This window comes from Demequina sp. (genome assembly GCF_024642165.1).
GTDB lineage: Bacteria > Actinomycetota > Actinomycetes > Actinomycetales > Demequinaceae > Demequina.
In genome coordinates, this window is the sequence record NZ_JAHEBP010000003.1 from 1 (window position 1) to 44,977 (window position 44,977).

The 44,977-nt window shown below is 72.7% G+C and carries 44 protein-coding genes and 1 tRNA gene; 24 read left to right on the top strand and 21 right to left on the bottom strand.

Annotated elements, in window-relative coordinates:
- From Q0L54_RS00560 to Q0L54_RS00585, 6 genes are all read right to left on the bottom strand, one after another.
- Window positions 1-185: hypothetical protein (locus Q0L54_RS00560; protein WP_296664530.1), on the bottom strand; the 185-nt coding region annotated here is incomplete at its 3' end.
- Window positions 182-427 (bottom strand): V-type ATP synthase subunit F, encoded by a 246-nt coding sequence (locus Q0L54_RS00565; RefSeq protein ID WP_296664532.1) that lies wholly within the window; start codon window positions 425-427, stop codon window positions 182-184. The genes Q0L54_RS00565 and Q0L54_RS00560, both read right to left, overlap by 4 nt.
- Window positions 424-849, bottom strand: coding sequence for an ATP synthase subunit C (locus Q0L54_RS00570; protein WP_296664534.1), 426 nt, complete (start codon window positions 847-849; stop codon window positions 424-426). Before Q0L54_RS00570 ends, Q0L54_RS00565 begins: the two co-directional genes overlap by 4 nt.
- A gap of 3 nt (window positions 850-852) precedes the next feature.
- Entirely contained in the window at window positions 853-2,157 is a 1,305-nt protein-coding gene (locus Q0L54_RS00575; protein ID WP_296664537.1) for a V-type ATPase 116kDa subunit family protein, read from the bottom strand.
- The gene (locus Q0L54_RS00580) at window positions 2,144-3,067 is read right to left on the bottom strand and encodes a hypothetical protein (protein WP_296664539.1); all 924 of its coding nucleotides are present in this window, start codon (window positions 3,065-3,067) and stop codon (window positions 2,144-2,146) included. Before Q0L54_RS00580 ends, Q0L54_RS00575 begins: the two co-directional genes overlap by 14 nt.
- Window positions 3,064-3,495 (bottom strand): hypothetical protein, encoded by a 432-nt coding sequence (locus Q0L54_RS00585; protein WP_296664541.1) that lies wholly within the window; start codon window positions 3,493-3,495, stop codon window positions 3,064-3,066. The genes Q0L54_RS00580 and Q0L54_RS00585 overlap by 4 nt, the downstream gene beginning before the upstream one ends.
- A 233-nt stretch (window positions 3,496-3,728) precedes the next feature.
- On the opposite strand from Q0L54_RS00585, the gene Q0L54_RS00590 reads away from it, so the two are divergent.
- Window positions 3,729-5,024: an ROK family protein gene (locus Q0L54_RS00590; protein WP_296664542.1), complete on the top strand. Its 1,296-nt coding sequence runs from the start codon at window positions 3,729-3,731 to the stop codon at window positions 5,022-5,024.
- A 33-nt stretch (window positions 5,025-5,057) separates the two neighbouring features.
- Here Q0L54_RS00590 and Q0L54_RS00595 read toward each other — a convergent pair whose 3' ends face one another.
- A complete protein-coding gene (locus tag Q0L54_RS00595) occupies window positions 5,058-5,624 on the bottom strand; it encodes a hypothetical protein (protein ID WP_296664544.1) in 567 nt (188 codons plus the stop codon).
- Between the two features lie 423 nt (window positions 5,625-6,047).
- Between Q0L54_RS00595 and Q0L54_RS00600 the strand changes: the two genes are divergently transcribed.
- The 4 genes from Q0L54_RS00600 (at window position 6,048) to Q0L54_RS00615 (ending at window position 14,273) form a co-directional block, all read left to right on the top strand.
- Window positions 6,048-6,947, top strand: a complete 900-nt coding sequence (locus tag Q0L54_RS00600) for an NAD(P)-dependent oxidoreductase (protein WP_296664546.1) — start codon at window positions 6,048-6,050, stop codon at window positions 6,945-6,947.
- Window positions 6,948-7,080: 133 nt separating this feature from the next.
- Complete coding sequence (locus Q0L54_RS00605; protein WP_296664548.1) at window positions 7,081-8,382, top strand: nitrate/nitrite transporter; 1,302 nt, start codon at window positions 7,081-7,083, stop codon at window positions 8,380-8,382.
- 113 nt (window positions 8,383-8,495) lie between these two features.
- The gene (locus tag Q0L54_RS00610) at window positions 8,496-9,860 is read left to right on the top strand and encodes a nitrate/nitrite transporter (RefSeq protein ID WP_296664550.1); all 1,365 of its coding nucleotides are present in this window, start codon (window positions 8,496-8,498) and stop codon (window positions 9,858-9,860) included.
- Window positions 9,861-10,052: 192 nt separating this feature from the next.
- Window positions 10,053-14,273 (top strand): hypothetical protein, encoded by a 4,221-nt coding sequence (locus Q0L54_RS00615; protein WP_296664552.1) that lies wholly within the window; start codon window positions 10,053-10,055, stop codon window positions 14,271-14,273.
- Between the two features lie 22 nt (window positions 14,274-14,295).
- Here Q0L54_RS00615 and Q0L54_RS00620 read toward each other — a convergent pair whose 3' ends face one another.
- Window positions 14,296-14,514, bottom strand: a complete 219-nt coding sequence (locus tag Q0L54_RS00620; RefSeq protein WP_296664553.1) for an FmdB family zinc ribbon protein — start codon at window positions 14,512-14,514, stop codon at window positions 14,296-14,298.
- A 9-nt stretch (window positions 14,515-14,523) separates the two neighbouring features.
- On the bottom strand, window positions 14,524-15,153 hold the full coding sequence (locus tag Q0L54_RS00625; protein WP_296664555.1) for a 5-formyltetrahydrofolate cyclo-ligase: 630 nt from the start codon (window positions 15,151-15,153) through the stop codon (window positions 14,524-14,526).
- Between the two features lie 93 nt (window positions 15,154-15,246).
- On the opposite strand from Q0L54_RS00625, the gene glp reads away from it, so the two are divergent.
- The 3 genes from glp to Q0L54_RS00640 are packed head-to-tail and all read left to right on the top strand — an operon-like array spanning window position 15,247 to window position 18,112.
- Window positions 15,247-16,461 carry a gephyrin-like molybdotransferase Glp gene (glp, locus tag Q0L54_RS00630; RefSeq protein WP_296664557.1) on the top strand — a complete coding sequence of 405 codons (1,215 nt, stop codon included), beginning with the start codon at window positions 15,247-15,249 and terminating at the stop codon, window positions 16,459-16,461.
- A 36-nt stretch (window positions 16,462-16,497) separates the two neighbouring features.
- The gene (locus tag Q0L54_RS00635; protein WP_296664559.1) at window positions 16,498-17,076 is read left to right on the top strand and encodes a GNAT family protein; all 579 of its coding nucleotides are present in this window, start codon (window positions 16,498-16,500) and stop codon (window positions 17,074-17,076) included.
- Between the two features lie 52 nt (window positions 17,077-17,128).
- Entirely contained in the window at window positions 17,129-18,112 is a 984-nt protein-coding gene (locus Q0L54_RS00640) for a hypothetical protein (RefSeq protein WP_296664562.1), read from the top strand.
- 153 nt (window positions 18,113-18,265) lie between these two features.
- Here the strand turns inward: Q0L54_RS00640 and Q0L54_RS00645 are convergent, their stop codons facing one another.
- Window positions 18,266-19,582 carry a glycosyltransferase gene (locus Q0L54_RS00645; protein ID WP_296664564.1) on the bottom strand — a complete coding sequence of 439 codons (1,317 nt, stop codon included), beginning with the start codon at window positions 19,580-19,582 and terminating at the stop codon, window positions 18,266-18,268.
- Window positions 19,583-19,592: 10 nt separating this feature from the next.
- Window positions 19,593-21,803, bottom strand: a complete 2,211-nt coding sequence (locus tag Q0L54_RS00650) for a glycoside hydrolase domain-containing protein (RefSeq protein ID WP_296664566.1) — start codon at window positions 21,801-21,803, stop codon at window positions 19,593-19,595.
- A gap of 227 nt (window positions 21,804-22,030) precedes the next feature.
- Here Q0L54_RS00650 and Q0L54_RS00655 point away from each other — a divergent pair.
- Both Q0L54_RS00655 and Q0L54_RS00660 read left to right on the top strand, forming a co-directional pair.
- Window positions 22,031-22,103: transfer RNA gene (locus Q0L54_RS00655), tRNA-Ala, on the top strand.
- Window positions 22,104-22,267: 164 nt separating this feature from the next.
- Window positions 22,268-23,587: an MFS transporter gene (locus tag Q0L54_RS00660; protein ID WP_296664567.1), complete on the top strand. Its 1,320-nt coding sequence runs from the start codon at window positions 22,268-22,270 to the stop codon at window positions 23,585-23,587.
- A gap of 78 nt (window positions 23,588-23,665) precedes the next feature.
- Here the strand turns inward: Q0L54_RS00660 and Q0L54_RS00665 are convergent, their stop codons facing one another.
- Complete coding sequence (locus Q0L54_RS00665) at window positions 23,666-23,983, bottom strand: metalloregulator ArsR/SmtB family transcription factor (RefSeq protein WP_296664609.1); 318 nt, start codon at window positions 23,981-23,983, stop codon at window positions 23,666-23,668.
- 142 nt (window positions 23,984-24,125) lie between these two features.
- Between Q0L54_RS00665 and Q0L54_RS00670 the strand changes: the two genes are divergently transcribed.
- Window positions 24,126-25,451: an NAD(P)-binding domain-containing protein gene (locus Q0L54_RS00670; RefSeq protein ID WP_296664569.1), complete on the top strand. Its 1,326-nt coding sequence runs from the start codon at window positions 24,126-24,128 to the stop codon at window positions 25,449-25,451.
- Between the two features lie 131 nt (window positions 25,452-25,582).
- Here Q0L54_RS00670 and Q0L54_RS00675 read toward each other — a convergent pair whose 3' ends face one another.
- The 3 genes from Q0L54_RS00675 to Q0L54_RS00685 are packed head-to-tail and all read right to left on the bottom strand — an operon-like array spanning window position 25,583 to window position 28,075.
- The gene (locus Q0L54_RS00675) at window positions 25,583-26,737 is read right to left on the bottom strand and encodes an acetyl-CoA C-acyltransferase (protein WP_296664571.1); all 1,155 of its coding nucleotides are present in this window, start codon (window positions 26,735-26,737) and stop codon (window positions 25,583-25,585) included.
- Complete coding sequence (locus Q0L54_RS00680) at window positions 26,734-27,378, bottom strand: CoA transferase subunit B (protein ID WP_296664573.1); 645 nt, start codon at window positions 27,376-27,378, stop codon at window positions 26,734-26,736. Before Q0L54_RS00680 ends, Q0L54_RS00675 begins: the two co-directional genes overlap by 4 nt.
- Before the next feature lies 1 nt (window position 27,379).
- Entirely contained in the window at window positions 27,380-28,075 is a 696-nt protein-coding gene (locus tag Q0L54_RS00685) for a CoA transferase subunit A (protein ID WP_296664575.1), read from the bottom strand.
- A 138-nt stretch (window positions 28,076-28,213) separates the two neighbouring features.
- On the opposite strand from Q0L54_RS00685, the gene Q0L54_RS00690 reads away from it, so the two are divergent.
- The 3 genes from Q0L54_RS00690 to Q0L54_RS00700 all read left to right on the top strand — a co-directional run bounded on the left by Q0L54_RS00690 (window position 28,214) and on the right by Q0L54_RS00700 (window position 31,082).
- Complete coding sequence (locus Q0L54_RS00690) at window positions 28,214-28,996, top strand: IclR family transcriptional regulator (RefSeq protein WP_296664577.1); 783 nt, start codon at window positions 28,214-28,216, stop codon at window positions 28,994-28,996.
- 81 nt (window positions 28,997-29,077) lie between these two features.
- Window positions 29,078-29,812 carry an SDR family NAD(P)-dependent oxidoreductase gene (locus tag Q0L54_RS00695; protein WP_296664579.1) on the top strand — a complete coding sequence of 245 codons (735 nt, stop codon included), beginning with the start codon at window positions 29,078-29,080 and terminating at the stop codon, window positions 29,810-29,812.
- Between the two features lie 322 nt (window positions 29,813-30,134).
- The gene (locus tag Q0L54_RS00700; protein WP_296664581.1) at window positions 30,135-31,082 is read left to right on the top strand and encodes an FKBP-type peptidyl-prolyl cis-trans isomerase; all 948 of its coding nucleotides are present in this window, start codon (window positions 30,135-30,137) and stop codon (window positions 31,080-31,082) included.
- A 90-nt stretch (window positions 31,083-31,172) separates the two neighbouring features.
- Here Q0L54_RS00700 and Q0L54_RS00705 read toward each other — a convergent pair whose 3' ends face one another.
- Together Q0L54_RS00705 and Q0L54_RS00710 are read right to left on the bottom strand one after the other, a co-directional pair.
- Window positions 31,173-32,366 carry an AI-2E family transporter gene (locus Q0L54_RS00705; RefSeq protein ID WP_296664583.1) on the bottom strand — a complete coding sequence of 398 codons (1,194 nt, stop codon included), beginning with the start codon at window positions 32,364-32,366 and terminating at the stop codon, window positions 31,173-31,175.
- A 2-nt stretch (window positions 32,367-32,368) separates the two neighbouring features.
- The gene (locus Q0L54_RS00710; protein ID WP_296664585.1) at window positions 32,369-32,962 is read right to left on the bottom strand and encodes an HdeD family acid-resistance protein; all 594 of its coding nucleotides are present in this window, start codon (window positions 32,960-32,962) and stop codon (window positions 32,369-32,371) included.
- Window positions 32,963-33,098: 136 nt separating this feature from the next.
- Here Q0L54_RS00710 and Q0L54_RS00715 point away from each other — a divergent pair, with 136 nt between their 5' ends.
- Entirely contained in the window at window positions 33,099-33,887 is a 789-nt protein-coding gene (locus tag Q0L54_RS00715; protein WP_296664587.1) for a transglutaminase family protein, read from the top strand.
- A 31-nt stretch (window positions 33,888-33,918) separates the two neighbouring features.
- Here the strand turns inward: Q0L54_RS00715 and Q0L54_RS00720 are convergent, their stop codons facing one another.
- A complete protein-coding gene (locus tag Q0L54_RS00720) occupies window positions 33,919-34,956 on the bottom strand; it encodes an ornithine cyclodeaminase (protein ID WP_296664588.1) in 1,038 nt (345 codons plus the stop codon).
- On the bottom strand, window positions 34,956-35,837 hold the full coding sequence (gene ddaH, locus Q0L54_RS00725) for a dimethylargininase (protein WP_296664590.1): 882 nt from the start codon (window positions 35,835-35,837) through the stop codon (window positions 34,956-34,958). The genes Q0L54_RS00720 and ddaH overlap by 1 nt, the downstream gene beginning before the upstream one ends.
- Window positions 35,838-35,958: 121 nt before the next feature.
- Here ddaH and Q0L54_RS00730 point away from each other — a divergent pair, with 121 nt between their 5' ends.
- The gene (locus Q0L54_RS00730) at window positions 35,959-36,396 is read left to right on the top strand and encodes an Lrp/AsnC family transcriptional regulator (RefSeq protein ID WP_296664611.1); all 438 of its coding nucleotides are present in this window, start codon (window positions 35,959-35,961) and stop codon (window positions 36,394-36,396) included.
- 1 nt (window position 36,397) lies between these two features.
- Here Q0L54_RS00730 and Q0L54_RS00735 read toward each other — a convergent pair whose 3' ends face one another.
- The gene (locus Q0L54_RS00735; RefSeq protein WP_296664591.1) at window positions 36,398-37,915 is read right to left on the bottom strand and encodes a phospholipid carrier-dependent glycosyltransferase; all 1,518 of its coding nucleotides are present in this window, start codon (window positions 37,913-37,915) and stop codon (window positions 36,398-36,400) included.
- A gap of 62 nt (window positions 37,916-37,977) precedes the next feature.
- On the opposite strand from Q0L54_RS00735, the gene rsmI reads away from it, so the two are divergent.
- Entirely contained in the window at window positions 37,978-38,817 is an 840-nt protein-coding gene (gene rsmI / locus Q0L54_RS00740; RefSeq protein WP_296664593.1) for a 16S rRNA (cytidine(1402)-2'-O)-methyltransferase, read from the top strand.
- A complete protein-coding gene (locus Q0L54_RS00745; RefSeq protein ID WP_296664594.1) occupies window positions 38,814-38,954 on the top strand; it encodes a hypothetical protein in 141 nt (46 codons plus the stop codon). Before rsmI ends, Q0L54_RS00745 begins: the two co-directional genes overlap by 4 nt.
- Here the strand turns inward: Q0L54_RS00745 and Q0L54_RS00750 are convergent.
- Complete coding sequence (locus tag Q0L54_RS00750) at window positions 38,951-39,118, bottom strand: hypothetical protein (RefSeq protein WP_296664596.1); 168 nt, start codon at window positions 39,116-39,118, stop codon at window positions 38,951-38,953. The genes Q0L54_RS00745 and Q0L54_RS00750 overlap by 4 nt on opposite strands.
- Here Q0L54_RS00750 and Q0L54_RS00755 point away from each other — a divergent pair.
- The 6 genes from Q0L54_RS00755 to Q0L54_RS00780 form a co-directional block, all read left to right on the top strand.
- Window positions 39,108-39,659 (top strand): M15 family metallopeptidase, encoded by a 552-nt coding sequence (locus Q0L54_RS00755; protein ID WP_296664598.1) that lies wholly within the window; start codon window positions 39,108-39,110, stop codon window positions 39,657-39,659. The two genes, Q0L54_RS00750 and Q0L54_RS00755, sit on opposite strands and share 11 nt — an antisense overlap.
- 103 nt (window positions 39,660-39,762) lie before the next feature.
- Window positions 39,763-41,547, top strand: coding sequence for a methionine--tRNA ligase (metG, locus tag Q0L54_RS00760; RefSeq protein ID WP_296664600.1), 1,785 nt, complete (start codon window positions 39,763-39,765; stop codon window positions 41,545-41,547).
- 3 nt (window positions 41,548-41,550) lie between these two features.
- Complete coding sequence (locus Q0L54_RS00765; RefSeq protein ID WP_296664602.1) at window positions 41,551-42,399, top strand: TatD family hydrolase; 849 nt, start codon at window positions 41,551-41,553, stop codon at window positions 42,397-42,399.
- Window positions 42,400-42,523: 124 nt separating this feature from the next.
- The gene (locus tag Q0L54_RS00770) at window positions 42,524-43,327 is read left to right on the top strand and encodes a G5 domain-containing protein (protein ID WP_296664604.1); all 804 of its coding nucleotides are present in this window, start codon (window positions 42,524-42,526) and stop codon (window positions 43,325-43,327) included.
- 68 nt (window positions 43,328-43,395) lie between these two features.
- Window positions 43,396-44,190, top strand: coding sequence for a 16S rRNA (adenine(1518)-N(6)/adenine(1519)-N(6))-dimethyltransferase RsmA (rsmA, locus tag Q0L54_RS00775; RefSeq protein WP_296664606.1), 795 nt, complete (start codon window positions 43,396-43,398; stop codon window positions 44,188-44,190).
- Window positions 44,187-44,977, top strand: a 791-nt coding sequence (locus tag Q0L54_RS00780; RefSeq protein ID WP_296664607.1) for a 4-(cytidine 5'-diphospho)-2-C-methyl-D-erythritol kinase, incomplete at its 3' end; no start/stop codon positions are given. The genes rsmA and Q0L54_RS00780, both read left to right, overlap by 4 nt.

A 44,977-nucleotide genomic window follows, 5' to 3' on the forward strand; every position in this document is an offset into this window, starting at 1 on the left:
GCGGCGCCCGCCTCGGCGGCGCGGGTGCCGATGGCGTCCGCGTCGCGGCTCGCATCGAGGAGCAGAGCCTCCGCGCGCCGCGAGGCGTCCTGGTCCAGGGTGCGCGCCGCGGACGTCGCCCGCGCGAGGATCTCCTGGCGCAGCGGGAGCAACGACTCGGCCGATCCGGGAGGCAGCGGTCTCATGACGGAAGCACCACCGTGAGCGGCGCCCCGGCGTCGTCGATGAGGTCGCCCAGCGCGGCCGCGGCGGTCTCGCTGAGGACCACGAGGCCCACGCCGCGCTCGAGCGATTCCCAGGCGGTCCGCATCGCCGCCGGGTCCTCGGCCGCCGCGACTCGTGCCCCGGCCAGCGCGAACGCGCCGACGTATCGGCGTTCGCCGAGTGCGACGACGACGCCCTGCGCGCGGCCGGCCGGATCGTTCATGCCTTGCCGATGAGGATGATCGCGATGATGAGCCCGTAGATGGCGATGCCTTCCGCGAGCCCCACCACCACCATGGCGCGGCCGAACATCTCCGGCCGCTCGCTCATCGCCGCGAGGGCTGCGGAGCCCGTGTAGGCCACGGCGATCGCGGCGCCTACGGACGATCCGACCACGGCGATGGCCGCGGCCATCAGGGCCCACCCCGAGGAGCTGCTCGCCGCGGTGTCGGTGGCCACCGCCGCGGCAGGCGTCGCGGCGCTCGCCGAGGGTGCGGTGACGAGGATCAGAATGGCGCTCGCGATCACGGCGAGATTCGCGCCGATGATGGCGACGATGCCCGCCTTGGGACGCCGTCGCACGAACAGAATCGCGGCGACCGCGACGAGCGCGATCACGGGAAGGGCCAGCAACCAGGTGGTCATGGGTCACTCCTTTCGATACGACTCAAGCGGCGGGGTGCCGGGCGGCACCGCGCCGTCGGGGACGGGGGGCCGCCAGGGACGGAACGCCCGTCCCTCGCCCACGAAGACCCGCGAGAACAGCTCGTAGTACTCGAGGCGCAGCGCCTGCACGCCGGCGACCAGCGCCTCGAGCCCGAAGGTCACCACGTTGCCCACGACGAAGACGAGCACCGCGGCGACGGCTCCCCACCCCGGAGACCACAGGGCCGTGGTTCCCGACCAGACCACCGCGAGAAGGGCGGCGTGGGTGAGCCCGAACGCCGCGAGGCGCGCGAAGGAGACCACGTTCGAGCCGAGCCGGCTCACGCTGTCGACCGATTCGATCCCCGCCTGCAGATACGCGGTCGCGCCGCCCCCCGCGCTCGACACGACGCCGATGAAGATGAGCACCACCGCGGCCAGCGCCAGCACGGCGCCGACGACCACGAGGGGCAGGAGGGAGGCGACCAGTCCCCAGGTGAGCAGGCCCACGCCGGCGAAGAGCCCCGATCCCGCCAGGCCCGAGCGCTCGTACAGCGCGTAAGCCCATCCGCCCTCGCGGACGCGGTTGACGCTTCCGGTCACATAGGAGCCCGCGAGCAGCACGGCGCCGAGCGCGATCGCCGCGACGAGCAGCGGCACGGGATCGACCATGGGGTCGAGCCACAGCACGGGGACCAGCCCGGTGGGCCCGAAAGCCTCGCCGTACAGCGCGCCGAACACCATCGCGGCGAGGCCCGCGAGGGTGACGAACAGCCATGCCCGCCGCACCCGACGGAGCGGCGCGATCCACCCGGCCCGCATCGCCAGGCCCACGCCGACGAGCAGCGCGCCGTGCCCGACGTCGCCGAACATCATGCCGAACATCAGGATGTAGGCGAAGGCCGCGAGGCGCGCGGGATCGACGTCCGCATAGGGAACCACGCCATAGGTGTCGACCAGCGCGCGGGACGTGCCCCCCGTGCCGTGCGCCATCAGCGTGGGCGGCTGCTCGCCGACGGGCGTCCGCACGGGCACCACGGCGCCGCCGAACGGCGCGAGCGCCTCGGTCAGGCGCGCGTGCTCGTGGCGCGGCATCCACCCCACCCAGCCCACGAGCCGGTCGTGCGCGACGCCGGCGGCCGCGGCGCGGCGGAACTCGTCGGCGGTGTCGGCGCCCGCGGACGCCAGGTCGAGCTCGACCACGCCCGCGCGTGCCACGGCCTCGAGGGCGCGCTCGCGATCCTCGTCGAGCGCCACGATCGCGACTCGCTCCATCGGCACCGGGCCGGCATGCTCAGGACGCGGCATCGAGCACCTCCCACGCGGCTCGGCCGGATTCGACCGCCGCCACGGCGGCCTGGATGCGCCACGCATCGGCCGCGAGCAGCGCGAGGCCCGCCGCGACCACCTCCGCGCTCGGTGTTCCCGAGCGCAGCAGCGCCGTCGCCTCGGCCTCCATCAGGCCGTACAGATGCGACTCGGCCCGCCACAGCTCGTGCGGCGCGCTCACTCCGGCGAACACCTCCCGCGCCTCCCGCGGCAGCGCCGCGACGAACCCGGGGAGGTCCTCGACGGGTTCCCATCCCGATCCGAGCAGCGGCCGCAGCCGCCGGCGCAGCTCCGCGCACGGCTCCGCCAGGTCCACGAAGCGCACGCGCGCCGCGATCAGCGCCGCGTGGCGTGACGCGGAAGGAGCGGTGACGGGGACCTCGCGCGCGACGGTGGCAAGCCACGTGGCCGACAGCACGTCGGCGAGCTGGCCCTGGCCGTCCGCTGGCGCCTCGCCCCAGCCCGTGGCCGCGAGGAGCTCGCGGAGGACCTCGGGGCTCTCGGCGTGCCGCACCAGGCCCCACGAGGTGTCGAGCGCGCCGAGCGCGTACGGACTTTCGAGGCGGCCGCCCTCGAGCTCCCGCAGGCGCATCAGGATGTTGTCGCGCTCGAACTCCATGGCCGCGGCCCGGAGGATCTTGGTCTCGCGGGGGGGAGTCCAGCCGGCGAGGACCCGGTACTGCCACAGCAGCGTCTCCCGGGTGGCGCGCTGGAGGCCGCCGGGGGTGGTCGGGTCCGTGACCCGGGACCCGTAGCTCCAGTGGGAGAAGAGCTCGCCCACCTCGGCCAGCGATCCGGCCGCCGCCACGCGAGCGGCTCCCGCGGGTCCGGCGCGGCCCGCCGCCAGCGCCCTGACCCGCACCGTGGCCGCGACCCACGCGGCGCTCATGATCGCGTCCGCAGGGAGTCGAGAAGGCGGTCGACCACCAGGCGCGAGGTTTCGTCGACGCGGGGCGTGCGTGCCGCGAGGAGGTCATCGACGCCGGTGCGGGCCTCACTGATCACGCGCTCGTCCTCCTCGGAGGCCGCCGCGAGCACCTCGGCGGCGGCGGCCGCCTCGCGGGCGGGCGCCTCCGTGCGGGCACGGGCGACCAGGGCCGACGCGCGAGCGTGCGCCTGGTCGACCCGGGCCGTGGCCCGCGCCTGCGCGTCCGCCTCGATCTGCCGTGCGGCGGCTAGATCCGCGTCGATCGCGGCGAACACGGGAGCGAGTTCAAGGGCCGCGCCCGTCCGCTCCGCGACATGCTCGGCAGACTCCGCCGCCCCGCCCGGCGCGGCCACGGGGCGGAAGCGGTCCAGGATCTCCTGCCAACGCATGTCTCTTCCTCGAGCCCGCGGCGACCTGGGCACTCCAGCCGCCCCATCACCTTCGAATCTACTCCCGTCGCCGCCGCGAGCGTCGGGCAGAACGTCCCGTGCGAAGCCCCTGCTGCGGCGCCTCTGCGGCACCGTGGGAGTCGGTTCCGGACGGGCCGTTCCCGCACGCCTCGGCGCGCCGCCCCACCGGGCCCGTGCGCGCCGCCCGGGTCGAGCGCGCGTACCCTGCGCACATGGGACTCGTGCCGGAGATCGGCCGCGATGGCGCGGTGCGGGTCGCCGCCCGCCTGCCCGGCGATGCGGCCGCGGACCCCTCGACGCTGCGCTCGCACAACCTTGGAATCGTGATGCGGATGCTGCGCGATCGCGGCACGCTGTCGCGCAAGGACATCGAGCACGCCACGGGCATGGTGCCGGCCTCCGTGACCAACCTGTTGGCCGATCTCTCATCGCGCGGCCTGGTGCGGGACCTGCGGGCCGGGTCCGGCGAGACGCGCGGACGGGGCCGCCCGCGCGTCATGGTCGAGCTGGTCCCCGACCGGTGCCTGGCCCTCGCGGTGCGTATCGAGCGCACGCGTGTCACGGGTGAGCTCCACTCGAGCACGGGGCACCTGCTGGATTCGTCGTCGCGGCGGGTCGAGCTGGGCTGGGGACAGCCCGGCGACGTCGCGCACGCCATCGCGGCGCTGGTGGCGCGCGCCGAGGGGATCGCCGCCGACCACGCTGGAGTGCTGCTCGCCGCGGTGGTCACCGTGCCGGGGCCCGTGGGGCACGACAACCGCGTCGCCGACTCCGCCGACTTCGGGTGGGGTCACCTCCAGCTGGTCGACCTGATCCGCGCCGCCGGCGCGTCGCGGTCGCTGCCCATCGAGGTGGTCAACGACGCCAACGCGGCCGCGCTCGCCGAGTACGCGTCGCTCACGCTCCCGCGCCCCGACGTCATGCTGTACCTCGAGGGCGGGAGCGGCGTGGGCGGTGGCGTCATCGCGGATGGCCGGATCCTCATGGGCGCTCGTGGCTTCGGAGGCGAGCTCGGGCACGTCACCGTGGACTGGCGCGGGCGGATGTGCCGGTGCGGGTCGAACGGGTGCCTCGAGGCGTACATCGGACCCGAGGGCCTGCTCGCCTCCGCGAGGCTCACCGAGCTCGCGGAGTCCATCGGCCGCGACGCGGCCATGGACGAGTTCAGGGCGCGCCTCGACCGCGGGGAGAAGCGGGTGGTCGACGTGGCGCTGCGCGCGGGGGACATCCTGGGCGCGGGCGTGCGGTCGATCTACGACGTGGTGAACCCCTCCGCCATCGTGCTCGGCGGCTACCTCGCGGGGATGCGGCGCTGGCTCGAGCCCGGCATCCAGCTGCAGCTCGCGCCGCGCACGGAGCGGCTGGCGCCGCTGACCATCGAATCGGGCCGCCTGGGCCGTCGCGCCGGCCTCGCCGGCGCCGCGCGCCACGGTCTGCTGGCCTTCTTCGACGACCCGACGATGGTCCCGCCGGTGCGGCGCGAGGGGGCGTCGGCCGAGGGCGCGTGACCACGAGGATCTCGCGGCGCCGGGCGCCCGCGGTTACGCGCGCGCGAGCCTCACGAGCCGCATCGTCGCGTCGTCGTAGTAGCAGGTCTGCATCCACAGCCCGCCGGCGAGCACGGTCGCCGAGGCGCCCTTGCTGACCCGCAGGGTCTTCGTGACCACGTAGGTACCCGCGCCGTGCCCCGAGAGCCGCACGGTGTCGCCCACCTGCATCCCGAGCACGACGTCGCCGCCGCAGTGGTTGTGGGACGAGACCACGCGCCCGTAGGACCCGAAGTCCTCCCAGACCCACCCCGCGCACAGGTCGAGCGCCGCCTGGTGACCCGCGAGATTGACGCCGAACGAGTAGCCGCCGCCGGTCGCGGGGGCCGCGGCGGGCTCGGGCTCGGGCTCCTCGATGGACACCTTCGGGGTGTCGAAGTCGAACGGGGCGTCCGCGGCGACGGCGATCGCCGGCACCACGTCCGCGAGATCCGCCATCCCGATGGGCGCGGCCGGAACGGGGGCCGCCGCGGCGGGCAGGGAGGCGAGCGCGACGCACCACGCAGCCACGGCCGCCGCGGCGAGAGCCGCTCGCGTGGCCGAGGTGCGGATCGATGACATGCGGGTTCGTTCCTCCGGGAGGGCAAGTGTTGGGGGGTGGGGGAGTCGGCGTCGACTGGTGCGATCGTGACAAAACGCCGCGCGAGGTTGCGACGGTTTGTGAGGGTTTTCACAGGTGTGAGGCGTGTCACACCTGCGCTCGCCATGCGGGTCACACGGACGCTGCGGTGATCGTCGTCGAGATTCTCGACAGCCTTGCTACCGTGGCTCCGGACGCGTTCTCGAACGCAACGGCGCGACCGGAGAGGAGCCTCTGATGCCGATCCCGGGGCGATCTGCCGCAGTCCAGGGGGCGCGGGATATGGAGACTGTGGTCCTCTCCCACCCGCCGCGACCCCGGCTTACGCGCCCGGTGCCGGCTCCCGACGCGCCGCTGGGCAAGCGTCCGAGCGGGGGCGCGCGCACGTGACGGGGGACGATGCGATGGCAGGGGTGTCGCCCCGAGTCGCCCTCGTGGGCCTCGGCGAGGTGGGCCGGGTGTTCGCCGAGGATCTGCGCGCCGCCGGGATCCCCGTGATCGGCGCATGGGACACGGCGTTTCACGACTCGGACAGCACGGCGAGCCGGAACGCCAGAGAGCTGGGCATCGTGCCCGCGGCGAGCGCCGCGGAGGCGGTCTCCGGCGCCGCCCTCGTGGTCAGCGCGGTGACCGCGATGAACTGCGTGCCCGCCGCATCGGCCGCCGCCGGCGCCATCTCGCCCGGCGCATGGTTCTTCGATCTCAACTCCAGCTCGCCCGGCCACAAGATCGAGGCGCAGGGCATCATCGACGGCGCGGGGGGACGGTACGTCGAGGCGGCGCTGATGTCGCCCATCGAGCCTCGGCGCCTGACCTCGCCGTTCCTGCTGGGCGGGCCGCACGCCGCGGACTTCGGCGTCGCCGCCCCCGCGCTCGGGCTCACCGAGGCGAGAGTGGGCGCCAGCGAGGTGGGCGTCGCCGCCGCGACCAAGCTCTGCCGCTCGGTGGTGGTGAAGGGTCTCGAGGCGCTGCTCTCGGAGTCCCTGCTCACGGCCCGGCACTACGGCGTCGACCGCGAGGTGATCGCCTCGCTGTCGAACATCCTGCCCGAGGCGGACTGGGAGCGGATCGCCGGCTACTTCATGTCCCGCTCGCTGCAGCACGGCGTGCGGCGCGCGGAGGAGATGGAAGAGGCCGCGGCCACGGTCGCCGAAGCCGGCGTGACCCCGTGGATGTCGACCGCAGCGGTCGAGCGTCAGCGCTGGGCGGCACAGTGGGGAGACGTGCTCCCGCAGGAGTCCACGCCCGCGCTGGTCGACGCCGTCCGTGCCGCCGCGGGTCTCGACGGGAAGGATTCCGCGTGATCGTCGACCGACACGGGGTGCGCCAGGGTGTCCGATCCGAAGCCGCGCGCCCCGTCAGAGCGAGGGGACGATGCGGGGGCCGGTCCGCGGGATACTAGGCGGGCGGGAGCGCCCCTCCCCGCCGAGGAGAGCTATGACCACGCCCGATCGCGCGAGCCGCCAGGCGTGGCTGGTCTACCTGGCGGCGGTGACGGCCTACTTCATCGCGGTGGTGCACCGTACCGCGCTGGGCGTCGCCGGCACCGAGGCGATCGAGCGGTTCGGGCTGCAGGCCACCGGCTTGGCGATGTTCTCGGTGATTCAGATCGCTGCGTACGCCGCGATGCAGATCCCCGCCGGACGGCTCATCGACCGGCTGGGCGCCCGCCCCGTGATGACCGCGGGACTCGTGCTCATGGCGGCGGGGCAGCTGCTGCTCGCGGTCACCGAGTCGGTGCCGATCGCTCTGGTGGCGCGGCTGCTCATCGGTGCCGGCGACGCGCCCATCTTCATCGGCGCCATGCGGCTGATCGTCTACTGGTTCCCGCCGCGCCGGGTGCCGATGCTGGTCCAGGTCACCGGACTGATCGGACAGGCCGGCCAACTCGCGACGGCCATCCCGGTCGCGGCGCTCCTGCACGCGGCGGGCTGGACCACCACCTTCGCGACGCTCGCGGGCGTGGGCACCGCGATCGCGTTCGTCGCGTCGATCGGCCTGCGCTCGCCCCCGAACCGCGAGCGGCCCGCCGCCAGCGAGCGGATGTGGACCGCGGTGCGTGCCGCCACCCGGCCGCACGGCACCCGGCTGGGCTTCTGGACCCACTTCGTCACGCTGTTCCCGCTCAACACGCTGGCGCTGCTGTGGGGCGTGCCGTTCTTCATCATGGGTCAGGGCCGCACGCCCGCGGAGGCGAGTCTGCTGCTGACCGTCCTCACCCTCGCCGCCATGGCCGGCGGCCCGGTGGTGGGCTACCTGACCTCGCGTCATCCGCTGCGGCGCAGCTGGATCGTGCTCGGCTCGGCGGTGGCGACCGCGGTCGCCTTCGGAGGCCTGCTGGCCTTCTCGACGCCGCGGCCGATGTGGCAGCTGGCGCTGGTGGTCGTGGTGGTGGGCGTGGGCGGTCCCGTCTCGGCGGTGGGCATGGACTTCGCTCGCACCTTCAGCGATGCGGAGCGGCTCGGCACCGCGAGCGGCTTCGTCAACGTGGGCGGCTTCTCCGCGACCATCCTGAGCGTGATGTCGGTGGGCTTGGTGCTCCAGATCGTCGCGCCCGCGGGCGCGACGGTCTACAGCCTCGACGAGTTCCGCATCGCCTTCGCCGTCCTGTTGGTGCCCTGGGTGGTGGGCGTCACGGGGGTGATCCGCAGCAGGCGCCGGGCACGGGAGGACATGGCCCGCGCGGGCGTGGTGGTGCCGCGGATGCGCGACGCGCTCCGCCGCGGTCGTCGGCGCTGACCGGCCCTCGCCGCCCCTGCCTGGGTCCGAGGTCCGGCGCGCAGCGCCCCTGCGGCCCGTAGCGTGGCCCCACCGCCGCAGCCTCCTTCGCAGTGCCCGTCTCAAGGAACGCCATGACCGCAGCACCGCCTCGCGCGACCGCGCCGCGCGGCGCCTGGCTCGCCCTCGCGGCGGGCATCGCGCTCTACTTCGTCGCGGTGGTCAACCGCACGGCGCTGGGGGTCGCGGGCGTCCAGGCGCTCGATCGGTTCGGGATCCAGGCCACGTGGCTGTCGATCCTCGCCGTCGCCCAGCTCGCGACGTACGCGGCGCTGCAGCTGCCCGCCGGGGCGCTGCTCGACCGGTGGGGCCCGCGACGCATCATGGTGGGCGGCGCCCTGCTGATGGCAGCGGGCACCGGGCTGCTCGCGATCACCACGAGCCTGCCCGTGGCGATCGTCGCGCGCATGCTGATCGGCGCCGGCGACGCGCCCATCTTCATCTCCGCGTGCCGGCTCATCCCGCAGTGGTTCCCCGCGCGCCGCGTGCCGGTGCTGGTGCAGGTGACCGGCTTCGCGGGACAGGCCGGACAGCTCGCCACGGCGATTCCCGTCGCGTGGCTCCTGCACGAGCAGGGGTGGGGCACCGCGTTCGCCGTCCTCGCCGCGCTGACCGCTGCCGTGGCGATGACGGCCGCGGCGGGGATCCGCGCGCCGCACGTGGTCGCCGCACCGGCGGCCACGTCGTCCGCCGCATCGTCGACCCCGACGCCCGCCGCATCGTCCCCCGCCCCACCGCAGCCCCGGCTCGGCCCCGCGATCCGCGCCGCCACCCGCCCCGCGGGCACCCGCCTGGGATTCTGGACCCACTTCGTGTCGCTGTTCTCCGCCAACACCGTGGCGCTCCTGTGGGGGGTGCCGTTCTTCATCACCGCGCAGGGCCGCACGCTCGCCGAGGCGAGCCTGCTGCTCACGCTCGTCACCGCCTCCAAGATGGTGGCCGGGCCGCTCGCCGGCCTCTACACGGCGCGGCATCCGCTGCGGCGCAGCTGGCTGGTGCTCGCCTCCGCGGTCGCGACCGCCGTCGCCTGGGTGGCGATCCTCGCGCCGTCGAGCCCGCGCCCGCTGTGGCAGCTGGGCGCCTTCATGGTGGTGATCGGTGCCGGCGGGCCGGTGTCGCTCATCGCGATGGACTATGCGCGCACCTTCAGCGCTGAGGAGCGGCTGGGGACCGCCACGGGCTTCGTCAACGTCGGGGGCTTCGTGTCCACGATCGTGTCGATACTGCTGGTAGGCGCGGCGTTGCAGCTGGTCGCGCCCGGCACCTCGACGTACGCGCTCGACGACTACCGGATCGCCTTCGCGACGCTCCTGATCCCGTGGATCGTGGGCGTGGGAGGCGTGTTGCGCAACCGGCGGCTGGCGCGCGCCGACATGGCCGCGGAGGGCGTCCTGGTGCCGCCGCTGCGGGAGGCGATCCGGCGCGGTCGGCGCCCGTGAAAGTCGAGTTGACGCGGAGGCCTCCGGGGCCGCACAATCCTGCCAACAGTGCGTGTCGGCTGCAAAAGTCGGCGCGCACTGTCTCACGTCCCGGCGGAATCGGGCGAGGCGGCACGATGCGGCGCACCAAGGCCGCTCGACGGGGCGGCGTGGTGCGTCGAGGCGTCGGGGACCGGCCGATACCGTAGGACAGTGGTCGACTACATCGGGCGCGCCCTTGTGGCGGAGGCTCTGCGCGAATGGAGGGAGCAGCTCCAGCAGTCGGCGACCGTGTCGCCGCTGAGGGATCTGGCCCTGAGCGAGACCACCACCGTGGACCTGCGTGGATCGCACCCCGGAGGCCTCGCGCCACTGTTCGCCGGCCGGCCCACCGCGCTTGCCTCCCTGCTGCGCGACCCCGAGCACCATGGCCAGGCGCTGCATCGCATGCGGCTCATCCGCGAGTCCTCCGACAGGATCAAGGCCGCGACGGGCGTGTGGACGGCGGCCATCGTGATCGGTGCAGTGTCCTGGACGGAGAATGGGCGCCGCCGCGAGATGCCGTTGGTGATGCGTCCCGTGCACTTCGAGCCCGCTCGGCAGGGCGACGTGCTCCTGACGATGCTCGACGAGGTCTCCGTCAACCCCGTGTTCCTCACGGAGGCGCGTGCCCGCGGCGCGGACGCGGGCCTGGCCTCTCTCACCCCCAGCGCCGGCGCCGGCGTCGAGTTCGACCCCCGCCCGCTGTGGCAGCGCGTCCGCGCGTTGGGGGAGGCGTTCCCGGATGTCCAGGTCGCGGACAGCCTCTTCGTGGGCTCGTTCGACGACCCCGAGCAGCGCCTCGTCGACGATCTCGACGACATGGACGCGGTGATCGGCGCGTCCGACATCCTTGCCGCGACGGCGGGTGACGGGGATGCGCAGGCCCTGCTCGCCCAGCCGCTGCCCGCGTTCCCCCTGGGAGACCGCGACCCGTTCGCCGAGCGCGGCGTGGGCGACCTGGATGACGTGGAGTTCGCGGCGCTCGACCTCATCGCCACCGGACGTTCGGTGTTCCTGCAGGCTCCGCCCGGATCCGACCCCATCGGCACCGTCGCGGCCGTGGTCGCCGACGCGGCCGCCTCGGGCCGTGCGGTGATGGCCGTGGGCGGCACCGAGCACGCCGTGCGCGCGGTGGCCCGGCGCCTCGACCGCGTCGGGGCGTCCGATGCCTACGTCTCCGGCGCGGTGGCGTCCTGGAACGAGACCGCGCGGCGGAGGCTCCTCACCTCGATGACCATGGGCGTCGACGACGTCGAGGACCAGCACCTGCGCGAGGCCGGCGAGCACCTGCTCACGGCCCGCCACGAGCTCCAGCAGCGCCTCGACGCCCTGCATCGTTCGCATCGTCCCTGGGACGTCAGCGCCTACGAGGCCGTCCAGGCGGTGGTGCGCCTGATCTCCGGCGACCGCACGCCCAGCACTCAGGTGCGCCTGGGCGCGGAGGCCGCCGCGCTGGTCGCGGAGCACGGATTCGCCTCCGTCGCCCACGCCATCGTCGAGCGGCTTCAGCCCGCGCAGCCCGAGCCGGAGCCCGCGGAGGAGCCGGCCGAACCCGAGGTCACCCTGGTCCCGTGGTGGTCCGACGTGACGAACGATGCGGCGGAGGGTGCCGGCCTCGACGAGGCGCTGGCGACGCTCGTGGTGCGCCACCTGCCCAAGATGCGCGCCGAGGCGCAGATCGCGTCCCACGAGACGGGCATGGACGAGGCGCCCACGATCACCGCCTGGGCGGATCAGGTGGGACTGTTCACGGACCTGCGCGCCACCCTCGAGATCTTCTCGCCGGCGGTGTTCCATCGGTCCTTGCACGACCTGGTGGCGGCCACCGCGCCGCCAGGATCGCCGCAGGCGGGCGAGCTGGCACGGCGGGACCGGCGGGCGCTGCGGCGCCGCGCCGTCGAGCTGCTGCGCCCCGGCCGCACCAAGGATCAGCTGCACGAGAACCTGGTGGCGGCGCACGCGCAGGCCCTGCGATGGCGCGCACACTGCTCGGCCGGCGGGTGGCCGTTGGTGCCCGACGACTTCGACCTGTACGCGGACCGCATCGAGAATGCGCTGCGCCTGTGGTCCCGCATCGCGGGGCCCGTGTCGCAGGTCGCGGGGGAGGAAGACCTCCTCGACCAGCCGTGGGATCGCGTCCGGGAGGTGCTCGAGCGCCTCGCCGAGGGTGTGCCCGGCACGCTCGAATCCGGCGACGACGTGCCCGTGGAGCGGGACCTCGAGACGTCGGGCCTGGGCCCGCTCATCGACGAGCTGCGCGAGAACGATGCGACGCCCGAGCAGGTGCGTCGGGATCTCGAGTTCGCGTGGTGGGCCTCCGCGTTCGACGCGATCGTGACTGCGGACCCTCGCCTCACGGAGGAGGGCGCACTCGGGCGCGTGGTGGAGGAGTTCCTGCATCGCGACCGCGAGTTCGGCGAGTCACGCGTGGGGCCGCTCATGCGCGCGGTCGCGGAGCGCCGCCGGATCGCGATCGCCCGGCACCCCGACTTCGCGCGAGACCTGTTCGCCACGCTGGTCGAAGGAGCCGATGCGCCGTATCGCGACCTGTGGCGGGACTTCCAGCCGCTCGTCTCCGCGCTGCGACCCGTGACCTTGGCGACGGCCGAGCAGGTGTCGCGGCTCGCGCCCGCGTCGAGGTGCGTCGACCTCGCCGTGGTGTTCGGCTCGGAGTCGCTGGCGCTCGCGGAGACCGTCCCCACGCTCGCGCGAGCGCGCCAGGTGGTGGTGATCGGCGACGCCGAGGCCGCGACGCGCAGCGCGGTGTCCATGTTCGCCACGCTGCTGCCGCGCGTGACCCTGCACGCCCTGCCGCAGCCGCGTGATCCGCGCGTCACCGGGGTGCTCGGGGCGATCGCCTACGGCCGTGCGCTCAGTTCGCTGCCGTCCGCGGGCGAGCCGGACGCGCTGGCCGTCACGGTGCTCGACGCGGCGGGCACGCCCGTCGCTGGGGCGCGAGCCGTCGAATCCACGCGCGCCGAGGTCGCTGCCGTGATCGAGCACGCCGACCGCCTGGTCCACTCCATGCCGCGGCGCACCCTCGCCGTCGTGGCGGGCAACGAGCTGCACGCCGCGCGGGTGCGCGACGCGCTCGAGGAGCGCGGCGCCAGGGTCGCGGAGTCGGTTTCCGTGGTCACGCTGGGCAACGCCGCGGGCCTCGACGAGGACGAGGTCATCGTCACCCTGGGGTACGCGCGCGACGCCCACGGCACCCTCCCGGCCCGCCTGGGTGTGCTCTCGGAGGAGGGCGGTGCGCAGGCGCTCGCCCAGGCGATCGTCGCGAGCCACGAGCGGCTCACGGTGATCACCTCACTCGACGCCGATCAGCTCGCCGCCATCGCCGAGGGTGCCGACCTCGAGGGTGTCGAGGGCCTTCGCGACCTGCTCCTCGCCGCGGGGACCGCGCCCGTGCCGGCCGAGCGCCCCGAACCCGCGCCCGGTGACTGGCTGCTGGCGGACATCGCCACCCGGCTGCGCACCGAGGGCTACGCCGTTCACGTGCGCTACGGCTCAGGCTCCGATGCCATTCCGCTGGTGGTGGGTGGGCGCCACGACCGCGGCTACCGCGTCGCGGTGGTCACCGACGAGGCGTCACGCACCGGCCTCTCGAGCATGCGCGATCGGATGCGCCACCAGTACGCCAGCCTCGAGGCGCTGGGCTGGACCGTGGTGTCGCTGTGGACCCTCGACGTCTTCATGGATCCCGACGCCGCGGTCGCCGCGATCGTCGAGGCGGTCGAGGGGCAGCGCGAGCCGGTGGTGTGGGAGCAGCCGTCGCTCGACCTGGGCGTCGAGACCTCGCAGATCCGGGTGCCCGCGGAGGACGTCTTCGACGTGGACGCGGTCGCGGACGTCACCGGAGCCATCCCGGAGCTGCGGGCGGAGGGCGAGCACGAGCTCGCCGACGTCGCGCCCCAGGCGGCGCCGCCAGTAGAGGCGCCGGACGTGACCCTGGGGATCTCCGTCATGCTCGCCGAGCAGATCTTGGTGGACAAGCACTCGACCCGGGCGAAGCAGTTGCGCGACGAGCTCGACGCGGAGGAGGCGGCCCGGGCCTCGGCCACGGCGAGGCCGGAGCCCGAGCCGAAGGCGGAGGCTGACCCCGAAGCCGAAGCCGAACCCGAGCCCGAGCCCGAGCCCGAGCCCGAGCCCGAGCCCGAGCCCGAGGCCGAGCCCGAGGTCGAGGTCGAGGCCGTCGAGGACGATGCCGCTGACACCGACACCGACGCCGACGCCCTGCCGTCGCCGCCGCCCTTGCGCCCCGCCGCCCAGGGCTCGGGCCGGCCGCTGATCCCGACGCGCGCGCGCGAGGACCTGGAGGAGGGCTGGGGCGGGTCGCGGGGCTCGAGCCGCGACGAGGAGATCAAGCGGGAGCGCCCGCCGCACTGGTGAGCGGCGCCGGCGCGTCGAGCCGTCAGGACGCGGCGGCGGCCTTCGTGGTGTCCGCGCGCGACTCCGTGCGCGAGTCCGTGCGGTAGAAGCCGGATCCCTTGAAGCTGACTCCGACCGAGCCGAACAGCTTGCGCACCGGGGCGGTGCACTCCGGGCAGTCGGTGAGTGCGGAGTCGTGGATCGACTGCACGGCATCGAACGCGTGGTCGCACGCGGTGCACGCGTAGGAGTACGTAGGCATGCGCGTATTCTACGCGGGCAGCGCAAGTCCCCCGTCGGGAGTGATCACCAGGTCCACCCCGACGTCGTGCCGCTCGCGGGGGAGCGGGCCCGTCGCCGCATCGTGAACCTCGTTCGAGAAGGTCAGGGCCACCACGAGTGCATCCGTGCGGGCATCCGCCAGCGCCCGGTCGTACCAGCCGCCTCCCTGGCCCAGCCGGGTCCCCGAGGTGTCGACGCCGAGGGCCGGCACCACGATCACCTGGGCGTCCGCGAGCGCCGACGAGGGCAGGAACGCGCCGCTCGGCTCCGGCGGACGGCCGGGTGCACGCTCGATCAGATCGTCGATGCCGCGGTACTCGCCCCAGCCGCGCTGCAGGCCGTCGCCCAGCAGCGGGACGAGGACACGGACACCGCGGTGGTGCAGCGCCTCGATGAGCGGGGACGTGCCCGGCTCGTGCGGCCGCGAGGCGTACACGGAGACGCACGCCGCGGCCTTGACCGCCGGGAGCGCCAGGACGTGGTCGCGCAGGGCCGCCGCAGCCTCGAGCCGGCGGCGCTCGCTGCGATGGAGCCGCTCCCGGCGGATGGCCGCCCGCAGGCGTGCCTTCGCGTCCTCGGGCTCGAGCGCTCGCAGGGATTCCTCGGACATCTCCGTCATGGGCACCATTGTGCCAAAGTTTGGTAAATTTTTGTTCCACGCTCGGGCGGGTCCCTAGGCTCTCCCCATGTGTCGAGTGCCAGAGGGTCGCGCGTGCTGAGCCGGAGTCTCGACGAGCATCGCGCCGCGGTGACGGCCGCGCTCGCACCCATCCCGGCGCTGTCCGTGCTGGTAGGGGACGCCGCGGGGGCCACCCTGGTGGAGCCCTTGGTCGCATCGTCCCCCCTGCCCGCCGTCGACGTCGCCGAGTGCGACGGCTATGCGGTGCGCGCCGCAGATGTGGCCGGCGCGCCGATCCCGTTGCCCGTCGCGCACGACGTCTCCTTCGCCGATCGCGGACCGCGGCGCCACCTGCCGGGCACCGCCGCGCGCGTCGCGTCGGGAATGGCCATCCCGGTGGGGGCCGATGCGGTGGTCCCGCTGGTCGCCACCGACGGGGGAGCGGCGCGGGTGACGGTTGCCCGGGCGGTCGCCGCGGGCGTGGGCGTGCGGCGGGCGGGGGCGGATACCCAGGCCGGGCGACTGCTGGTGCCCGCGGGCCGACGCCTGGGCGGGCGGGAGCTCGCGCTTGCGGCCTCGCTGGGCCTCGCGCGCCTCACCGTGCGGCCCGTGCCGCGCGTGGTGGTGGTGGCCACGGGTAGCGAGCTGGTCGACACGGGCTCCCGGCTCGCGGGCGTTCCGGAGGCGACGGCCCACCTCATCACGGTCGCGGCGCGCAACGCCGGCGCGCGGGCTTCCCGGGTGGGCCCGGTCCCCGACGATCGTCCCACCCTGCGCACCGCCCTCGAGGATCAGCTGGTGCGCGCCGATCTGCTCATCGTCACCGGCGGGCTGAGCGCGGGACGCGACGACACGGTGGTCTCGGTGCTGGGGGACCTGGGCGTGGTCGACGACGTCGCGCTCGCGTTCGAGCCCGGGTCGCATCACGCCTTCGCGATGCTCGGCGACGGCGCCCAGGGGCAGGTACCGGCGATCGCGCTTCCGGGCGCTCCGGCCGCCGCGGCGCTCGCGTTCGAGGCCTACGTGCGACCCGCGCTGAGGAAGATGTGCTCCTTCACCGAGGTGGTCCGGCCCGCCGTGCGCGCGCGCGTCGACGCCGGCTGGGACTCGCCGCGCGGGGTCAGTCAGGCCGTGCCGGTGCGCCTGGGCGTCGATGCGAGCGGCACCGTGACCGCGTCACCAGCGTGCGAGCCCGGCGACGTGACGCTCGCGGCGCTCGGCGAGGCCGACGGCATCGCTTGGGTGGAGCCCGAGGTGTCGCGGGTGGATGCAGGCGACGTGCTGCGCTGCACGGTGTGGGATGACTGACCGTGTGGGACGACTGACCGTGCGGGACGACTGACGGTGGCGCGCGACCTGGTGCTCGACGGCGGCCCCGTGCGGCTCCGGCCGCTCCGGCCCTCGGACGAGTCCGCATGGGCGCGGCTGCGCGCCGACAACCGCGACTGGCTGCGGCCGTGGGAGGCGTCCGCGCCGCCGGAGGCGGATGCGGAGGCCATGTCCTTCCGATCGTTCGTGCGCGTGGAGCGCCGCCAGCGGCGCGACCTGGAGGCGCTCCCGCTGGCCATCGAGGTGGGCGGGGAGCTGGTGGGACGCGTCGCCGTCGCGGGCATCCAGTGGGGTGCGCAGCGGTCGGGTTCGCTGGGCTACTGGATCGCGGAGAGCCACGCGGGGCGCGGCCACGTGACGCGCGCGGCGGCGATGCTCGCCGACCACGCCTTCCGCGCCGGCCTGCACCGCATCGAGATCGCCATCCGGCCGGAGAACATCGGCAGCCGCCGCATCGCGGAGAAGCTCGGCTTCACCGAGGAGGGCATCCGCCGCTCCTACCTCTACATCGACGGGGACTGGCGGGACCACGTGGTGTTCGCCAGGACTCAAGGTGAGCCCCGCATCGGCCGATATTGGGGCGCCGGGGACTGACACGCCGCGCGCCCTCCCCGGCTCGAACCTCGGGCGGCCGTAACGTCGTGCCATGCCTCCCGCAGGACTCCTCGCGATCATCGCCCTCGGCATGGTTCTGGCCTATGTGATCCCCCAGCGGATCAAGGAGCGGTCCGACTATGCGCTGGTGCGCACCGAGGACCGCTTCTCCGCGGAGATGCGCGTGGTGAAGACCACCGCGGAGCGCGTCGAGCGTGCCGCAGCGCGCCCGTCAACCGATTCCGGCGACGTGCCGCTGCTGGTGACGGGCTCCGCGCGAGCCTCGATCGCGTCCCTCGGCGCCGACACGGTGTCGCGACCCTCCGGCCCCATCGACCGCGCCGCCACGGCTGCTCAGCGGCAGTTGATCGCGATGCGGGCGGACCGCGCCGCTGCGCTCACCGAGCGCCGGGCCCGCGCCCGCCGCCGCACCCGCGTGGCGCTCGGGATGTCGGCGCTCACCGCCACCGCCTGGATCTTCGTCGCGCTGGGCGCGATGCCCACGTTCGTCGGTGCGATCTTCAGCGCCGCGCTGGTGGGACTCGTCGCCCAGGGCGCGCGCGCCGCGGCCTCCCAGCGCCGGGTCGACGCCCGCATCGCGATGGTCGCCCGCGAGGTGGGCGCCGCCGCGACGGCCACACAGGCGTTGCGCAAGGTCACCCGCGAGCGCGCCGCCGGCCGCGACTCGAAGCCCTCGGACGTCGAGACGCAGGCCATCAAGATCGTCACCGCCGGCGATCTGGCGCCGCTGTTGGCCCCGGCCCCGCTGCTGGACGCGCCTCTGGCGCCCGCCGCGCCCGCGGCCGAGGAGTCGGCGGCGTGGAGCCCGCGCGAGATGCCCGCGCCGTCCTACACGCTCAAGGCCTCGGTGCGCCAGGGCCAGGCGAGGCCCCTCTCCCAGGACGACATCGCGGCCGCTTCCTATCGCGCGCCCTCCGAGCAGACGGGCCCCGCGGCCGAGGCTGCCGAAGCTGTGCCGACCACCACGGGCTCGCTCGACGCGATCCTGGCCCGCCGCCGCAGCAAGACGGCATAGCCGAGGCGGCGTCGTCGCCGCCGCTGCTCGCCGGACCGCTCCACCGCCCGCGCACAACAACGGTGCGGCTGAGTGTCGCTTTCGCGCTCAGAATCCGTCAACGGTGCGGATCAGTGTCGCTTCGCCCACCAGACACCGATCCGCACCGCCGGCTCAGATCCTGACGCGCCTGCCGTTCGCGATGAGCGCGGGCTGCTCCGGAGCGTCGAGCAGCGCGAACAGCCGGTCGAACACGTTGACGCGGTCGAACTGCATCGCGTGTGCCCGCGCGCGGTGCTCCCACCACTCGCGGTCCGCCCCGTCCATCCCGTCGGCGCACACGTTGAGCGCCACGGTCAGGGCCGAGGGGTCGTTGGACGGCACCACCACCGCCGCGTCGCCCACGGCCTCGAGGATGCCGCCCGTGTCGCAGGTGATCACCGGCCCGCCGCCGGCGAGCATCTTCTCGACCAGCGCGATCCCGAACGTCTCGGTGAACTCGGGTGCCGGCCGGGAGGGCAGTGCGTACGCGGAGCAGGACGCCATCAGGTGCGGCTTCTCCTCGTCGCCCACGTCCTCGAGGAACACGATCCGGTCGCGTGCGGTGGTGCGCTGCGCCACCTCCTTGAAGTACGGGAGGTCCGGCCCGCGACCCGCGATCACCAGGGTCTGGGTGGCACAGCCCTCGGCGGCCGCGAAGCCGCGGATCAGGTCGTCGACGCCCTTCGCCTTCTGCAGCCGCGAGAGGTACAGGACGTACCCGCCGCGCGACAGACCCCTGGCCGCGAGCACCCTGTCGGTCTCCGCATCGTCCAGATCCAAGTAGGCCGAGGTGTCGATCGCCGGGTACGAGATCCGCACCCGCTCCTCGCACTGCGCCGCGAACGCGGTGCCGTACATGGCGTCGAGCTCCGCCGCCGAGGACACGATGACGTCCTTGGTGTACTGCGACACCGCCACGCACACGTCCTGGCTGAGATACGTGGAGAGCACACCCGCGGCGGCCCCGAACTCGCCGGTGTCGACCGCCGAGCGCACCACGTCCGTGATGTCCGACCCCACCGCCTCGGCGATGGTGGTGACGTTGACCGGGAGGCCTGTGGTGCGGGCGATCCGCAGCGCATCGGCCACCGCCGTGGTGTGAGGGTGGAGGTAGAGCGACATGGCCACCGTGGGCACGCCGTCGGTGAAGAGCTCCACCAGGCGCCCGGTCATGCCGGCCAGGTAGCGGCCGTCGGGGATCTTGTATCCGCCCACGGGTTCCGGGCGCTCAACGGTGATGCCGGGGGAGTACGGCATGACCGTGTCGAGGGGCTTGAGCGGCAGGCCCGTCTCCTCGAGACGGTCGAGCGGCCACGTGACGATGCGGACGTCATCGAAGCCGCGGGTGAGGGCGACCTCGGCGAGGTTGCGCGCCTCACCGCTGTGGCCGCAGATGACCGGATCGGCTCGCACGACGATGACGAGCCTGCTGTTGACCTCGGTGTTCATGACACCTCCTTCACGGGAGAAGCCCCTGTGTGGGTTGTGGGGTAGAGGGGGGACGGCGATCCCGGCCCCAGTCGCTCGGGGTGTCCCCGAGCACGATGCGGAGTTCGCCTCCGCGGTGCAGTTCGGATCCGGGGATCCAGGAGGACTCGACGGGCGAGCCGTCGAGGGTGACGGACCGGATGTACTGGACCGGTCCGCCGGGACGAGGCTCGATGAAGCCGTCGGCCACGATGGAGAGGATCCCGCGGGCCATGCGCACGGTGGCGGAGGCGAAGGCCGGCGGGTGGAGCAGGAACAGGTTCTGCCCTGCGACGGGGAACAGGCCCAGGCAGGCCCAGACGTACCACGACGATAGGCCCCCGGAGTCGTCATTACCAGGAAGTCCGCCCCGTCCGGGGGCGAACATCTGGTGAACGATGCCGTGGACCACCTGGGCGGTCCGGTCCGGTCGCCCCGCGTAATGATAGGCCCAGGGGGCCTCCATGTCGGGCTCATTGTTGAGGCCCTCGAAGCGGCCCAGGGCGTAGCCCGCAAGCATCTCCTCGGGTGAGGGCCGCTCGCCCGGCTGGACCACCGCATCGGCCCCGAAGCCGAAGAACGCGTCGAGCAGCGCCACGAACGCCGCGTCGCCGCCCGCGAGCTCGATGCGGGACCGCATGTCGTGCAGCAGCCGGAAGGAGTAGTTGTACAGCGTGCCCTCGTAGTACGTCGACTCCTTGAGCAGGCCCGTCTCGGTATCGAACGCGTTGCGCCACCGCGTGGCCATCTCCGAGTTCTCCGCGACCAGCGCGCGGTCGCCCAGCAGCTGGGCCACCACGCCGGCGCACCAGTAGCCGTACGCCAGGTCGAGCGTGTGGGTCAGGGGCTGGGCGGAACCCTGCAGCAGGAACTCCTCGCCGTAGCCGCGTCGCAGGTCCGTCTGCATGTGCACCAGCGCCCAGTCCCAGTCGATGCCGGGCAGCCCCAGGTGTGCGAGGTCCGCGAGCAGGGTGTGGACCAGGGCGCTGCCCTGCCGGCTGAAGCGGTCCGACCCCCGCGCCATGCGGTAGCCGATGGGGAGGTTGCCCTCCTCCTCGGCGATGGTGAGCATCGCGTTGGCGAACTCGACGGCCCGCTCGGGTAGCAGCGCCGTGAGCAGCGGGAGCTGGGTGCGGTAGATGTCCCACATGGTCGACACGTCGAACGCGAACGGACCCTTGTGGGACCAGAACGGGCTCTCGTGGGCGGCGAAGCACGGCTTGATGAGCGAGTGGTAGACCGCGGTGGCGAACACCTGACGGCGGGCATCGTCCTCCGTCTCGACGGTGATCGCGTCGAGCAGCCCGCGCCACGTCTCACGGGTGCCGGCGCGGCGGGTCTGGAACGAGCCCAGCTCGCCCAGGTCCGCGTGCAGGTTCTTCCTGGCCTGCTCGACTCCGCGCAGGGAGAATCCGATCCGCAGCTCGACGGTCTGGCCCTGCTCGGACGGTCCCACCCACATCAGCCCGAACGGCCGCAGGGTGGTGGGGCGGATCGAGTCGAGGTCGAGCCGCTGGCCTGCGGGCATCAGGCGTCGGTCGTACCAGAGCATCTGCCGCCACTGGGTCGCGTCGCACTCGAGGTACACCGCGAGCGGCACGCCCTCGACCACGATCTCGCCCTGGGCGACGCCGGGCTCCACCCATTCGAGGCGGGCGCGCAGCGGGAGCGTGGCACCGTAGGGGATCTCGAGGCCGCCCACGGAGAAGTCGACCACCACCCGTCCGGAGCGGTGCTCGGGGAAGCGATAGCGGTGCACCACGGACTTGGGGCCGGCGGTGATCTCCGCCTGGATGCCGCTGTCGAGGGTGGCGCCGTAGTAGCCGGGCTCGGCGACCTCGGACACGAGGTCCCAGGTGCGGCCCAGCTCGTCGAGCGGCTCGACCATCGGGGTGACGCGGAAGTAGTTGTAGTACTTGCGGATGGCGCCGGTGCCGGACTGCTGGAAGTGCGTGAAGCCGGAGGCGAGCGGACGGTCGTGGACCTTGGTGGGCACGCCCTCGGTCGAGAGGTCGTAGAGCCCGTAGCCGGTGGGGTATGCGCCGGAGTACGCGCAGGCGGAGACCATCCCCAGCGGGTAGCAGGCGCCGGGGTGCGTGTTGCCCACCTGCGGCTTGGGCCACCACCAGGTGGCGGCGATTCCCGAGGGGTCGGCCAGGGCGGTGGCCTCGGTCCCGATGAACGGGTCGACGTCGTCGTACAAGGCGGCACCTCCTCCCGAGCCGGGGTCTCACGAGCGGGGAGCACCACGGTGTGCGTCCTTGTACCGACGGTATGTTGCCCCCGTGTCGCTCCCATTGCGCATTTGTGACGAACTCTTTAACTCTTTGGCGGGACGATGCGCCGTGGTGGGCCCGCGAAAAGGTCCCCGGGGGCGGGGCGGACCCGTTTTCCCGGCCCTGGCGAAGGTGCTAATCTATTTCAGCACTGGGGGCTGTGGCGCAGTTGGTAGCGCGTCTCGTTCGCAATGAGAAGGTCCGGGGTTCGATTCCCCGCAGCTCCACGAAGTGTTGAGACAGCACTCCTTGCAGAGGCCGCCCATCGGGCGGCCTTTGCTCTTTCTCGAGCGGGCCGGCCGCCGGATCCCGTTCCACCCCGGGCGCGACCGATGACGCTAGCGTGGGGGGCGGTGCAGGACCGCCCCGGGCCGCACCGTGTGGAGGCGGCGTGACCAACGGACGGACTCCCGATCGGGTGGCAGCGTCAGCCCCCGGCCGCCGTTGGCCGGTGCATCGCGCGTGGATCGTGGCAGGCGTCACGTTCCTGGTGTTGCTCGCCTCGGCGGCCTTCCGGGCGAGCCTGGGCGTGCTCTTGGTGCCGATCGAGGAGGATCTGGGCTGGTCTCGCACGGACACCTCGATCGCCGTGTCGCTCAACCTCGTGGTCTACGGCCTCGCGGCACCCTTCGCAGCCGCCCTCCTCGAGCGGATAGGGGTGCGCCGGACCGCAGTTTCGGCGCTGATCCTGATCGCGGTGGGATGCCTGATCACGACGGTCATGGTCGCCCCCTGGCACCTCTGGGCCGCCTGGGGCGTGGTGATCGGCATCGGCACGGGATCCGTCGCGCTCGTCTTCGGAGCGATCGTGGTCAGCCGATGGTTCGTCGCCCGTCGCGGCCTCGTGATCGGGATCATCGGAGCGGCGTGGGCGACGGGCCAGCTGATCTTCCTGCCGCTCCTCGCGGCGGCGGTCGAGGCCTTCGGGTGGCGCTCGGCGTCCCTCCTCATCGCCGGCTGGTGCGCGGTGCTGGTGCCCCTGGTTGCGGTGGTGCTGCGGGACAGGCCCGCGGACGTGGGTCTGCTGCCGTACGGCGCCGGACCGGACGACGTCGAGGATGCGACGCCGCCGCCGTCGGCCCGAGCCGCGATCGCGCGCGCGGTGACGGTCCTGCGCGAGGTGGGCCTGACGCGGCCGTTCCTGCTCCTCGCCGGCACCTTCTTCATCTGCGGGTGGACCACCAACGGCATCATCAGCAGCCACTTCGTTCCCGCCGCGCACGACCACGGGATGTCTGCCACCGTCGCGGCCGGCCTGCTCGCGGTGGTGGGGATCTTCGACATCGTCGGCACCATCGGCTCGGGCTGGCTCACCGACCGCGTCGACCCGCGGCTCCTGCTGGTCGCGTACTACGGGCTCCGGGGCCTGGCGCTGCTGGCGGTCCCCGCGATCATGGGGCCCGGCGTCGAGCCGCCGATCCTGGTCGTGGTCGCACTCTTCGGCCTCGACTGGGTGGCCACGGTGCCGCCCACCGTGATCCTGTGCCGGGCGGCCTTCGGGGCCGAGCGGGGCGGGATCGCGTTCGGCTGGGTGTTCGCCTCCCACATGGTCGGCGCCGGCGTGGCCGCGGCGGTGAGCGGAGCAATGCGCTCGGTGTCGGGAAGCTACACGTCCGCGTGGCTGCTGGCGGGCGGGCTCGCGATCGCCGCGGCCGCCGCGTCGCTCGCGTTGCCTCGGGTGCGCCGCGGCGTGCCCCAGCCCGCGGTCTGACCTCAGTCTCGGTCGAGCACCCAGGCACGACTCTCAGCCCCGGCGTCGCCATCCGTCACCCGCGGTCGGCGACGCGCCTCAGGACTCGCGCGTCGCGGAACCCGCGGGCTGCAGCGCGAACGCGACCGCCGCGAGCGCGCCCGGCACGATGCGGAAATGTGCCCAGCGGCCGCGTTGCTCGCGCGTGACCAGGCCGGCCTCGACCAGCAACCTCATGTGATGGGAGACCGTGGGCTGGCTCAGGCCCACGGGAGCGGTCATGTCGCAGATGCAGGCCTCGGCCCCGGGTGCCGCGGCGACCATCGAGAGCAGCTTCACGCGCGTGGGCGCGCCGAGCGCCTTGAACACGCCGGCGAGCGACTCGGCGGACGCGTCGCTCACGACGCCAGCCGTCAGGCGCGGGCCGTACGCGCCGACATCGTCCGAGTGGATGAGCGGCAGCACGGTGGTCACGGACCCAGTCTGTCCCACATATTGACATCTGTCGATACATCGCTAGAGTCGTCGCATAGACGGTTGTCGATATGAGGAGAGCGCCATGAACGAGTTGCCCGTCGTCGTGATCGGCGCCGGCCCACAGGGTCTGGCGGCCGCGGCGCACCTGCTGGAGCGCGAACTCGAGCCTGTGGTGCTCGAGTCCGGCGCGGGACCCGCGGCGGCGGTGTCCGAGTGGGGTCACGTGCGACTGTTCTCCGCATGGCCGGAGCTGATCGACGGCGCCTCCGCGCGGCTCCTCGAGGCGTCGGGTTGGAAGGCGCCGTCCGAGGGATTCCCCACCGGTGCCCAGTGGATCGAGGGCTACCTGGCGCCGCTGGCCCGCACGCTGGGCGACCGGGTCCGCTACGGCGTGCGCGTCACCGGCGTCTCACGCAGGGGCCGCGACCGGCTGGTCGACGCCGACCGCGCCGAGCAGCCCTTCACCGTTCACGTCGTCGACCGCGACGGCCATGAATCGCGGCTCGAGGCGCGCGCGGTCATCGATGCGTCCGGCACGTGGCGCCGCCCCAACCCCGCCGGAGCGGACGGGCTGCCCGCGTTGGGCGAGCGCGACGCCGCCGACCTCCTCACCTCGCAGGTGCCCGATCGCGGCGCGCCCGAGCGGTACGCCGGCCGGCACGCCGTGGTGGTCGGATCTGGCGACTCCGCGTTCAACGCGATCCACGAGCTCACCCGCATCGCGGCCGAGCAACCCGGCACCCGCATCACGTGGGCGATCCGCCGCGCCGTCTCCACCGGGACGTTCGGCGGCGGGGCCGCCGATGAGCTGCCGGAGCGCGGCGCGCTGGGTCAGCGCGCACGGGCCGCGGTCGAGACCGGAGCGGTTGAGCTGGTCACGGGCTTCCGGACAGCGGAGATCCGCAGGGAGGGCAACACCGCGGTGCTCGTGGGCGAGGACGGCCGCGAGCTCCCCGCGGCGGACGCGGTGGTGGTGCTCACCGGATTCAGGCCGGACCTGTCCTTCCTGACGGAGATGCGGCTCGACCTCGACCCCACCCTCGAGGCACCGCGCAGGATCGCGGAGGAGATCGACCCCAACGTCCACTCGTGCGGCTCGGTCCGCGCTACGGGCGCGGCCGACCTCGCTCAGCCTGAGCCGGGGCTGTACTTGGTCGGGATGAAGTCCTACGGTCGCGCGCCCACCTTCCTGGCGTTGACGGGGTACGAGCAGGTGCGCAGCGTCGTGGCCGCGCTCGCCGGGGACCATGCGGCGGCCGCGAGGATCGAGCTCGCCCTGCCCGACACCGGTGTGTGCGGCGGCGCGGGCGATTTCGACGACCCCGACGCCGTGGGCGGGGGCTGCTGCGCTCCCACGCCCCAGTTGCTGAAGATCGGCCTGGCGCCGCTGCCGCTCGTCGCCTCCTAACACCGCGCACGTCCTCCTGACACTGCGCACGGACCTGGAACCGACACGCGGTCTGCAACCCCCGCATCGGCCCGTTCCCACGGAGTGTCGCCGCCCACTCCGTGCGCAGTGTCAGGGGGAGGCGAGGCCGCTCAGAGCGCCTCGAGCAGGATCGCCGATCCCTGACCGCCGCCCCCGCAGATGGCCGCGACGCCCAGAGATCCCGCCCCCAAGCCAGCGAGCGTGCGGGCCGCGTGGCCCACGATGCGCGTCCCCGAGGCGCCGATGGGGTGGCCCAGGGCGATCGCCCCGCCGTGCGGATTGACGATGGCGGGGTCGATCCCGAGCCGCCGCGCGGACGCGACCGCGACCGCGGCGAAGGCCTCGTTGATCTCGGCGGTGACCAGGTCCTCGACGGACCTTCCGGCGCGCGACAGCGCGAGCTCGGTGGCGGCGGCGGGCTGGTGGTGCAGTGACACGTCGGGGCCCGCCACAAGGGCCGTGGCGACGATGCGCGCGAGCGCGTGCTCCGCGATGGACTCATCCATCAGCACCACGGCGGCGGCGCCGTCGGTGATCTGCGATGCGTTGCCGGCGGTGACCGTGCCGCGGCCCCCGAACGCGGCGCGCAGCCGCCCGAGCGACTCGACGGTGGTTCCGGCGCGCAGGCCGTCGTCGACGGCGACGGGCTCGGCGCCCGCCTTGACCGTGAACGGCGCGATCTCGGCGGCCTGCACGTGGAGCGAGGCGGCGAGGCGGCGGTGCGACTCGGCCGCCCACGCGTCCTGCTCCTCGCGCGTGAGCGCCAGCGGCTCGTTGAACGCCTCGGTGGAGGCGCCCATCGACCGCGCCTCGAACGCGTCGGTGAGGCCGTCGTGCGCCATGGTGTCGAGCATCTCGATGGCCCCGTACCGGGCCCCCATCCGCGAACCCACGTACGCGTGAGGCGCCAGCGACATCGACTCCTGGCCGATCGCGAGGACGATGCTTGCCTCGCCCGCGGCGATGAGGCGGGCACCCTGCGCCACGGCCTCAGTGCCGGACAGGCACACCACGTTCAGGGTCGAGGCGGGCACGGTCATCGGCACGCCGGCGCCCACCGCCGACTGGCGCGCAGGATTCTGCCCCGCACCGCCCTGCAGGACCTGGCCCGCGACCACCTGGTCGACGCGGTCGGGCGAGATCCCGGCCCGCTCCAGCGCGGCCGCCGCCGCGTGCGCGCCCAGGACCGTCGCAGGTACCCGCGCGAACGCACCGCAATACTTCACGAAAGGAGTGCGGGCGTAGCCCGCGATCACGACGCTCATGCGGCCTCCACCTCGAAGCGCACGGGAGCGCCGGTGGCCTCCAGCACCTGCGCCACCGTCACGTCGGGGGCGAGCCGCGTGAGCACCAGGCCCGCCTCGTCGATGTCGAGCACGCACAGATCCGTGACGATGCGGTCGACCACGCCCACGCCGGTGAGCGGGAGCGTGCAGTCCGCGACGATCTTGGGGGTGCCGTCCTTCGCCACGTGGTCCGTGATGACCACGACGCGCTTGGTCCCGGCCACCAGATCCATCGCGCCGCCCATGCCCTTGACCAGCTTGCCGGGGATGGTCCAGTTGGCGAGGTCGCCGTGCTGCGAGACCTGCAAAGCGCCCAGGATCGCCGCGTCGACGTGACCACCGCGGATCATCGCGAACGAGGTCGCCGAGTCGAAGAAGCTGCCGCCGGGCAGCACCGTGACCGTCTGCTTGCCCGCGTTGATGAGGTCCGCATCCTCGTCACCCGCGATCGGGAAAGGGCCCATGCCCAGCATCCCGTTCTCGCTCTGCAGCGTCACCGTGACGCCCGGCGGGAGGTGGTTCGCCACCAACGTGGGGATCCCGATGCCCAGGTTCACGTACTGGCCGTCCTCGAGCTCCTCGGCGGCGACGGCCGCCATCTGCTCGCGTGTCCACGGCATGTCAGGCCTCCCTGGTGGTGCGCTGCTCGATGTCCTTGACGCGCGGGGTCGACCGCACCACGCGCTGGACGAAGATGCCGGGGGTCTCCACGGTGTCCGGGTCCAGCGGGTGCGGGTCCACCTGGTCCGACTCCGCGATGGTGACCCGCCCCGACATCGCCGCCAGCGGGTTGAAGTTGCGGGCCGTGAAGCGGTACCGCAGGTTGCCCGCGGTGTCCGCGCGATGCGCCTTGACCAGCGCCACGTCCGCGACGATCCCGCGCTCGAGCACGTGCTCGACGCCGTCGAACATGGCGGTGGGCTTGCCCTCGGCCACGGGCGTGCCCACTCCGGTGCGGGTGTAGAAGCCGGCGATGCCGGCGCCGCCCGCGCGCATTCGCTCCGCGAGCGTGCCCTGCGGCGCGAACTCGACCTCCAAGTCGCCCGCGAGGTACTGCTCGGCGAACAGCCGGTTCTCGCCCACGTACGAGGCGACCACCTTGCTCACCTGCCCACTCTCGAGGAGGATGCCCAGGCCCTTGCCGTCGACGCCCATGTTGTTGCTCACGATGGTGAGACCGCGCACGCCCGTGTCGCGGAGCGCCTCGATGAGGTCCGTGGGATTCCCGCTGAGGCCGAACCCGCCCACCGCGATGATCTGACCGTCCCTCACCACATCCCCGAGCGCCTCCGCGGCGCTCGCATGCAGCTTGCCCATGGTGCCTCCGACCCCGTTGTCTGACCACATCGTGGATAGGGATGACGGTAGGCGGGGAGCACGATTCGGGTCAACGAACGTGCAGCATGTGGCCGATGCGCCCTAGAGTGACCATATAGTGGACAGTTGGGAGGGTCGATGGCGGAGCAGGGTGCGCAGGTGGTCGCCCGCATCGGCGCCGTGCTACGGGCGCTGAGCGCCCAATCCGGCAGGCCGGTCCCGACGGCCCGCCTGGCGACCCTGGCCGGGCTCACCCGGCCCACCGCGCATCGTCTGCTCACCGCGCTCGCCGCGGAGGGGCTGGTGGACCGCGACGCGTCGCGCGGAGGCTGGGTGCTGGGGCCCGAGACGTACGTGCTGGGTGCGGTGGCCGCGGACCGCTACGACATCACGGCGTTGGCGGCCGATGCGGTCCGCGAGGTCGCGAGCGCCACGGGGGAGAGTGCCTTCCTCTCGGCGCGCCGGGGTGACGAGACGGTCTGCCTGCTGCGCCAGGAGGGCTCCTTCCCGCTCCGCTCACACGTGCTCTACGAGGGCATTCGCTTCCCCCTGGGCGTCGCCTCCGCCGGGCTCGCGATCCTCGCGATGCTTCCCGACGGCGAGCGCGAGGCATACCTGGCGCGCACGGACCTGGTCCCCGCGTGGGGTCCGTCCCACGGCGCGGCGGCGGTGCGCGCGCGGCTCACTGCCGGTCGCACCGCCGGCTACGTGGTGAACCCGGGCCTGCTGGTCGAGGGCAGCTGGGGGATGGGCGCCGCGATCTTCGACGCGGCGGGCAGGCCCGCCTGGGCGCTGTCCGCGACGGGGGTCGAGTCGCGGTTCGGCCCCGACCGCCAGGCGGAGATCGGGCGCGTGCTGCTCGAGCAGGCGCACGTGGTGACGCAGCGCGTGACGGCGCGCGCCCGCCGGCGCTCGGGCTGAGCGGTCCGGGGCCGCACTCGAATGCGGCATGCTGGGCGATGGGCCACGCGCGGCGCGCGGCCCGGCGGAAGGGTGGCGGGCATGTCTCAGCGCACGGCGGTCGTGACCGGAGCCAGCAGCGGGATCGGCGCCGCGAGCGCGCGCGCCCTCGCCGCCGACGGCTGGCATGTGGTGCTGGGCGCGCGGCGCGTCGACCGCCTCGAGGCGCTCGCCGCGGAGATCGGCGGCACCGCCCTCTTCCTCGACGTGACGGACCAGGCCTCCGTCGACGCGTTCTGCGACGCGGTCGAGACCTGCGACCTGCTGGTCAACAACGCGGGCGGCGCGCTGGGCGCCACGTCGATCGCCGACGCGGACGTCGACGAGTGGCAGCGCATGTACGACATGAACGTGCTGGGCACCCTGCGCGTGACCAAGGCGCTGCTGTCCAAGCTGGTCGAGTCCGGCGCGGGACAGGTCATCACCATCGGATCGATCGCCGCGCACGAGCCGTACAAGGGCGGCGGCGGGTACAACGCCGCCAAGCATGCCGAGGCGGCGCTCACACGCGTCCTGCGCCTCGAGCTACTCGACCGCCCGCTGCGGGTGTGCGAGATCGACCCCGGCATGGTGGAGACCGAGTTCTCGCTGGTGAGGTTCGGCGGCGACGCGGACCGCGCCTCTCAGGTGTACAAGGGCCTCACGCCGCTCACGGCCGACGACATCGCGGAGACGGTGCGATGGGTCGCCGCGCGCCCCGCACACGTGAACGTCGACACCATCACCATCTTTCCCCAGGCTCAGGCCTCCGCCGCGGTCGCCCACCGCACGTCCTGAACCCCTCGTCGCGGACACCTCGCCACACGCCGGGGCGCCGCATCGTCCCGATCCGGGCATCTACCGCGCATCGCCCCTGGTCCGCGGTGGAGCAGTGCAGTTTTCGTGTGGAGGGGTGCACGCGGGACGAGTCCGGCGGGACGATGCGGGAGTCCGGCGGGCGCCGGGGTACCCTGGTCGCGCGCTCGCGCGCCCGCATCACAGGTTCGTAAGAATTCGTGTCACACGGGAACCAACGCGCGTGCTCGTCGGTTACCGGGGCGAACCCGCGTGACGCGACGCAACTGCCGCGACGACAGCGGACCACCCTCCGAGGAGATCCATGAAGAAGAACGTGCTCACCGCGACCGTGCTCGGCACGCTCGCCGTGCTGGCCCTCACGGCGTGCAGCGCGTCGTCCGGTTCCGAGCCCAGCGCCTCGCCGTCGGCTACGACCGGCACCGTGATGTCCGCCGCCGATCTCGCCGCGCTCGAGACCATCGAGTGGACCGAGACCGATGACGTTCCCACGCTCACCTTCGAGTCGCCCTTCACCGTGACGGGGATCGCGACGCGCGTGATCGCCGACGGTGACGGCGCGACCATCGAGGACGGTCAGAACGTTTCGCTGCAGTACGTGGTCTACAACGGCACCGACGCCTCGGTGATCTTCTCCACCTGGGAGACGGACACGCCGGAGGTGGTCAACCTGACCAGCGGCCAGGTGGTGCAGGACCTCTACGACGCGCTCGTGGGCAACAAGGTGGGCACCGACCTCCTGTACGTGTACCCCGACACCTCGACGGAGGACGGCAGCGCCGTGATCATGGCGGTCACCGTCGTCGATGCGGTCACCCCGCTCGGTCGCGCCGAGGGCACGGCCGTCGATCCGATCGACGGTCTGCCATCGATCACCCTCGACGACTCGGGCAAGCCCGCCATCGACTTCTCCACGGCCGGCGACGTGCCCACGGACCTGGTGGTGCAGCCGCTCATCGAGGGCGACGGCGCAGCGATCGCCGTGGACGACCAGGTGACTGTGCACTACACCGGGTGGCTGTGGGACGGGGAGCAGTTCGACTCGTCCTGGGACCGCGGCGTGCCGGCGAACTTCCCGCTGTCCACGGGGTCCCTCATCGACGGCTGGGTGCAGGGCCTCGACGGCCAGACCGTGGGCAGCCAGGTGATGCTCGTGGTGCCGCCGGAGCTCGCCTACGGCGACGTCGACCAGGACACGATCCCCGCGAACTCCACCCTGGTGTTCGTGATCGACATCCTCTCGGCGAGCTAGCGCTCGCGCCCCGCCAATGACGATGGCCCCGGCGGTTGCCGGGGCCATCGTCGTTGTGCCGCGCGCCGGTTGGCGACTCTCAGCGGACCGTCATGACGTCTCGGGCTCGACCGAGACCTCGTCGTCCTCGTCGTGATAGGCCACCACATCGTACGTACGGCCAGAGTTCTTGATGATCGAGGTGATGAGCGCGGCCACCGGGAGCGCCATGAACGCCCCGATCGGACCCGCGATCGCACCTCCGGCCATGGCGCCGCCGAACGCGACCGCTCCGTTGAGCTCCATGGTGTGAGAGCTGAACCGGGGGCTCAGCCAGTAGTTCTCGATCTGCTGGTAGACCACCACCCACGCGAGCAGGATGATCCCGGGCAACAGGCCCTGAACGACCAGCGTGATGAGGATCGGCAGTGCCGCGCCCAGGTAGGTGCCGATGAACGGGATGAATACGGACACGAACCCCATGAAGACGCCCAGCGGCAGCGCGTAGACGAGCGGCAGGCCCACCAGCACCATGACCACGAATCCGGAGCCGCCGCAGGTCACCATGAGCAACAGCCGAGAGTAGAAGTAGCCGCCGGTCTGCCGGATCGACTCGTCGGCGACCCAACCGAACACGCGCTGGCGCTCCGGAGGCATGCGCGACATGAACGCTCGCATGATCTTGGGCCAGCTCGCCGCGATGTAGAACGAGAACATCGCGATGGTGAACATGTCGAACACGAGGCCGAGACCCGAGGTGACCAGGCCCAGGGCCTCGTCGCCCCACGTGGCGATCGCCTGGGCGAGGTTGCTGGTGCCGTCCGCTGCCGTCTCGGTGTCGATGGGCAGGCCCAGCGCGTCCTGGCTCCACTCGTGGAGATCGGAGAACCAGCCCGGCAAGGAGTCCTGCACTGTCTGGGCAAAGCGGACGATGCCGGGGATCAGCACGGCCACCATGAAGGTGATCGCGAGCACGCCTCCCAGGTAGATCACGCCCACCGCGGCGCCACGCTTCATCTTGTAGCGGCGATGCAGCGAGTTGACGCCCGGGATCATCGCGAGTGCGAGGAAGGTGGCGACCACCAGGAGTCCGAGCAGGTGACGGGCCTGATAAGCCGCCCACAGCCCCACCGCGACCAGCATTCCGATCCACACCGCGCGCCACAACGACCTCTTGACGAGCGCGTCGAGCCATCGGGGGTCGGGCTCGTCGGCCCGGCGCAGCGCGTCGATGGTCGCCGCACGGGCGACCTCCTCCGGAACGGCGTCCGCGCCGTCGCTGGCGGCGGGAGTCATCTCGGACATGTCTAGGCCTCAACCACTCCGCGTCCGAAGGTGAACGCCCGTACCAGTCCCACCACGCCAAGAATGACGAAGACGATCGCGTTGAGGAGCACGAAGAAGGCGGCGGAGACGCCGGGCGCGGAGATCACGAACACGCCCGCGACGATGCCGATGATCCCGTACGTGATGGCCCAGCCACGCGAGGCGGCCTTCCCGGACTCGACCAGGGCCATGATGCCGTCGATGATCCAGCCGATCCCGATCGCGATCGCCATGATGACCAGCAGGATGGCCGTCGAGGCCTCGAGGTTGCGCAGCAAGACCACGCCCGCCAGCAGCATGAACAGCCCGAAGATGATGGTCAGCGTGCGCAGGCCGCCCGACAGCGCCGAGCCGAAGATGCCCACCGCGATGCGGACCACTCCCGCGATGGCGAAGTAGATCCCTACCAGCGCCGCGCCCACCACCAGGGTGCGGCCGGGCCACACCAGCAGCGCGATTCCTATCGCGAGCGCGAGCGCGCCCAGCACGCCGAAGACGATGCGGATGGCGGAGATCGCGCTCCTGGTCATCTCGCGCTCGTCCAAATCGAATCCGAGCGTCCTTGTGGCTTCCATGTCTCCTCCTGAGATCGCGCCGCAGCGGTGCGGACACGCCCAAACTAGCGCCGCGCGGGGGCGCGACGTGACACCCACGCCACGGAGCACCGTTCCTGGGCGAACCGATCCCGCGCCGGGTGCGAAGATTCACCCTATGAAGCGAGAGATCCGCAGCTCGATGGAGCTCCAGGCGACGGGTTCGGCGCGACTGATCCTCGCGATCGCCGCGGTCGACGGCGCGAGGGACGAGACCCTCGTGGTCGAGCAGGACGGGCGGGCGCTGGATGCGCGCGAGTTGAGCGACGGGCACGGCACGCGTCTCCACGAGGTCGACGTCGAGCGAGGCGCCGTGACGGTCCGGTATCGCGCCACCGTCGTGGGCCGTTCGGCTCCCGTCGCTGTCGACGAGCTCGACGCGATCGCGTATCTGCGCCCGAGCCGCTACTGCGAGTCCGACACGCTCACGCCCATGGCCGTCGAGGAGTTCAGCGGTCTGTCCGGCTGGAACCTGGTGGACGGCGTGTCCAGTTGGGTGGGCACCCACCTGATGTATCAGCTGGGATCGAGCGGCCCCACGGACGGCGCCACGGCGACGATGCTGGCACGCCGGGGAGTGTGCCGCGACTTCGCCCACCTGGTGGTGGCGTTGCTGCGCGCCATGGACGTCCCGGCCCGGGTGGTCGCGGTGTACGCGCCGGGTCTGGACCCGATGGACTTCCACGCCGTCGCCGAGGTGCTGCTCGACGGCGAGTGGTGGGTGGTGGACGCGACCAGCCTCGCGCCGCGCCGGTCGATGGTGCGCATCGCGACCGGTCGGGACGCCGCGGACACGGCCTTCCTCACCACCATCGGTGAGCCCGTCGACCTCGTGTCCCTGGAGGTGTTCGCGACGGTCGACGACCTCCCGGCGGACGATCCGCGGGTGCCGGAGCGTCTCGGCTGAGCAGAGCCGCCGAGCCGCTCCGGCCGGGGGGTCAGCGGGCCGCGGCGATCGCGGGCTGCGACGACACCAGGGAGAACAGGTCCTTGGGGTCCCCGGGGTCCGCGATGAGGTCGATCTCGGTCGCGTAGGAGGTCCCGCTCACGCGGTCGCGCACGAACCGCAGCGCGGTGAAGTCCTCGAGCGCGAATCCCACGGAGTCGAACAGCGTGATCTGATCGGGCGAGGTGCGCCCGCGAAGCTCGCCGGCGACCACCCGCCACAGCTCGGTGACCGGGTGGTCCGGTTCGACCTGCTGGATCTCGCCTTCGATCCTGGTCTGGGGCTCGTACTCGACGAAGATCTCGCTGCGGTCGAGGATGGCGGCGCTCAGCTCGGTCTTGCCGGGGCAGTCGCCGCCGATGGCGTTGAGGTGCATCCCGGGGCGCACCATGCCGTCCTCCAGGATGGTCGCGTAGGACTTGTCCGCGGTGCAGGTGGTGACGATGTCCGCGCCCTCCAGCGCGTCCGCGGCGGACGATGCGCGGTAGAGGTCGAGTCCCAGCGCGGCCGCGTTGCGCTCGAGCTTGTCGAGCGCGGCCGGATCCGTGTCCCACGCGCGCACCGTCTCGATGCCCATGATGGCGCGCATGCCGAGCGCCTGGAACTCGGCCTGGCTGCCCGCGCCGACGAGCGCGAGCACGCGCGAGTCGGGCCGCGCGAGGTGGCGCGCGGCCATCGCCGAGGTGGCGGCGGTGCGCAGCGCGGTGAGGATCGACATCTCCGACATCAGCACGGGGTACCCCGACGCCACGTCCGCGAGCACGCCGAACGCCGTCACGGTCTGCAGGCCCTGCGCGGGGTTGCCCGGATGGCCGTTCACATACTTGAACGCGTACGTCTCGGCGTCCGCCGTGGGCATCAGCTCGATGACGCCCACAGGTGAGTGCGACGCGATGCGGGCGATCTTCTCGAACTCGGGCCACCGTGTGAAGTCGGCCTCGAGATACGGAACCAGGTCCCGGATGAGCGCCTCGGCGCCCTCGGAGGCGACCCACTCGCGCATGTGGCGGACGTCGACGAACTGGACCATCAGATCTCCTCGGCGTGGATGTTCGGCTGGGCGGCGCCCCTCAGCTCGAGGGTGCAGCACTTGACGCCGCCGCCTCCCAGCAGCAGCTCGGACAGGTCCACGCCCACCGGCACGTACCCGTGCTCCCGCAACTGCGCGTGGAAGGCATGGGCGCGGGAGGCGGTCACCACGTGGAGGCCGTCGGAGACGGCGTTGAGCCCGAACGCAGCCGCGTCCGCCTCCGAGACCAGGATCGCGTCCGGGTAGCGGCGCTCCAGCTCCGCCCGCGAGGCGTCGTCGAAGGCGCTGGGGAGATACGCGATGTGCTCGCGCCCGCCGCGGTGATCGAGCACGGCCAGGGCGGTGTCGAGGTGGTAGTACTCCGGGCGCACCAGCCGCAGGCTGACCACCTCGAGGCCGGTGACCTGGGCGACCTCGGCGTGCGACGCATCGTCCGATCGGAAGCCGTGCCCCGCGAGGACCGTGCGTCCCACGAGCAGGAAGTCGCCCTCGCCCTCGTTGATCTGCGTGGCCTCGACCACGCGGAGCCCCTGGGAGCGGAACCATCGCGCGTACGCCGGGCCCTCGGGGCCGCGCTGCGGGTGCGCGAACATCGCCGTGTAGGCGGTGCCGTCGACCACGAATCCACCGTTGGCGGCGAACACCATGTCGGGCAGCCCGTCCACCGGGTCGATCCGGTGGACCGCGAAGCCAAGCCGCGCGTAGGTGTCGGCCAGCGCCTGCCACTGCGCCACGGCGCGCGCGGTATCCGTGGGGACCGCGGGGTCCATCCACGGGTTGATCGCGTACACGACGTCGAAGTGCTGTGGCCGGCACATGAGCACGGTGAGCGGCGTGGCGGTGCGGTCCCTGGTGGGTGCCGCGATGGCAGTCATCGTCATATGTATTCCTCCCCGTCTCGAGCATGACAGTGATTCCTTGACCTTTTCGTTCTCTTCGCGCGCGAAACATGCGAGAATCGGTGCGGAACTGCAAGTTGCGTGCGAAGGAGTGCACATGTCGCTGGATGGCCTCGATCGACGGATCATCGACGAACTCCGGCTCGACGGACGCGCGAGCTACGCCGAGATGGGGTCCACCATCGGGTTGTCGCCGTCCGCCGTGAAGCGTCGGGTGGACCGCATGGTCGCCGATGGCGTGATCCGCGGCTTCAGGGTGCGGCTGGACCCGGACGTCGACGGCGCCGGGACCGAGGCGTACGTCGAGCTGTTCTGCCGTGGGACGGTGGCGCCGGAGGAGCTGCGCCGGATCCTCGACTCGATCCCCAACGTGGTCGAGGCGTTCACGGTCACGGGCCAGGCCGATGCGATCGTGCGGCTGCGCGCCGGCACCATGCCCGACCTTGAGGTTGCGCTCGAGAAGGTGCGGCTCGCCCCGCAGGTCGACAAGACGCGCAGCGCGATCGTGCTCACGCGCCTGGTCCAGAGCCGCGAGAGCTGACCTAGACCCAGCTGGGCAGCCACATGTGCAGCTGCCAGTACCGGAACGGGATCGGGTCCCCGGTCCACAGTGGGATGAAGAAGCCGGAGACGATCAGGATCGCCGCGACCACGGACCCCGCCACCAGCACGCCCGTGCGTGACCACCCGCCGGCGAGCCGCTCGGGCTGTGCGATGCGGCGGAGCGCCCACACCAGCGTCAGCACCAAGAACGGCGCGAAGGCCACCGAGTAGAAGGTGAAGATGGTGCGGTACGCGTACGGCAGCCACGGCACCCACCCGGCGAGCACGCCCAGCGACACCGTGAGCGCGAGCACGTCGCGGCGGCGCACCACGCGCCACAGCGCCCACGCCAGAGCCGCCGTCGCGAGCCACCACAGCAGCGGGTTGCCCAGGGCGTGGATGGCGCTCACGCAGCGCTCGGCGCCGCACGATGCGTCGGGTGCGTCCTCGAAGAAGAAGGCCGTGGGGCGGTACTGGATCAGCCACGCCCACGGGTTTGACATGTAGTTGTGCTCGGTGGTGAGGCCCGTGTGGAAGTCCCACATCTGCCGGTGGTAGTGGAGCAGTGAGTTGAGGGCGTCGGGCAGCCAGGTGACGCCCTCGCCCGGGTGGTCCTGCGCCCAGAACCGGCCGTAAGAGCCGTCGGTGAGGAACCAGTTGGCCCACGTGCCCACGTAGATCGCCACCGTCACCACGATCGTGGTCAACCCGGCCGGCACCGCGCGCGCCAACGCGCCCACGTGCCACCTCAGGTAGCCGAGCCGGCGCCGATCGACGGCGTCCCAGAGGATGGACAGCAGCAGGAACGCGGCGGCGAAGTACAGGCCCGACCACTTGGTGGACGCGGCGAGCGCGAAGGCGACGATCGCCGCCAGGCGCCACCACCGGATCCCGGTGCGCGGGCCCATGCCCGGGAGCCGCGCCTCGTCATCCAGCCCGGCCGCGCGCCGCTCGTCGGCGGCACGCGCGGACAGGCGCGCCCACGTCGCGTCCCGGTCGACCAGCAGCAGCCCGAAGCCGAGCACCACGAAGAAGGTGAGGAAGCCGTCGAGCAGCGCGGTGCGCGACAGGACGATCGCCTGGCCGTCGACCGCGATGAGCACGCCCGCGACCGCGCCCCACGCGGTCGAGCGGAACAGTCGGCGCGCGATCACCGCCACCAGCACCGCGACGAAGGTGCCCAGCACGGCGCCCACGACTCGCCACCCGAACGGGTGGTTCCCGAACAGCTCGATGCCGACCGCGATGAGCAGCTTGCCCACCATCGGGTGGACCACGAAGTCGCCGTCGGTGGTGAGTCCGGAGACGTCGCCGGCGGCGAACGCCGCATCGTCGCCCGTCCAGTCGGCCTCGAACCCGAGCGCCGTGAGCGAGTATGCCCCCCGCGCGTAGAAGACCTCGTCGAACACGAGCGCCTGCGGGTGGGCCAGCGTCGCGAGGCGCAGCAGCCCGGCGAGAACGCCTACGCCCACCGCCATCAAGGTGGCGCGCCAGCGCCACAGCGTCGCGAGATTCACAGGCGAAGCCTAGCCGGGCACGGCCCGCCTGCCCGCAGCGCCGCGTGTGGGAAAGTGAGGGCATGACAGGCCGGATCGTGCTCGCCGCGACGCCCATCGGCAACGTCGGGGACGCATCGGACCGCCTCAGGCACGCGCTCGCGACCGCGGACGTGGTGGCCGCTGAGGACACGCGCCGCGTGCGCGACCTCGCGCATCGGCTCGGCCTGCGCATCACCGGCGAGATCGTCACCCACCACGACCACAACGAGGGCGAGCGCGCCGCGCAGCTGGTCGAGCGCGCGCGGGAGGGCGCGACCGTGCTGGTGGTGTCCGACGCGGGCATGCCCGCCGTCTCCGATCCGGGATTCCGGGTGGTCGAGGCCGCGGCCGCCGCCGGCGTCGACGTCACCGTGCTGCCCGGGCCCTCGGCGGCGCTCGCCGCGCTGGCGCTGTCGGGGCTGCCCACGGACAGGTTCGCTTTCGAGGGGTTCCTGCCGCGACGTTCCGGGGAGCGCGCCGCCCGGCTCGCCGGGCTCGCCACCGAGGAGCGCACCCTGGTCTTCTTCGAGGCCCCGCACCGCCTCGCCGCGACGCTGGTGGCGATGGCCGAGGCCTGGGGTGGCGACCGCGCCGCCGCGGTGTCCCGCGAGCTCACCAAGACCTACGAGGAGACCCGCCGCGGCACGCTCGCCCAGCTCGCCGAGTGGGCGGAGCAGTCCGAGCCGCGCGGCGAGATCGTGGTGACCGTCGCGGGGCGGCCCGCACAGGCGCCGGGCATGGCGGCCCTCGTGGGCGAGGTGCTCGACCGCGTGGAGGCCGGGGAGCGCGCCAAGGCCGCGGTGGCGGACGTGGCCGCGACCGCGGGGGTGCCCAGCCGCGAGCTTTACGCGGCGGTGCTGGCGGCACGGGGGCCTCGATGAGGGTCTCCCACGCCCCCGTCTATCGGCGGCGGCGCCGCGTGGCGGCGGCGCTCGCGGCCGCGATCGTGGGGTTGGGCCTGGGGATGCTCACCGCCGAGCTGTGGTGGCCGCGCGGGGCGTCGGAGGCCGCCGCCTAGACCCTCGCCGAGCGCACGCCGGCCGCGTCGGCCACCCTGGCGGTCGCATCGTCCCCGCCCACGACGGCGACCGCGTCCGCCGCCCCCGTCGCGTCGCCGAGCCCCGCGTTCGACACCGCCGCGCACAGTCTCACCGCGCCGGACTCCCCGTGGGTGGTGGTCAACAAGACCAGCCCGCTCGACCCCGCCGAGTACGCGCCGGATGACCTGGTGACGGTGACCGGCGTCCCCGGGGGAGCGACGATGCGCGAAGAGGCGGCGGCGGCGATGAGCGCGCTGCGCGCCGCGGCCGCCGAGGAGGGGGCGGGCTTCGCCATCTCGACGGCGTATCGCACGTACGGACAGCAGGCGGGTCTCTACCAGAGCTACGTGAACCGCTCCGGTCGGGAGCGTGCGGACCGCTACTCGGCCCGTCCCGGCTACTCCGAGCACCAGACCGGCCTCGCCGCGGACATCAACGGCGGCGGCTGCGACCTCGAGGCCTGCTTCGGCGACACCGCCGCGGGCATCTACGTGGCCGAGCACGCGTGGGAGCACGGCTACATCGTGCGGTACCCGGAGGGCAAGGAGGCGGTCACCGGGTACATCTACGAGCCGTGGCACCTGCGCTACGTGGGACCCGAGCTTGCCGCAGAGATGCATGAGCGCGGCATCGACACGCTCGAGGAGTTCTTCGGCCTGCCCGCCGCGCCCGACTACGCCTGACGGCGCGGGACGGCGCGGGACGGCGCGGGACCGCGCGCGCCGGCCGTTCGCCGGCTCGGGCGCCCACGTTCGGGGCTCCTCGCGCGTCACTAGGATGGTCGCCATGTCACGCATCCTTTCCGCCGTCGCCTGGCCGTACGCCAACGGCCCGCGCCATATCGGGCACGTCGCGGGGTTCGGCGTCCCGTCCGACGTGTTCAGCCGATACATGCGCCTGGCGGGCCACGACGTCCTCATGGTCTCGGGCACCGACGAGCACGGCACGCCGATCCTGGTGCAGGCCGAGGGCGAGGGCGTCTCGGCCCAGGAGCTCGCGGACCGCTACAACCGCGTGATCGTCGAGGACCTTGCCGCGCTGGGCCTCAGCTATGACCTCTTCACCCGGACCACCACCGGCAACCACTACCAGGTGGCGCAGGCGATGTTCCGGGCGGTGCACGCGAACGGCTACATGATCGAGCAGACCACTCGCGGCGCGATCTCGCCCTCGACCGGCCGCACCCTGCCGGACCGCTACATCGAGGGCACGTGCCCCATCTGCGATTACGACGGCGCGCGCGGCGACCAGTGCGACAACTGCGGCAATCAGCTCGACGCGATCGACCTGCGCAACCCGCGCAGCCGCATCAACGGCGAGATCCCCGCGTTCGTGGAGACCGAGCACTTCTTCCTCGACCTGCCCGCCCTGGTGCAACCCCTCACCGACTGGCTGGGCGCGCGCCACGGCTGGCGACCCAACGTGCTCAACTTCTCCAAGAACCTGCTGGCGGACGTCCGGCCGCGGGCGATGACGCGGGACATCGACTGGGGTATCCCGGTGCCGCTCGATGGCTGGATCGAGAACCCCAACAAGCGCCTGTACGTGTGGTTCGACGCGGTGATCGGCTACCTCAGCGCCTCCATCGAGTGGGCGCGCCGTTCCGGCGACCCCGACGCGTGGCGCCTGTGGTGGAACGATCCGGAGGCGCTGTCGTACTACTTCATGGGCAAGGACAACATCACCTTCCACTCGCAGATCTGGCCGGGCGAGCTCATCGCCGCCAACGGGCGGGGTGCACGTGGCGGGCAGCTGAGCGAATTCGGCGACCTGCAACTGCCCACCGAGGTGGTCTCGAGCGAGTTCCTCACCATGGAGTCGAGCAAGTTCAGCTCCTCGCGCGGCCACGTCATCTATGTCCGGGACATGCTGTCGCGCTACCAGCCGGACGCGCTGCGCTACTTCATCGCCGTGGCCGGCCCGGAGACGTCGGACGCGGACTTCACGTGGGCGGAGTTCAAGCGCCGCACCAACGACGAACTGGTGGCCGGCTGGGGCAACCTGGTCAACCGCACCGCCACCCTGCTCCACAAGAACGTCGGTAGCGTGCCCCCGCTGGGCGAGCTCGAGGACGTCGATCGCGCCGCGCTCGCGGCGTCGGAGGCCGGGTTCGGGAATGTGGGCGGGCTGATCGGCGCCCAGCGTCAGCGCGCCGCGATCAGCGAGACGATGCGGGTGGTGGGCGACGCCAACAAGTACCTGGCGGAGACGGCGCCCTGGAAGCTCAAGAACGAGGACCCGGACCGCATGCGGACCGTGCTCGCGGTGGCGGCGCAGCTGGTCTCCGACGCGAACACGATGATCTCGCCGTTCCTGCCCCACAGCGCCCAGCAGGTGCATGAGGCGCTGGGCGGCACCGGGATACTCGCGCCCATGCCGCGTGTCGACGAGGTCGAGGACCTGGACCTGCCGGACCGTCGCTACCCGGTGATCCAGGGCGACTACGCGGGCGGCGCGTGGGCCCGCACCCCGCTGGTGGCGGGCACGCCCGTCCCCGCACCCTCACCGATCTTCACCAAGCTCGACGATCACGTGGTCGAGGACGAGCTCTCCCGGATGGCGGACGAGTAGCCGATGCGCGCGGGAGCGTGGCCGCCGGCACCCGAGCCGCTGCCCCGGCCGGTGGTGGACAACCACACCCACCTCGAACACCCCGCGGGGGAGCCCGAGCTGGCGGTCGAGCGGCGGCTCGCGGACGCCGCGCTCGCGGGCGTGGACCGCGTGGTGCAGATCGGGTGCGAGCTCGAGTCCGCACGCTGGACCGCCGCGGCCGTCGAGCGCTACCCCGCCATGCTCGGCGGCGTGGCGCTGCACCCCAACGAGGCCCCGCTCCACGCGGCGGGCACGCACCCCAGCGGGGTGGGGTACGAGGACGCGCTGGTCGAGATCGCCGCGCTCGCGCGCGGCGACCGCATCCGCGCCGTGGGGGAGACGGGGCTCGATGCCTATCGCACGGACGAATCGGGCCGGGCCGCGCAGGTGAGATCCTTCCGCGACCACATCGCGCTCGCGAAGGAGCTGGACCTGCCGTTGCAGATCCACGACCGCGACGCCCACGCCGAGGTGCTCGAGGTGTTGGAGCGCGACGGCGCGCCGGAGCGCACCGTCTTCCACTGCTTCTCCGGCGACGCCGCGATGGCCCGGCTGTGCGCCTACCGCGGCTACTACCTCAGCTTCGCCGGTACGGTCACGTTCAAGAACGCCGACGGGCTGCGCGCCGCGCTCGCCGTCACCCCCCTCGACCGGGTGCTGGTCGAGACCGACGCGCCGTACCTTGCACCGCACCCGCATCGGGGCGCGCCCAACGCTCCATACCTGGTCGCCGTGACGATGCGCACGGTCGCGAGCGTGCTGGAGGTCGGGTTGGAGGCCGCGTGCGACGCCGTTTCGGCGACATCCGAATCCCTGTACGGTCCCTGGTAGACCCGCCGATGGGGGCTTCCCGCAGGTCCCGGTTCGCGGTTGGGCTGGCGCAAACCGTTACCAATATGAGATAAATGACGGCAGACAACGCGGCTATCGATGTGCTGCGAACCGAGAGGACTATGTGAGCTACGGACGTACCAACCCCATGCCCGGAGGCCGCCGGGAGCGGCGCCAGCGGCGCGGCGCGAGGAATCGAATCCTGGCTCAGGTGGGCATCGCGGTCGCCGTCGGCTCCTTCGCGGTCGGCTCGATCGCTGCCGCCGCCGTGCCCGCGCTCGACGCGGGTCAGAGCCTCGCGACGTCTGCGGACATCGCGGCCCTTCCGGAGATCGCGACCGGCTCCGCGGACGCGGGGGTGGTCACCACCGAGACCGCCGAGGAGTCCCTCGAGCCCGGCTCGGTGAAGAAGGACGATCCCAACCTCGAGAAGGGCACCACCAAGGTGGTCACCGAGGGTGCTGCCGGCTCGCAGGTGGTCACGTACGACGTCACCTACGTGGGCGGCGTCGAGGTCTCTCGCGTCGAGACCCTCACCGTGACCGTGGAGCCCGCCACGGACGAGGTCATCGCCGTCGGCACCCGTACCGCACCCGCGGTGCCCGCCGTCTCGACGGTCTCTCCTGGCACCGCCCGCGCGATCGGCCAGCAGATGGCTGCGGACATGTACGGCTGGACGGGCGACCAGTGGTCCTGCCTTTCCGCGCTCTGGCAGCGCGAGTCCGGGTGGAACCCCAACGCGCACAACAGCTCGTCCGGCGCCCACGGCATCCCGCAGGCGCTTCCCGGCTCGAAGATGGCGACCGCCGGAGCCGACTGGGCCACCAACGCCGCCACGCAGATCAAGTGGGGCCTGGGCTACATCAAGGGCCGCTACGGCACCCCCTGCAACGCGTGGAACCACTCCGAGACCAAGGGCTGGTACTGACCCCGGTGGCTCGCCTCCTGGGGCCTACCGACATCCGTCACCTCGCACAGTCGCTCGACGCGGCTCCCATGAAGAAATGGGGCCAGAACTTCGTGGTCGACGCCGGCACCGTCCGGCGCATCGCGCGGATGTCTGCCGTGGGGCCGGGCGATCGGGTGGTCGAGGTGGGCCCGGGGCTCGGTTCCCTCACGCTCGCACTGCTGGAGACCGGCGCGGACGTCACCGCGGTGGAGATCGACCCAGTGCTGGCGGCTGCCCTGCCGGGCACGGTCGCTGAGCGGGCGCCCGAACACTCCGCACGGCTCGACGTCATCCAGGCGGACGCGCTCCATGTGGCCGAACTGCCCTCGGCGCCGCGCGCGCTGGTCGCGAATCTGCCGTACAACGTCTCCGTCCCGGTCATCCTGCACTTCCTGGAGACGTTCCCGTCGCTCGAGCGCGTGCTGGTGATGGTGCAGGCCGAGGTGGGCGCCCGCCTTGCCGCGCCGCCGGGGTCCCGCACCTATGGCATCCCGTCCGCGAAGGCCGCCTGGTACTGCTCGGTGCGGCACGCCGGCAACGTGGGCCGCGCGGTGTTCTGGCCCGTGCCCCGGGTGGACAGCTCGCTGGTCCTCATGGAACGGCGAGACCCCCCGGTCACCACCGCGTCCCGCGTCGAGGTGTTCGCTGTCATCGACGCGGCGTTCGCGCAGCGCCGCAAGGCCCTGCGCGGCGCGCTGGCGGGTGTCGCGGGCTCGCCCGCGCGGGCCGAGTCCGCGCTGCGCGACGCCGGCATCGAGCCCCTCACCCGCGGTGAGCAGCTGGCCGTCGGGGACTTCGCCCGGGTGGCGGAGTCCCTCGCCTCTGGCAGGCTGGGGACATGACCCGCACCGTCCGCGCGAAGGCGCCCGCGAAGGTGAACCTCCAACTCACCGTGGGTCCCGTGGGCGAGGACGGATACCACCCGCTGGTGACCGTGTTCCAGGCGGTGGACCTCTGGGAGCACGTCGAGGCGACGCCCCGCACGGACGGCACCATCTCGCTGCGCGTCGACGCGGCCGCGGGGGCACCGGTCGAGGCCGCGGGCGTGCCGCGCGACTCCACCAACCTGGCCTGGCGGGCCGCCGAGCTGCTCGCGCGCGAATACGGCATCGCGGACGGGGTCGACCTCCGCATCGTCAAGGCGGTGCCCGTGGCCGGTGGGATGGCCGGCGGCTCCGCCGACGCCGCGGCCGCGCTGGTCGCGTGCGCCGAGGCGTGGGACGTGGGCGCCACCCGCCGTGACCTCGCCCGCCTGGCCGCGCGTCTGGGCGCCGACGTCCCCTTCTGCCTTCACGGCCACACCGCCGTGGGCCTCGGCCGCGGCGACGAACTCACCCCCGCGATGTCGCACGGGCAGTTCCATTGGGTGTTCGCCACACAGTCGCAGGGCCTGTCGACGCCGGGCGTGTACGCAGAGCTCGACCGCCGCGTGTCCACCGGGGAGCAGGCGGCGTCGGACATGGCGATCGACGCGGGCGTGATGACCGCGCTCATGGCGGGGGATCCATTGATGCTGGGCGACGCGCTCACCAACGACCTCGAGGGTCCCGCGATCGCGCTGATGCCGCGACTCGAGCGGGTGCTCGACGCCGCGGAGGCCGCCGAGGCGTGCGCGGCGATAGTCTCCGG

What these genes read in the sequence shown, in the direction of transcription:
- Q0L54_RS00565 (WP_296664532.1), bottom strand. Translation starts at nt 427, where the DNA reads ATGAACGATCCGGCCGGCCGCGCGCAGGGCGTCGTCGTCGCACTCGGC.
- Q0L54_RS00570 (WP_296664534.1), bottom strand. Translation starts at nt 849, where the DNA reads ATGACCACCTGGTTGCTGGCCCTTCCCGTGATCGCGCTCGTCGCGGTC.
- Q0L54_RS00575 (WP_296664537.1), bottom strand. Translation starts at nt 2,157, where the DNA reads ATGCCGCGTCCTGAGCATGCCGGCCCGGTGCCGATGGAGCGAGTCGCG.
- Q0L54_RS00580 (WP_296664539.1), bottom strand. Translation starts at nt 3,067, where the DNA reads ATGAGCGCCGCGTGGGTCGCGGCCACGGTGCGGGTCAGGGCGCTGGCG.
- Q0L54_RS00585 (WP_296664541.1), bottom strand. Translation starts at nt 3,495, where the DNA reads ATGCGTTGGCAGGAGATCCTGGACCGCTTCCGCCCCGTGGCCGCGCCG.
- Q0L54_RS00590 (WP_296664542.1), top strand. Translation starts at nt 3,729, where the DNA reads ATGGGACTCGTGCCGGAGATCGGCCGCGATGGCGCGGTGCGGGTCGCC.
- Q0L54_RS00595 (WP_296664544.1), bottom strand. Translation starts at nt 5,624, where the DNA reads ATGTCATCGATCCGCACCTCGGCCACGCGAGCGGCTCTCGCCGCGGCG.
- Q0L54_RS00600 (WP_296664546.1), top strand. Translation starts at nt 6,048, where the DNA reads ATGGCAGGGGTGTCGCCCCGAGTCGCCCTCGTGGGCCTCGGCGAGGTG.
- Q0L54_RS00605 (WP_296664548.1), top strand. Translation starts at nt 7,081, where the DNA reads ATGACCACGCCCGATCGCGCGAGCCGCCAGGCGTGGCTGGTCTACCTG.
- Q0L54_RS00610 (WP_296664550.1), top strand. Translation starts at nt 8,496, where the DNA reads ATGACCGCAGCACCGCCTCGCGCGACCGCGCCGCGCGGCGCCTGGCTC.
- Q0L54_RS00620 (WP_296664553.1), bottom strand. Translation starts at nt 14,514, where the DNA reads ATGCCTACGTACTCCTACGCGTGCACCGCGTGCGACCACGCGTTCGAT.
- Q0L54_RS00625 (WP_296664555.1), bottom strand. Translation starts at nt 15,153, where the DNA reads ATGACGGAGATGTCCGAGGAATCCCTGCGAGCGCTCGAGCCCGAGGAC.
- Q0L54_RS00640 (WP_296664562.1), top strand. Translation starts at nt 17,129, where the DNA reads ATGCCTCCCGCAGGACTCCTCGCGATCATCGCCCTCGGCATGGTTCTG.
- Q0L54_RS00645 (WP_296664564.1), bottom strand. Translation starts at nt 19,582, where the DNA reads ATGAACACCGAGGTCAACAGCAGGCTCGTCATCGTCGTGCGAGCCGAT.
- Q0L54_RS00670 (WP_296664569.1), top strand. Translation starts at nt 24,126, where the DNA reads ATGAACGAGTTGCCCGTCGTCGTGATCGGCGCCGGCCCACAGGGTCTG.
- Q0L54_RS00675 (WP_296664571.1), bottom strand. Translation starts at nt 26,737, where the DNA reads ATGAGCGTCGTGATCGCGGGCTACGCCCGCACTCCTTTCGTGAAGTAT.
- Q0L54_RS00680 (WP_296664573.1), bottom strand. Translation starts at nt 27,378, where the DNA reads ATGCCGTGGACACGCGAGCAGATGGCGGCCGTCGCCGCCGAGGAGCTC.
- Q0L54_RS00685 (WP_296664575.1), bottom strand. Translation starts at nt 28,075, where the DNA reads ATGGGCAAGCTGCATGCGAGCGCCGCGGAGGCGCTCGGGGATGTGGTG.
- Q0L54_RS00690 (WP_296664577.1), top strand. Translation starts at nt 28,214, where the DNA reads ATGGCGGAGCAGGGTGCGCAGGTGGTCGCCCGCATCGGCGCCGTGCTA.
- Q0L54_RS00695 (WP_296664579.1), top strand. Translation starts at nt 29,078, where the DNA reads ATGTCTCAGCGCACGGCGGTCGTGACCGGAGCCAGCAGCGGGATCGGC.
- Q0L54_RS00700 (WP_296664581.1), top strand. Translation starts at nt 30,135, where the DNA reads ATGAAGAAGAACGTGCTCACCGCGACCGTGCTCGGCACGCTCGCCGTG.
- Q0L54_RS00705 (WP_296664583.1), bottom strand. Translation starts at nt 32,366, where the DNA reads ATGTCCGAGATGACTCCCGCCGCCAGCGACGGCGCGGACGCCGTTCCG.
- Q0L54_RS00710 (WP_296664585.1), bottom strand. Translation starts at nt 32,962, where the DNA reads ATGGAAGCCACAAGGACGCTCGGATTCGATTTGGACGAGCGCGAGATG.
- Q0L54_RS00715 (WP_296664587.1), top strand. Translation starts at nt 33,099, where the DNA reads ATGAAGCGAGAGATCCGCAGCTCGATGGAGCTCCAGGCGACGGGTTCG.
- Q0L54_RS00720 (WP_296664588.1), bottom strand. Translation starts at nt 34,956, where the DNA reads ATGGTCCAGTTCGTCGACGTCCGCCACATGCGCGAGTGGGTCGCCTCC.
- ddaH (WP_296664590.1), bottom strand. Translation starts at nt 35,837, where the DNA reads ATGACGATGACTGCCATCGCGGCACCCACCAGGGACCGCACCGCCACG.
- rsmI (WP_296664593.1), top strand. Translation starts at nt 37,978, where the DNA reads ATGACAGGCCGGATCGTGCTCGCCGCGACGCCCATCGGCAACGTCGGG.
- Q0L54_RS00745 (WP_296664594.1), top strand. Translation starts at nt 38,814, where the DNA reads ATGAGGGTCTCCCACGCCCCCGTCTATCGGCGGCGGCGCCGCGTGGCG.
- metG (WP_296664600.1), top strand. Translation starts at nt 39,763, where the DNA reads ATGTCACGCATCCTTTCCGCCGTCGCCTGGCCGTACGCCAACGGCCCG.
- Q0L54_RS00765 (WP_296664602.1), top strand. Translation starts at nt 41,551, where the DNA reads ATGCGCGCGGGAGCGTGGCCGCCGGCACCCGAGCCGCTGCCCCGGCCG.
- rsmA (WP_296664606.1), top strand. Translation starts at nt 43,396, where the DNA reads ATGAAGAAATGGGGCCAGAACTTCGTGGTCGACGCCGGCACCGTCCGG.